At 38.6% G+C, this 57,671-nt stretch carries 58 protein-coding genes (1 of these 58 only partly in view); 7 read left to right on the top strand and 51 right to left on the bottom strand.

The window, feature by feature from the left end:
* Positions 1–170, top strand: the 3' portion of a protein-coding gene (locus SPK86_RS09400) for a hypothetical protein (protein ID WP_330949187.1). The gene continues 157 nt to the left of window position 1, outside the view; only the last 170 of its 327 coding nucleotides appear in the window; its start codon lies off the left edge, out of view; it ends in the stop codon at positions 168–170.
* Positions 171–967: 797 nt separating this feature from the next.
* Complete coding sequence (locus SPK86_RS09395; protein ID WP_284138987.1) at positions 968–1,372, top strand: hypothetical protein; 405 nt, start codon at positions 968–970, stop codon at positions 1,370–1,372.
* A gap of 132 nt (positions 1,373–1,504) precedes the next feature.
* Here SPK86_RS09395 and SPK86_RS09390 read toward each other — a convergent pair whose 3' ends face one another.
* Genes SPK86_RS09390 through SPK86_RS09375 form a run of 4 tightly spaced genes read right to left on the bottom strand, consistent with a single transcriptional unit; the run spans position 1,505 to position 4,794 of the window.
* Positions 1,505–1,807 (bottom strand): PTS sugar transporter subunit IIB, encoded by a 303-nt coding sequence (locus tag SPK86_RS09390; RefSeq protein ID WP_284138986.1) that lies wholly within the window; start codon positions 1,805–1,807, stop codon positions 1,505–1,507.
* The gene (locus SPK86_RS09385; protein WP_284138985.1) at positions 1,804–2,142 is read right to left on the bottom strand and encodes a PTS lactose/cellobiose transporter subunit IIA; all 339 of its coding nucleotides are present in this window, start codon (positions 2,140–2,142) and stop codon (positions 1,804–1,806) included. Before SPK86_RS09385 ends, SPK86_RS09390 begins: the two co-directional genes overlap by 4 nt.
* Positions 2,143–2,191: 49 nt before the next feature.
* Positions 2,192–3,475: a PTS sugar transporter subunit IIC gene (locus tag SPK86_RS09380; protein ID WP_284138984.1), complete on the bottom strand. Its 1,284-nt coding sequence runs from the start codon at positions 3,473–3,475 to the stop codon at positions 2,192–2,194.
* A gap of 2 nt (positions 3,476–3,477) precedes the next feature.
* Positions 3,478–4,794: a 6-phospho-beta-glucosidase gene (locus SPK86_RS09375; RefSeq protein ID WP_284138983.1), complete on the bottom strand. Its 1,317-nt coding sequence runs from the start codon at positions 4,792–4,794 to the stop codon at positions 3,478–3,480.
* Positions 4,795–5,089: 295 nt separating this feature from the next.
* Between SPK86_RS09375 and SPK86_RS09370 the strand changes: the two genes are divergently transcribed.
* Together SPK86_RS09370 and chbG are read left to right on the top strand one after the other, a co-directional pair.
* Positions 5,090–5,818 carry a GntR family transcriptional regulator gene (locus SPK86_RS09370; protein WP_284138982.1) on the top strand — a complete coding sequence of 243 codons (729 nt, stop codon included), beginning with the start codon at positions 5,090–5,092 and terminating at the stop codon, positions 5,816–5,818.
* A 40-nt stretch (positions 5,819–5,858) separates the two neighbouring features.
* Positions 5,859–6,560, top strand: coding sequence for a chitin disaccharide deacetylase (chbG, locus tag SPK86_RS09365; protein ID WP_284138981.1), 702 nt, complete (start codon positions 5,859–5,861; stop codon positions 6,558–6,560).
* Between the two features lie 16 nt (positions 6,561–6,576).
* Here the strand turns inward: chbG and SPK86_RS09360 are convergent, their stop codons facing one another.
* From SPK86_RS09360 to SPK86_RS09345, 4 genes are all read right to left on the bottom strand, one after another.
* Complete coding sequence (locus SPK86_RS09360; protein WP_330949186.1) at positions 6,577–7,239, bottom strand: TetR/AcrR family transcriptional regulator; 663 nt, start codon at positions 7,237–7,239, stop codon at positions 6,577–6,579.
* A gap of 115 nt (positions 7,240–7,354) precedes the next feature.
* Complete coding sequence (locus SPK86_RS09355) at positions 7,355–8,371, bottom strand: ABC transporter permease (RefSeq protein WP_330949185.1); 1,017 nt, start codon at positions 8,369–8,371, stop codon at positions 7,355–7,357.
* Positions 8,362–9,099: an ABC transporter ATP-binding protein gene (locus SPK86_RS09350; RefSeq protein ID WP_330949184.1), complete on the bottom strand. Its 738-nt coding sequence runs from the start codon at positions 9,097–9,099 to the stop codon at positions 8,362–8,364. Before SPK86_RS09350 ends, SPK86_RS09355 begins: the two co-directional genes overlap by 10 nt.
* 270 nt (positions 9,100–9,369) lie before the next feature.
* On the bottom strand, positions 9,370–10,692 hold the full coding sequence (locus tag SPK86_RS09345; RefSeq protein ID WP_284138977.1) for a hemolysin family protein: 1,323 nt from the start codon (positions 10,690–10,692) through the stop codon (positions 9,370–9,372).
* Between the two features lie 202 nt (positions 10,693–10,894).
* Between SPK86_RS09345 and SPK86_RS09340 the strand changes: the two genes are divergently transcribed.
* From SPK86_RS09340 to SPK86_RS09330, 3 genes are all read left to right on the top strand, one after another.
* Complete coding sequence (locus SPK86_RS09340; protein ID WP_330949183.1) at positions 10,895–11,338, top strand: universal stress protein; 444 nt, start codon at positions 10,895–10,897, stop codon at positions 11,336–11,338.
* 198 nt (positions 11,339–11,536) lie between these two features.
* On the top strand, positions 11,537–12,280 hold the full coding sequence (locus SPK86_RS09335) for a threonine/serine exporter family protein (protein ID WP_284138975.1): 744 nt from the start codon (positions 11,537–11,539) through the stop codon (positions 12,278–12,280).
* Positions 12,281–12,308: 28 nt separating this feature from the next.
* Positions 12,309–12,749, top strand: coding sequence for a threonine/serine exporter family protein (locus SPK86_RS09330; protein WP_284139276.1), 441 nt, complete (start codon positions 12,309–12,311; stop codon positions 12,747–12,749).
* Positions 12,750–12,845: 96 nt separating this feature from the next.
* On the opposite strand, the gene SPK86_RS09325 is transcribed toward SPK86_RS09330, so the two are convergent.
* The 43 genes from SPK86_RS09325 to SPK86_RS09115 form a co-directional block, all read right to left on the bottom strand.
* The gene (locus SPK86_RS09325; protein WP_330949182.1) at positions 12,846–15,914 is read right to left on the bottom strand and encodes an efflux RND transporter permease subunit; all 3,069 of its coding nucleotides are present in this window, start codon (positions 15,912–15,914) and stop codon (positions 12,846–12,848) included.
* 3 nt (positions 15,915–15,917) lie between these two features.
* Complete coding sequence (locus tag SPK86_RS09320) at positions 15,918–16,781, bottom strand: efflux RND transporter periplasmic adaptor subunit (RefSeq protein WP_330949181.1); 864 nt, start codon at positions 16,779–16,781, stop codon at positions 15,918–15,920.
* A gap of 17 nt (positions 16,782–16,798) precedes the next feature.
* Positions 16,799–17,647 (bottom strand): TetR/AcrR family transcriptional regulator, encoded by an 849-nt coding sequence (locus SPK86_RS09315; RefSeq protein ID WP_284138972.1) that lies wholly within the window; start codon positions 17,645–17,647, stop codon positions 16,799–16,801.
* Positions 17,648–17,823: 176 nt separating this feature from the next.
* On the bottom strand, positions 17,824–18,027 hold the full coding sequence (locus tag SPK86_RS09310) for a hypothetical protein (RefSeq protein WP_330949180.1): 204 nt from the start codon (positions 18,025–18,027) through the stop codon (positions 17,824–17,826).
* A gap of 137 nt (positions 18,028–18,164) precedes the next feature.
* Complete coding sequence (fabZ, locus tag SPK86_RS09305; RefSeq protein ID WP_284138970.1) at positions 18,165–18,587, bottom strand: 3-hydroxyacyl-ACP dehydratase FabZ; 423 nt, start codon at positions 18,585–18,587, stop codon at positions 18,165–18,167.
* Positions 18,588–18,712: 125 nt separating this feature from the next.
* Positions 18,713–19,054 carry a DNA-directed RNA polymerase subunit beta gene (locus SPK86_RS09300; protein ID WP_330949179.1) on the bottom strand — a complete coding sequence of 114 codons (342 nt, stop codon included), beginning with the start codon at positions 19,052–19,054 and terminating at the stop codon, positions 18,713–18,715.
* Between the two features lie 127 nt (positions 19,055–19,181).
* The gene (locus SPK86_RS09295; RefSeq protein ID WP_284138968.1) at positions 19,182–20,012 is read right to left on the bottom strand and encodes a flagellar hook-basal body protein; all 831 of its coding nucleotides are present in this window, start codon (positions 20,010–20,012) and stop codon (positions 19,182–19,184) included.
* Positions 20,013–20,075: 63 nt separating this feature from the next.
* A complete protein-coding gene (locus SPK86_RS09290; protein ID WP_284138967.1) occupies positions 20,076–20,879 on the bottom strand; it encodes a flagellar hook-basal body protein in 804 nt (267 codons plus the stop codon).
* Between the two features lie 39 nt (positions 20,880–20,918).
* Positions 20,919–21,920, bottom strand: a complete 1,002-nt coding sequence (locus SPK86_RS09285) for a rod shape-determining protein (protein WP_284138966.1) — start codon at positions 21,918–21,920, stop codon at positions 20,919–20,921.
* Positions 21,921–22,266: 346 nt separating this feature from the next.
* Positions 22,267–22,548, bottom strand: coding sequence for a sporulation transcriptional regulator SpoIIID (spoIIID, locus tag SPK86_RS09280; protein WP_284138965.1), 282 nt, complete (start codon positions 22,546–22,548; stop codon positions 22,267–22,269).
* An 831-nt stretch (positions 22,549–23,379) separates the two neighbouring features.
* Positions 23,380–24,417, bottom strand: a complete 1,038-nt coding sequence (locus SPK86_RS09275) for an AimR family lysis-lysogeny pheromone receptor (RefSeq protein WP_284138964.1) — start codon at positions 24,415–24,417, stop codon at positions 23,380–23,382.
* A gap of 380 nt (positions 24,418–24,797) precedes the next feature.
* Positions 24,798–25,667, bottom strand: a complete 870-nt coding sequence (locus SPK86_RS09270; RefSeq protein WP_330949177.1) for a M23 family metallopeptidase — start codon at positions 25,665–25,667, stop codon at positions 24,798–24,800.
* 235 nt (positions 25,668–25,902) lie between these two features.
* Positions 25,903–27,057, bottom strand: a complete 1,155-nt coding sequence (spoIID, locus tag SPK86_RS09265) for a stage II sporulation protein D (RefSeq protein ID WP_330949176.1) — start codon at positions 27,055–27,057, stop codon at positions 25,903–25,905.
* Between the two features lie 307 nt (positions 27,058–27,364).
* Complete coding sequence (locus tag SPK86_RS09260) at positions 27,365–28,369, bottom strand: ABC transporter ATP-binding protein (RefSeq protein ID WP_330949175.1); 1,005 nt, start codon at positions 28,367–28,369, stop codon at positions 27,365–27,367.
* On the bottom strand, positions 28,369–29,328 hold the full coding sequence (locus SPK86_RS09255; protein WP_330949174.1) for a C40 family peptidase: 960 nt from the start codon (positions 29,326–29,328) through the stop codon (positions 28,369–28,371). Before SPK86_RS09255 ends, SPK86_RS09260 begins: the two co-directional genes overlap by 1 nt.
* 217 nt (positions 29,329–29,545) lie before the next feature.
* Positions 29,546–30,463, bottom strand: a complete 918-nt coding sequence (locus SPK86_RS09250; protein ID WP_284139275.1) for a S66 peptidase family protein — start codon at positions 30,461–30,463, stop codon at positions 29,546–29,548.
* Positions 30,464–30,567: 104 nt separating this feature from the next.
* Positions 30,568–32,202, bottom strand: coding sequence for a peptide ABC transporter substrate-binding protein (locus SPK86_RS09245; RefSeq protein WP_284138959.1), 1,635 nt, complete (start codon positions 32,200–32,202; stop codon positions 30,568–30,570).
* Positions 32,203–32,273: 71 nt separating this feature from the next.
* On the bottom strand, positions 32,274–33,278 hold the full coding sequence (locus SPK86_RS09240) for an ABC transporter ATP-binding protein (RefSeq protein WP_284138958.1): 1,005 nt from the start codon (positions 33,276–33,278) through the stop codon (positions 32,274–32,276).
* 8 nt (positions 33,279–33,286) lie between these two features.
* Positions 33,287–34,243, bottom strand: coding sequence for an ABC transporter permease (locus SPK86_RS09235; RefSeq protein ID WP_330949173.1), 957 nt, complete (start codon positions 34,241–34,243; stop codon positions 33,287–33,289).
* 1 nt (position 34,244) lies between these two features.
* Positions 34,245–35,177 carry an ABC transporter permease gene (locus SPK86_RS09230; protein WP_284138956.1) on the bottom strand — a complete coding sequence of 311 codons (933 nt, stop codon included), beginning with the start codon at positions 35,175–35,177 and terminating at the stop codon, positions 34,245–34,247.
* A 50-nt stretch (positions 35,178–35,227) separates the two neighbouring features.
* Positions 35,228–36,061, bottom strand: a complete 834-nt coding sequence (locus tag SPK86_RS09225) for a serine hydrolase (RefSeq protein WP_330949172.1) — start codon at positions 36,059–36,061, stop codon at positions 35,228–35,230.
* A gap of 26 nt (positions 36,062–36,087) precedes the next feature.
* Positions 36,088–36,915 (bottom strand): M55 family metallopeptidase, encoded by an 828-nt coding sequence (locus tag SPK86_RS09220; RefSeq protein WP_284138954.1) that lies wholly within the window; start codon positions 36,913–36,915, stop codon positions 36,088–36,090.
* Positions 36,916–37,092: 177 nt separating this feature from the next.
* Positions 37,093–38,403 carry a UDP-N-acetylglucosamine 1-carboxyvinyltransferase gene (murA, locus tag SPK86_RS09215; RefSeq protein ID WP_284138953.1) on the bottom strand — a complete coding sequence of 437 codons (1,311 nt, stop codon included), beginning with the start codon at positions 38,401–38,403 and terminating at the stop codon, positions 37,093–37,095.
* A gap of 34 nt (positions 38,404–38,437) precedes the next feature.
* Positions 38,438–39,151, bottom strand: coding sequence for a YwmB family TATA-box binding protein (locus tag SPK86_RS09210; protein ID WP_284138952.1), 714 nt, complete (start codon positions 39,149–39,151; stop codon positions 38,438–38,440).
* Between the two features lie 97 nt (positions 39,152–39,248).
* Positions 39,249–39,479, bottom strand: coding sequence for a DUF1146 family protein (locus SPK86_RS09205; RefSeq protein ID WP_284138951.1), 231 nt, complete (start codon positions 39,477–39,479; stop codon positions 39,249–39,251).
* Between the two features lie 227 nt (positions 39,480–39,706).
* Positions 39,707–40,105: a F0F1 ATP synthase subunit epsilon gene (locus tag SPK86_RS09200; RefSeq protein WP_284140121.1), complete on the bottom strand. Its 399-nt coding sequence runs from the start codon at positions 40,103–40,105 to the stop codon at positions 39,707–39,709.
* A gap of 115 nt (positions 40,106–40,220) precedes the next feature.
* Positions 40,221–41,633, bottom strand: a complete 1,413-nt coding sequence (atpD, locus tag SPK86_RS09195) for a F0F1 ATP synthase subunit beta (protein WP_284140122.1) — start codon at positions 41,631–41,633, stop codon at positions 40,221–40,223.
* A 45-nt stretch (positions 41,634–41,678) separates the two neighbouring features.
* Positions 41,679–42,536 carry an ATP synthase F1 subunit gamma gene (gene atpG / locus SPK86_RS09190; RefSeq protein ID WP_284140123.1) on the bottom strand — a complete coding sequence of 286 codons (858 nt, stop codon included), beginning with the start codon at positions 42,534–42,536 and terminating at the stop codon, positions 41,679–41,681.
* 132 nt (positions 42,537–42,668) lie between these two features.
* Positions 42,669–44,180: a F0F1 ATP synthase subunit alpha gene (gene atpA / locus SPK86_RS09185; RefSeq protein ID WP_284140124.1), complete on the bottom strand. Its 1,512-nt coding sequence runs from the start codon at positions 44,178–44,180 to the stop codon at positions 42,669–42,671.
* Positions 44,181–44,198: 18 nt separating this feature from the next.
* Complete coding sequence (locus tag SPK86_RS09180) at positions 44,199–44,744, bottom strand: F0F1 ATP synthase subunit delta (protein WP_284140125.1); 546 nt, start codon at positions 44,742–44,744, stop codon at positions 44,199–44,201.
* Positions 44,741–45,268: a F0F1 ATP synthase subunit B gene (gene atpF / locus SPK86_RS09175; protein ID WP_284140126.1), complete on the bottom strand. Its 528-nt coding sequence runs from the start codon at positions 45,266–45,268 to the stop codon at positions 44,741–44,743. The genes SPK86_RS09180 and atpF overlap by 4 nt, the downstream gene beginning before the upstream one ends.
* A gap of 177 nt (positions 45,269–45,445) precedes the next feature.
* A complete protein-coding gene (atpE, locus tag SPK86_RS09170; protein WP_284140127.1) occupies positions 45,446–45,658 on the bottom strand; it encodes a F0F1 ATP synthase subunit C in 213 nt (70 codons plus the stop codon).
* A 132-nt stretch (positions 45,659–45,790) separates the two neighbouring features.
* Complete coding sequence (atpB, locus tag SPK86_RS09165; protein WP_284140298.1) at positions 45,791–46,513, bottom strand: F0F1 ATP synthase subunit A; 723 nt, start codon at positions 46,511–46,513, stop codon at positions 45,791–45,793.
* A gap of 2 nt (positions 46,514–46,515) precedes the next feature.
* Positions 46,516–46,938 carry an ATP synthase subunit I gene (locus SPK86_RS09160; protein WP_330949171.1) on the bottom strand — a complete coding sequence of 141 codons (423 nt, stop codon included), beginning with the start codon at positions 46,936–46,938 and terminating at the stop codon, positions 46,516–46,518.
* A 755-nt stretch (positions 46,939–47,693) separates the two neighbouring features.
* Positions 47,694–49,943, bottom strand: a complete 2,250-nt coding sequence (locus SPK86_RS09155) for a S8 family serine peptidase (protein ID WP_330949170.1) — start codon at positions 49,941–49,943, stop codon at positions 47,694–47,696.
* Between the two features lie 417 nt (positions 49,944–50,360).
* Positions 50,361–51,482: a non-hydrolyzing UDP-N-acetylglucosamine 2-epimerase gene (gene wecB / locus SPK86_RS09150; RefSeq protein WP_330949169.1), complete on the bottom strand. Its 1,122-nt coding sequence runs from the start codon at positions 51,480–51,482 to the stop codon at positions 50,361–50,363.
* 71 nt (positions 51,483–51,553) lie between these two features.
* The gene (gene upp, locus SPK86_RS09145) at positions 51,554–52,183 is read right to left on the bottom strand and encodes a uracil phosphoribosyltransferase (protein WP_284140130.1); all 630 of its coding nucleotides are present in this window, start codon (positions 52,181–52,183) and stop codon (positions 51,554–51,556) included.
* 166 nt (positions 52,184–52,349) lie between these two features.
* Positions 52,350–53,585 carry a serine hydroxymethyltransferase gene (gene glyA, locus SPK86_RS09140; protein ID WP_330949168.1) on the bottom strand — a complete coding sequence of 412 codons (1,236 nt, stop codon included), beginning with the start codon at positions 53,583–53,585 and terminating at the stop codon, positions 52,350–52,352.
* A 23-nt stretch (positions 53,586–53,608) separates the two neighbouring features.
* Entirely contained in the window at positions 53,609–54,184 is a 576-nt protein-coding gene (locus tag SPK86_RS09135; RefSeq protein WP_284140132.1) for a TIGR01440 family protein, read from the bottom strand.
* 111 nt (positions 54,185–54,295) lie between these two features.
* On the bottom strand, positions 54,296–54,742 hold the full coding sequence (rpiB, locus tag SPK86_RS09130; RefSeq protein WP_330949167.1) for a ribose 5-phosphate isomerase B: 447 nt from the start codon (positions 54,740–54,742) through the stop codon (positions 54,296–54,298).
* 159 nt (positions 54,743–54,901) lie between these two features.
* Complete coding sequence (locus SPK86_RS09125) at positions 54,902–56,200, bottom strand: methyl-accepting chemotaxis protein (protein ID WP_284140134.1); 1,299 nt, start codon at positions 56,198–56,200, stop codon at positions 54,902–54,904.
* A 26-nt stretch (positions 56,201–56,226) separates the two neighbouring features.
* Positions 56,227–56,829, bottom strand: a complete 603-nt coding sequence (locus tag SPK86_RS09120) for a low molecular weight protein arginine phosphatase (protein ID WP_284140135.1) — start codon at positions 56,827–56,829, stop codon at positions 56,227–56,229.
* A 197-nt stretch (positions 56,830–57,026) separates the two neighbouring features.
* On the bottom strand, positions 57,027–57,581 hold the full coding sequence (locus SPK86_RS09115) for a manganese efflux pump MntP (protein WP_284140136.1): 555 nt from the start codon (positions 57,579–57,581) through the stop codon (positions 57,027–57,029).
* Between the last annotated feature and the right edge of the window lie 90 nt (positions 57,582–57,671).

Genomic DNA, 57,671 nt, shown 5'->3' with positions numbered 1-57,671 from the left:
ATCGAGAATCGGGGCAAACGATCAGGAATCGGCCCAACTCGATCAAGAAAGTGCTCCAAACGATCAAGAATCAGGGCAAACGATCAAGAACCTCCCCAATTCGAGCGAGAGCAACCCCTATTCGATCGAGAAAGGCCCTATCTCGATCACGATTAAATAGGCTACAGTAAGCCAGATAGAATCATCAACCTTGAAATTGCGAATAGGTATACTAAACTAAGGGAAAGGTTATAGATTGCAGAGTATTTTAAACTTAAATTTTAAAATGGGGCGGTTATATGCAAACCATGCACAATAAAGTGATGGGTAAAGGTAAGATGCGGTTAATTTCATTCGTGTATCTTGGACTGATGTTGATATTTTATGTGGGGTATGTTTTATTGGATAATTATCGCTTAATTAAATCTCAATTCTGGGCAAATATGGATGGACTAACAGGGAGTGAACTTCAAAGTATTCAACAATTAAATTTTTGGATTAACTTTTTTGAAATATCCTTTTTAGGCTTATTTATCCTTGCCACGATTGTGTTATATCGTTTCAGAAAGAACAGAATAATTTTAAACTATTTTATAATCTCGCATCTTTGTATATTTTCTTTCCTATTTTTACTGGGATATGTTTTATCATTCTTTTTAATAGCACCTATTGGAAATTTAACTCAGCCTTTACTTTTGCCTTTTTATCTACTAATTGTAGTAGTGATATATGCTGTCATTATGACAATAAGTCATCGACTAATTAAATAGTTTCATTTATGTTTTTCATTTTAACTAAACTGTATCTTCGTGGAATTTTCAACAGCTACCTCACCTCTTAGACCGCTGAAGAGCTCCTCTGATTTTCACTCGATCAAGCCCACTCCTAAACCCTAATCTCAAATACTATTGAGTAGTTCTCGCCCCTATGATAGAATGACAGAGAAATTTGTGATAAGAAAACGAAATAGGGGGATTTGGAGGGAATTATGGGACCTTATCTTTTTGTAGTTGCTGCACTATTAGCTGTTTTACCAATTTTATTTGTGTTTAAAATTAGTGTTGAGCGGATCAAAGAAAATCCACAACAAAAGGAACGTACACAGTCTTTCTTTTTTATTGGCGTTGCCATATGTGAAATTATTCCTATCATATTAATTATCTTTGGTATGATTAATATGATGACTGTTTCAAGCATTGATGAACTATTTATTCCTGGGTTAATCCTATTGTTTTTAATGGGATTTGCATCCTTCTTTATCTTTCTTCAGCGTGTGTTTGATGTAGAGGAGGATGTAAAGGGGTTTATGAATACGTTTGCCATGGTTGGTATTGCAATGGTCAATGCGGTTCCGATTATAGCAATTGTTTCCTTACTTATGATGATGCCCTAAAAAGAAAAATATCTTTATACTATACAACTAACAAGGATAGCCGATTCATAAATTAAAAGCGACCTGCACCTTAGCACAAGTCGCTTTTCTATTTCATATAAATATAAGAGTACTTCCCCTAATCCCCTCTATTTATTGAGATAGCTCAATTGCTTGATCTAATACTTTATCACCTTGCATCAGGCCATAGGCTTTCGTATCAATAACATCGGCTTTAATCCCTTTTGGCTCTGCTAGCTCTCGAATCTTTTTCTCTAAATAACGCACCTGTGGTCCGATTAAAACAACATCCAATCCATCTAAATTATTTTTTAACTGTGATTCTGGAACTGCTTCAATGGTTGCTTCTAGATTTCTTTTTTCCGCTTCTGCTCGCATTTTATTGACGAGCAAGGATGTTGACATACCGGCAGAGCATACTAAGATGATCTTCATTGTTTTCCCTCCACTTGCTCTATTTTTTCATACATTGTAATCATCTCGTTTGCTAAATCTTTTACTGTCATTGCAGTCATCAAATGATCCTGTGCATGAACAAGGATTACGGTAACAACAGTAGGATTACCACTTGCTTCTTCTTGTAAAAGCTTTGTTTGCATATGATGTGCTTCATTAAAAGCTTCATCTGCATCCGCAATTTTCTCCCGCGCTTCTCTAAAACGATAATCTTTTGCAAGAGCAATCGCCTCCATCGCATAAGAGCGTGCATTCCCCGCATGCAAAATGATTTGGAATGAAATCATTTGAATTTCTTCTGTTGCTTCAGACATTGCTGTTCCCCCATTCTAGATGAATATTAATTGTTTAAGCCTTCCATATTTAGCTTGCTTTGTCTCTAATTTGTTGACTTAATGCACGTACCCCTGCCATGACAAATGGAATGTACATGAGCACCGCGAGCGAAAGGTTGAATAATTGAAGTGCTATTCCTCGCCAGCTTCCTCCAGTTACGAGATATCCACTTAGAATAGGTGGTGTTGTCCATGGTAATATTGCCACTGTTTTTGGAACAATACCTGTGGATAAGGCGACATAAGAAATAACCGTTAATACTACTGGCACAAGGATAAATGGTACAAGGAATACAGGATTTAAAACAATTGGCAGTCCAAATATTACTGGTTCATTAATATTAAAGAGTCCTGCAGGTGAAGATAGCTTTGCTACCTCACGATATGGATGGTTTCTTTCCATTCGAACAACGATAAATACTGCGATTAATAATGCAATAGTCGTTCCTGACCCACCCATGTAAACAAACACATCAAAAAACGGTTTTGTTACTACATATGGTACCTCAAATGCGGATAATCCACCAGCCCATAAATCGGCATTCTTCTCGATTAAAGGTAAATAAATCGGTTCGATAACCCCACCAAGAATGTTCGTTCCATGGAGACCAAAGAACCATAATAGATGATTTAAAAAGGCGATGATGATTGCTGCTGGTAATGTGTTTCCTAAGCCTTGTAATGGCTTTTGTATGGCATTAAAGATAAGTTCAAATACACTCATTTCGACAAAAACAGTCATTAACGCTTGGAATAATCCAACAATCATAAGAATAATTACAGCTGGGAAAAGTGCTGCAAATGATTTTGCAACTCCTTCTGGTACTCCTTCTGGCATTCTAATCGTTAAACGCTTCGTATTAACCAATACTCGGAACAACTCTGTTAAAACAATCGCAACAAAGATTCCGACAAATAGCCCTTGTGAACCAAGCCAAGCAAAATTCAAGCCCCAATCCGCTGTTACAGGAACAAGCATAATATAGCCTGCAACCGAGATTAAGCCGGCAGATAATCCGTCAATTTCATAGGATTTCGCTAAATTATACGCTATCGAAAAAGCAATAAGTAATCCTAAAACAGCAAAGGTTCCGTTCCAAATGGAGCCACCGACCTGCTGCCAATTTCCATCCCCAAATAAATTATTCATTATGTCAACAAAATTAAAGCTTCCGAGTGGCGGGAAGTTATTAAAGAGAACAGCTAATGAACCGACAATAATTAATGGCATTATTGCCACAAATCCATCACGAATGGCTACTAAATGACGTTGTGAACCAATACGACCAGCAATTTCAATAAATTTTTGCATTTTTATGCCCCCCTAAAAAATTGTGGTAAAAACGTTTTATTAGCTTCAAGCATTTCGTCTAATAACACTTTACTTCTCTTTTCATCTGCAATTAATGGATTCATCACAAACGCAAGATATGCATCATGATAATTTCCTGTAACCGCCGCTTGAATGACGAGTTCCTCAAACGCTTTCATTTGTAAAATTAAGCCTTTTACACTAAGTGGTAATGGGCCTATTCCAATTGGCTTCGGTCCACTCTTAGTGATTACCGCATTCACTTCAATGATCGCATCATGTGGTAGCTCAGGAATCGCACCATTGTTTCTTGTATTGACGGTTTGAATGTCTTCCCTATTATTATATATCGAATCTATTAAACTACAGGCTACATCACTATAAAATGCTCCCCCTCTCTTTTCTAGCTCTTTTGGTTTCTCCTTTAATTCAGGATTTTTATATATTTGAAATAAGGATTCCTCTAGTTGTTGCACAACTTCAGCTCGTGTTCCATGCTCTTCAAATGCCTTTACATCTTTTTCAAGTACATCCTTCGTCTGAAAATAATATTGATGATACGGATTTGGTAACAGTCGAGTGGATTCGATAAAATCCTTTGACCATCCTAAGCTAACAATATTCGCTGGTGAGTAATCGAGATCCGCACTTGCCAATGTTTCTAGCACTTCTTTTGTGCGTTCTTCTCCATTTACGGTTACACTTTTACCAAAAACAAAGTGATTAAGCCCAACAAAATCAATCGTTACCTCATGTGGTTTTGCTTGCAATATTTCTGCAGCTGAATGTCGCATATTATATGGTATGTTACAAACTCCGATAACTTTTTGATGCTTTGAATGCTTCATAATTGCTTCCGTTACCATCCCAGCTGGATTCGTGAAATTAATCATCCACGCATTTGGACAGATTTCATGAATGTCTGCGGCAATCTCTAACAGGACTGGTATAGTACGGAAAGCTTTCAAAATACCACCGGCTCCATTCGTCTCCTGACCAATAAAGCCATGACTTAGTGGAATACGTTCATCCTTTGCACGGGCTTCTAACCCACCTACACGAATTTGAGTCGTAACAAAGTCAGCTTGCTGTAATGCTTTTCTGCGATCAAGTGTCCATGATAATTGAATTGGCTTATTTGCTTTTTCAATCATTCGCAACGCAAGATTTCCGATAATGTCTAATTTTTCTTCGCCAGCCTCAATGTCTACTAGGACAATTTCAGTAACTGGGAAACGGTCATGTCGTTTAATTAATCCTTCAATAATTTCTGGTGTGTAGCTTGACCCGCCACCAATGACAACTACTTTTAATGACATAACAGTTCTCTCCTTAGGTGTGAATTAATAATCAAATCGTTTTCTAAACAAATGAAAGCGCTTTTCAAAAAAACCATACGATTACAAGGGATACATTACGTAACCCACATTCATTAAATTTCTTCTGCGCATGAAAGAAGATTAATCTTTTTTCACCTTAAATGTATCATACAATATTTATATTGTCCATACAATTACAAAAAATATTTTTTAATTGTTACTACAAATGTTTTATATTGTCTTAATTTGTTATATCCTGTACACTCTAAGTAGCATATGTATAAAGGAGTAACCAATGGATAAACATCAATCTCTACATGCTTATATTAAAGAGGAACTACTTAATAGAATTAAATCAAACACGTATAAAAAAGGGGAGCAAATACCGACTGAACTTGAATTATGTAAGGATTTTGATGTCAGTAGAACAACTGTAAGACAAGCTTTAAATCAGCTAACGATGGAGGGGTATTTAGTTCGAAAGCAAGGCAAGGGGACATACGTGGCTGAGCAAAAGGTGAAGCAAACACTTTCCCATACAATGAATCGTTATAGTGATCAAGTTGCAAATCAAGGAAAGAAAGCAGAGGTTTCCCTTATCCAGATATCTGTTGTACCTGCAAATGAGCTAATAGAAAAGCACTTAGACGTTTCAACAAATGATCCAATTCAACGGATTGAACGCATTCGAAAAGCAAATGGCGAGCCGACACAATATGAAATCGCTTATATTCCTTGGTCAGTTGCACCAGGAATTACAAAGAAGCAAGCAGAAACTTCCTTATACGCCGCACTGAAAGATCCATTTGGTGTGCCAATTGCAAAAACTACGGAAAATATTGAAATTACTCTTGCCGACGAACAAATTAGCACCCACTTAGAGTGTGAGGAAGGCCTTCCATGCTTCTATATTGAAACTATCGCTGAAAATGAAGCGGGTAAACGGATTGAGTTTTCCAAATCGTATTTTAGAGGGGATAAAACAAACTTTACCATTGAACGGAATTATCCCATCGAGTCTTAAAAAAACAACAATCATACCATCAAATTTGGAGGTAATTCATATGAAAGTAATCTTTAATGCAGATGATTATGGATTAACAAGAGGAGTTACAGATGGAATTATTAAAGCCCATGTAGATGGAGTTGTTACAGCAACAACCATGATGATGAATGGAAGAGCCGTTGACTATGCAGTAGAACAAGCAAAGCAAAATCCAGCGCTTCAGGTTGGCATTCATCTCGTGCTGTCGTCTGGACGCCCACTTTCTGACAATGTCCCTGATCTGGTGGATACGGATGGTTTTTTTCGATTTAAAAATACGTTCTCTTCGATGGAACCACCGAATATTCAGCAGGTAGAAATCGAATGGCGTACGCAAATAGAGGCATTTATAAAAACTGGCTTACCACTACATCATATCGATAGCCATCACCACATACATGGCTGGGAGCCTTTAAAAGAAGTGGTTATTCGATTAGCAGAAGACTATAACGTCCCCGTAAGGTATGTAGATTCGTTAAAAGAGCGCCCTGATCTATTATTAACAGAAGCACTCTTTCTAGAATTTTATGGTGAAAGTATCTCCACAGATATATTTACTGAATTAAAGAAGCTTCCGGTAAATACGGTAGAAGTGATGACACATCCTGCATATGTCGATACCGATTTAGAACAGCTTAGCTCGTATCGCAAATTGCGAGAAAAGGAATTAGAAATTCTCTGTTCTATTGAGTATCCTGATTGGGTTGAAAATCCCGCCTAAAACGTGGCGGGATTGTTTATTGACATTCATTTTTTCTGATTCCTTGCAAAATATATTCTACTGTGCGGCGCAATTCCAACTCATCGTCCCAATCCTTTTGTGGATTTAACATAAAACGATCAATCATAAACCCAATAATGGTGGGAACGATCATCCGTATAAGCACATCTGTTGGTAAATCACCTATTTCTCCTTTTTCCTTATAATACGTAAATGCATGATCCATTGCAGGATATACAGTTGTTCCAAAAACTTGCTTATATGTTGTCTGAATTTCCGGATGAAAAGCAAGCTCCTGTAATAATATTTTCAGGATTGGAACATTGGATTGGGCAAATTCAAAACGATTTCGAATAAACGCATACAACATATCTTCAAAGCTTTGATAAGATTCATCAAAAACTTCTTTAACAAATTTCTCTGCGAAGAAAGGTGCAGAAAAATTTGCAATTGCTGGTGTAACTATTGCAACCAGCAAATCCTTCTTCGTCTCATAATGACGAAATATCGTTCCTTCTGCTACTCCCGCACGCCTCGCAATCTCACTAGTTGACGTATTGTAATATCCTTTTTCAGCAATTAATTCAATTGCCGCTTCTACGATTTGTGATTGTTTCTTTGTCATATGATTCCCTTCTTGCTGACTTGCTTTTAGCTTATCATTTAATGTTTCATCCACTCGAATTTCTCCTTTCTTCCTTCATCGACTGCTTTAAAAGAGCTTGGTGTAAAAAAGAAGTTACCTCATCTCTCCCATCATTTTACAACTACTAAACTATTTACAAGCCCGGGCTTTATAAACTACGATACCGCTTGAGTGCAACAATATTTAAACTAATGCAAAGGAGCGAGAAACCGATTAGGACTGTAATATCTAGCACAACATTTGTTAAATGCTCCCCACGAATCATAATGGCAGTGAGAGCATCTGCCCCATAATAAAGCGGCATCAACTTTCCTATTACCTCTAGCCATGGAATGCCACTGATTGGAAATACGCCAGCAAAAAATACTTGTGGAACAATAACTATAGGAATAAATTGGATCATTTGAAACTCATTTTTCGCATAGGCTGAAAGAAGTGTACCCATACTTAAAGCAGCAATCGCAAGTAAAATGGTTATAAAAAGCACTTCTAAAAAAGAGCCAACCATATAAATATCCAGCACATAAATTGCATACGCAGCGACAATGACAGATTGTATTAATATAAATATACCAAATCCTATTAAATAGCCTGCTACAATTTCCCAACGTTTCAGCGGCGTTGCCAGCAGTCTTTCCAGCGTTCCCTGTGTACGTTCTCTTAAAAATGAAACACCACCTATAATAAAGGTAAAGAAGAACACAAAGAAGCCGATCAACACTGCACCAACATGATCAAACAAATTTAAATTTTTTGATCCATACAGAAATTCCACCTCCATTTGTGCTTGTGATGGATTATGCTCCTTCATCGCTTGATTAAATACATGCTGAACAGCACCATTTGCTGTTGGATCACTTCCCTCCATTTTTAAATAGAGTGTGCCACCTTGGACAGTCGCAAATGCATCTACTGCTTGCTCTTCTAATGCATCCAACGCTTCTTTTTCAGACATTGTAATGATTGTTGCAGTTTGATGGTTTAATGCTGTATCCAGCTGATTTGGAATATCATATATCGCAATTGTTGGTTCATAATCCTCTAAATCAAGTACAAGCCAAAGAAGGGTAATAACGAAAACAGGTGCGATAAACATAAGGGCGATACTCCGTTTATCACGAATAATCTGGCGCACAATCCGTTTAATTAATGCACTCAATCGCATATTGCCGCCTCCTTCACGCTTCCGTAGTAAAGAAAGGCCGCTTCTAAAGAAGTTGTATTGCTCGCTGCTTTCAACGTTGCTGCACTGCCATTCGCTATTATTTTTCCTCCGCGGAGTAATGCAAGCTGATCACATTTTTCCGCTTCATCCATCACATGGGTCGTGATGATGATTGTAGTACCTTGTGCTTGTAGCTTCTTTAAATCCTTCCAAATCGAAGCACGCAAAACCGGATCAATCCCTACGGTTGGTTCATCTAAAATTAATAGCTCCGGTCTATGCAACAATGCAATTGCTAATGACATCCTTCTCCGCATTCCTCCTGAATAATTTTCCAACACTTTATCTAAATGAGGGGATAAATTAACAATTGCTGCTGTTTCTTCTATCCGCTGGCCTCTGTCTTTCTTTCCTATTCCGTATAGTGCTGCAAAAAAATCCATATTTTCTCTTCCTGTTAATTCATTATAAAGTGCGTCACTTTGCGCCATGTACCCAATACTATTCATCGACTTTAAGGAAGGAATTTTCTCATTCCCAATTTTTACTGTTCCAGATGTTGGCAGCAATAAACCGAGCATAATTTTCACTAAGGTCGTTTTTCCAGATCCCGATGGTCCCAGCAAGCCAAATAGCTGTCCTTTCGATACCTTCAAGGTGACATCATTTAAGGTTTTCTCCTTGTGAAACGCCTGCTGAATGTTTTTCATTTCAATAAATGCTGACATCCTTATCCTCCTTTTATGATAACGAGTGAGTGATTACTCACTTTTATCATAAGTATACTCCACAAAAAAGTAAAGAAGAATAAATAAAAGGATCACTTTATCACTCTGTAGAAAGTGTTCTTTTTCAACATGAAAAGCAGGAGTTTGCAACCAATGGCATAGCGAAAGCATGTTGAAGAGGTCATGCATGTGCCTTCTATGGTAAAAATGACCCGATTTGCAAACTCCGGTAATATTGTGCTGTTTTCCATGTCAAAGCTGTATTTTTTCTTATGATGTTTTATCCGTTTCTTTTGGTTGCTTCGTAATCATTACTTTATCCACGCGCACATGATCCATATCAATAATCTCAAGCTTTAGATTCTCTACGATAATTGTATCCCCTACTTTTGGAATATTTCCTAAGTACATCGTGAAAAAGCCTCCAAGTGTATGATAATCATTACTATCTTCAATTGCCGGAAAGTCCTCTAATTCAAAGAAGCGAACAAACGTGTCAACAGATACTAGTCCATCTGCTAACCAGGTCGTCTCATCTCGCTCGGTTATTTGTACTTCCGTTAGCTCATCCCGTAATGGCATATCACCAACAATCGTCTCAATAAAATCATGTAATGTAACAAACCCTTCAATTCCCCCATACTCATCAATGACTACCGCCTCATGATGACCCGTTTCCTTTAACGTTTCTAAGGCTTGTAGCACCTTCATATGCTCTGGCAGTACAAGAGTCTCATCAATACAATCCTCAATAGAAAATGTTTCTTCAGAAAGTAAACGCGAAAAAACCTTCTTTGTATAAATCACCCCTAAAAAATGATCCAAACTTCCCTTTCCAACTGGAAAAATGGAATGATAGCTCGTACTGATTAATTCCATATTTTCTTCATAGGAGCTCTCCACATCAATCCATATAAGCTGTGTTCGTGGTGTTAATATATCACCTAGTCGTTGATCACCCATATAAAAAATTTGATCAACCATTTCATGTTCCATCTTATCTACTACACCACTATATACACCTTGCTCAATCAATAATTGAATTTCTTCTTCGGTTACATCAGGCTCGTCTGATTTTTTGATACCTAATATTTTCAATACAAGTGACGTGGATCGACTTAATATCCAGATTAATGGTCTTCCAAGCTTTGCAAAGTAAAACATTGGTTTTGCGACAAGTAATGCTACTTTTTCTGGATTACTTAGACCGATTTGCTTTGGTGCGAGCTCCCCAATTACTAAGGATAAATACGTTGTGATTGCCACTACTCCAAATAAGCTTAGCTCGGAACTAATTGGAGCTAAGAAGTCTATTTTAGCTACATATACAGAAATTTGGTTGGCAATCGCAGCGCCCCCAAAAGCCCCCGTAATAATACCGATTAAGGTAATCCCAATTTGAATCGTTGATAGTAAATCAGTCGGATTTTCTGCCAGCGTAAGCGCAAAGCTCGCTCGCTTATCGCCTTCTTTTTTTCGTTGCTCCAATCGTGCCTTTCTTGATGTAACGATGGCTATTTCTGTCATCGCAAAAAGGCCATTGGCAACAATTAAAATGAGTATGATTATAGTGGAAACGAGTAAACTGTTCAATGTTATTTCTCCATTTCTTTATAAGATACTTGTGTAATTTTAGTTTATCATTTTCATTTCTCTTCTCCAAAAGCTAGAACACTTTTCTATTCCTAACATTTCCGTGAACTTCTTAAAAATAAGCAGGAGTTTGATTGCCTGTTACCGAATTGTTTTATAAAGAACTTAAATATGAAAGGAGAGAAAGGTGTGCCAGTCTTGAATGGCACAGCCGCATAAAATGAATTTGCCTATTATTGTTCCAATAGATGACTCAGAGTATTCTTACCATGCACTTAAATACGCGATCGAGTTTGCAGAAAAAATGGATGCAAAAGTGATCGTATTAAACGTACAGCCTAATATTCAAACCGTTAACGTGCAGCGCTTTTTTAGTAAGGAAGAAATAAAAGAGTATTCACTAGGCATCGGTAAGGAAATTTTAGATAAAACTGATGTACTTACAACGGATCGTAATGTCTCGATAGAAAAAGTAATTCGTATTGGTATCCCGAAAGTAGAAATATGTTCGGTGGCTAAAGAGTTTAAAGCGCATTCAATCGTAATGGGCTCACGGGGATTAGGTCCGATTCGTGGAACGGTTCTTGGTAGTGTAAGCTATGGTGTGCTTCATGAAGCACCATGTCCTGTCACGATTGTTCCATAATGTATATAGCCAATGAGGGGCAAACGGGAAAATCCGTTTGCTTTTTTATACGAAAACTGTATTGAAGGTTCGAACAATCACAAGCTAGATACAGTGCTTTGAAACTGAATAAACTGAAAACAAATCCTTTCTTTTCTAAATGCGTGTGAGCGTCTATAATGTGTATAGGAATTGGGTAAATGAAAGTAAGGTGACCATATGACAACAACAGATTCCATTACAAAAGTATGTATGCTTGCAGGTAAAATAATGCTCGCTTCTGGCGCTGAAACGTATCGAGTAGAAGATACAATGAATCGTATCGCTGCCGCATATGGATTAGATGACGCTCAGAGCTATGCAACCCCCACTGGGATAAACTTTTCAAAGGAACAAGCTGATCCAGCTAATTTCATGCGGATTTCTAAACGTACAACAGATTTGCATAAAATAGCTGAAGTAAATAAAATTTCAAGAAGTATTGCTGCAGGCAATTTAGAAATAAAAGAAGCGTATCTAGCTTTAAAGGAGTTAGAAACGAGGCCTTTTCAGTTTTCTAACTGGCTGCAAATCATCGCGGCGGCTATTTCAAGTGGCTGCTTTACCATTATGTTCGGAGGGTCATGGACAGACTTTCTTCCAGCAATGATTGCTGGTGGATTAGGATTCACGGCGATGCTCTTTGTGGATGGATTCTTAGAAATTCGTTTTATTGCTGAGTTTACCGCCTCACTATTCATTGCAATGCTTGCAGTTCTTTTTATCAGTCTGGGGATTGGCGTTGATTTAGACAAGATTATCATTGGAGCAGTAATGCCGCTTGTTCCGGGTCTACACATTACGAACGCGATTCGAGATCTCATGGCTGGTCATCTCGTGGCTGGTGTTTCCAAAGGGGTCGAAGCAACGCTAACAGCATTTGCTATTGGGGCTGGTGTTGCAGCAGTTGTAATGTTTATATAGCAGATAGATCGGAGGAATTGTTTTGACCATTTTTGCACAGCTAGTTACTAGCTTTATTGCCTCAGCGGGCTTCGGGATAATATTTAATGCCCCCAAAAAATCTTTAATTCAATGTGGATTGATTGGTATGGTCGGCTGGGTATTATACTTTATCCTTGTATCCAAGACCATGGATGCAGTTCCAGCTACTATATTAGCTGCAATGCTCGTAGCTGTATTAAGTCAAATTAGTGCGAAGGTATTTAAAACCCCGATAATCATTTTTAATGTATCTGGTATTATTCCACTTGTTCCAGGGGGAATGGCTTATAATGCGATGCGTTATTTTGTAGAAAATGATTATTACATGGCCGTTCAATATTCAACAAAGGTAATGCTTCTTTCAGGTGGAATTGCTTTCGGGCTTATGTTTTCTGAGGTTGCCAATCAAATCATTCGTAAGACCTGGAAACCTACTAGAAACAGCTAGCATTTAGTTCATCGATTAAGCTAGGTGACTAACCTTTTTCAATCGAATAGATTATGAATAAAGCTCTTCGCAATATTCGCGAAGAGCTTTTCTCCATTATGCTTCCTTTTTCTTTCTACGTTTCGTAATCTTTGCAGTTAAATCATCAAAATAAGTGTATACAACCGGAATTAACAGTAATGTAAAGATACTTGAAACACCAAGCCCAAAAATAATAGTTACTGCCATCGGCTGCTGTGTTTCTGCGCCTTCACCTAAAGCAAGTGCTAACGGAACCATTGCTAAAATCGTCGTTAAGGTTGTCATTAAAATTGGTCGTAATCTTGATCGTCCCGCTTCCATAATTGCTTCGTAGCGATCAATCCCTCTGCGACGCAAAATATTAATATAATCAACTAGCACAATAGAGTTATTAACAACAATTCCCGCAAGCATGATGATACCAATAAAGGCCGGTATGCTTAGAGGTAGATCTGTAATAAATAATCCTACCATTACACCAACCACTGTTGCCGGCATCGAGAACATGATGATAAACGGAAATAGGAAATTCTCAAATTGAATGGCCATTACCGCATACACGAGAAAGATTGAAAAGATGAGCGCCAACGCTAAATCAGTAAAGGCTTCTGCCATGTCTTCGGCTTGCCCACCAATCGAATAACTATATCCTTCTAGAAAATTCATCTCATCTAGCGTCTTTTTTACATCCTTTACAATACTATTTAAATCGCGATTTACAATTTCCGATGTAACATTCATTTGTGGTTGTTGATTTTGACGTAGTAGGGTTGCTGGTCCTTGAACTTGCTGAAAGGTTACTACCTCTTCTAATGGAATAACAGCACCTGTTGGTGATGAAAGCTTCAGATCCTGTAAATCGCTTAATTCATCTCGCTCCGCTTCCGGATAAAATAGTGTTACATCCATTTCATGACCCGCTTCACGATATTGCGTAGCGACTTGACCAGAGAATTGGAACTGAACTTGACCTAAAATTTGTTCTTGTGTCAATCCAAACATCGCCGCTTTTTCTTTATCAATCGTAATATCAAGCTGTGGTACTCCTTCAGATGCTGCTGACTCTGGATTATATACCCCAGGCACATTAGAAATTTCTTGTACAACCTCCGTAGCAAGCTCCTGAAGCACCTGATGCTCTGGTCCATTCAATTGCACTTGAATAGGATCCCCCATGCCCATGCCACCTTCTAAGGCACTTACCGTAATTTCAGCACCGGGAATTCCTTGTAGTGTGTTATCTATTTCCTGCGCTAATTCGGATGTTGTCTTACTTCGTTCACTTGCAGAAACTAGCTGCATAGTATAGGTTGCTTGATTACTGCTTGAACCGGACATCCCAAATCCGCCGCCCCCGACGCTCACATAATTTGTTTCAATGATATCTTCATAGGTTTGCAGTTTTTCATTGATTTCATCAACTACTTCTTGTGTATGCTTTAACGAACTGCCTGAAGCAGTTTCCACACGAATTTCCATTTGGCCTTGATCAGCGGATGGAATAAATTCTGCCCCGATCCAAGGAATTAAAGCTAAACTGGCTACAATCGCAAGAAGCGTGCTAAAAATCGTTGTTTTACGATATTTCAATACTCGCTTTAGCACCTTTGCATAGCCATTCTTTACACGCTCCAACAGACGATTAAACCAATATCTCCGTCCATGATTCTCCATTGCCTTTGAAAGTAACTTGGAAGATAGCATTGGTACTAATGTTACTGCAACAACTAAAGAAGCAATAAGTGAAAATGATACTGCAAGCGCAAGCGGTGTAAATAAATCGGATGCGATCCCTTCCACATATACAATTGGTAAAAATACGACTAACGTTGTTGTAGTAGACGCAATAACTGCTGGTGCTAGTTCAGAAGCTCCCTTTAGAGCACTTTCAAACAAGCTGTATCCACGTTGACGGTAGGAATAAATATTTTCCAAAATAACAATAGAGCTATCTACCATCATACCAAGCCCTAATGCGAGCCCTCCTAATGTGAGTGCATTTAATGTTTGACCTGTGAAATACATCAGCGCAAAGGTCGAAATAATCGCAATTGGAATGGATAATCCAATAACAATCGTCGCTCGAATGCTTTTTAAAAAGAGTAAAAGAATAAAAATGGATATTGCTCCACCAATTAAAATATTTTGTACAACAGAATCTATTGATAGCTTAATAAATTCAGACGTATCAATTACTACATCCAGCTTTGCTCCCTTAGGAAGTTCTTGCTGAATTTCATCCATACTTTCTTGAATATTAGAAGCTACATTTACAGTATTCGCATCTGTTTTTTTCATGATGGATAATACAATAGACGGCTCTCCATTTACCAATGTTTCGGCGTTCGACTTTTTAAACGTATCTTTTACTTCTGCCACATCGGTAAGATGAATGGTAGCACCAGATTCTGTTTGCAGTAGCGTGTTTTCAATTTGCTCGATTGATTCGTATTCTCCTGTGAGACGAATCTGAAGGTCCTGTGCTCCTTTTTCAACTGTTCCAATTGAAGCTGACTGATTTTGGGTGCGTAGTGCCTGTGTAATTGATTGCCCATTTATTCCGTATTGCTGAAGCTTTCGCTGATCGAGAATAACTTGGATTTCTCTTTCTTTTGCTCCTTCAACCGTTACAGATGCTACACCTTCTTGTCGTTCAAAAAAGGGAACAATTTGATCCTCTGCAATTTCCGTTAATGCTTCTGCTTCCTTTCCGGTCACACTAACCCAAATTACCGGCAATTGATCTGGACTAAACCGCATGATTCGTGGTTCGCCTGCTTGTTCTGGTAAAAATCCTTTTGCTTGATCCACTTTTTCTCTTACATCAAGCAGTGCCTGATCTAAATCTACGCCATTATTAAACATCATCACGACTAAAGAAGATCCTGATTGTGATTGAGACTGGACGGTATTTATTCCTTCTACGGAGCTTATCGATGATTCAATCGGTCGGCTAATCAGATTCTCTACTTCCTGTGGTGCTGCATCTGCATAAGAAGTAGCGATAACAGCAACTGGAAGGTCTATCTTCGGGAATAAATCAATAACAAGATTTCTAACCGAAACAATACCGAGCGCAATGATCGCTAACACGATCATAATGACGCCAACGGGCCGTTTTATAGATGTATGAACTAACTTCACGATTTATTCCCCACTTTCTTTTACTACGTCTACCTTGCTATTGTCGGAAAGGGTAAGCTGACCATTTACAACAATATCCTCTCCTGCCTTTACTTCTCCCTTAATAGCTGTTTGATAAGATTGTACGTCTTCTATTTCAATTGTTACTTTTTTTGCTTTCCCGTTAACAATTTTAAATATGAAAGAAGATCCGCTTTCTTCCATTACAGCTCTAGTAGGAACGATTAGTGTATCTTGCACGCGTTTTATAGGAACACGCATTTCCACTACTGTCCCTGGTAATATCGTCTCTTTTTTATTGTCTACTGTTGCTTCAACTGTAAATAAACCTGCATCATTAGGGATTGTTCCTATACTAGTAACTTTTGTATCATATGTATCCTTCCCTAATTTAATCGGATACTGTTCTTCTTGCTGCAACGTTTTTTGCATTGATTCGGTCACTGAAAAAGAAACCTTTAACGGATTTAAATCTACAATCATCGCAATCGGTTCTTCTCCAGAAACTTGCATGCCTTCATCGGCTGCAAAATTAACAATCGTTCCATCGGTAGGTGCATAAATTGTTTGATTTCCTCTAGGTGTTTGAATAACTGCTAATTTATCATCTTCAGTAACCTTTTCTCCCTCCTTTACTTTCCACTCATCTACTTCTCCTGGGCTAGAAAGAATAATTGGGGTAGAACGAGAAGGGGCTGTTCTTCCATAGATAGACTTCTCAATTACAAAGTCTCCTTCGGTCACCTTCATTGTTTCTACTGGAACAATTCGATCTTCTTTTTTCTCGTTTGTAGCGTCTTCTTCTGTACAAGCCGACAGTAATCCTATTAAAAGGATAGCTACTAAACCAACATATATTTTTTTCATCTCGTTTACTCCTTTTTCTATAGTAATTCCACGTGACAACAAGATGCTAGCTGTTTACTTTCCATTTCAAGCTCGGGATAATTCCGAAAATGAACGAGCAGCCCTTGGAGCATTATTTTTTGTGGTTTTGTTTTAGATAGTTCCGCCTGTAATGCTTGCACAACCGCGTGTAGTTCTTCCTTTTTTTCGTTTGAAATGGATAGCTTCTGAATTTTATCTGTTAATTGGCGCATTTGCTTTCCTAAATCTTGTTGTGACTTCTGTTCCCTAATCGTTACAAGTGGCTGTTCTTCTGTTGTTAGCATGCCATAGACTAAGTCATTTAATCTTGAAACGATAAAATGCCCCAAACGTTCTCGATTAATTTGCACCCCTTCAAACACAATCCATTTTAAATACCCGTTCATTATTCCTTCTAACTGAATAACACAATCATTTAAAAATGGCATCACCTTATCCCCATAAATCGCATGAATATTCGTACACAACCACTCATAGTTCTGCTTTTTGATCGATTCAATTAACGTATCCATTTTTGTACCAATCGATATGTTTTCCCGGAGATACATCTGAATAAAGCTTTTATAGGAATAAATATAATTGATTAGAACTGTAATTTGCTCTGCCAAGCATTGACTTGGTGTTAAATTCTTTTGTTGCACAGCTTGTAACCTTTGGGTAATCTGTTCATTAAAGTAGGTGAAAATTATTGTGACAAAGTCTTCTTTTGAATCAAAATATACATAGAAGGATCCTTTTGAAACTCCTGCCATGTCCGCAATTTCTTGAATGGATGTAGCATGATATCCTTTCGCGGCAAAGAGGGAAAGTCCAGATTCAATCAGTTTCATTTTCTTATCGTTCAAGCGATCACCTTCTTTCACAATTCGAATTATTCTTTCACGACTGACCGGTCAGTCATTTCTATTTTAATAGTAACTATTATAAACGGGATTGCTCCTATACCACAAGAATTTAGCATATATTTTCAAACAAAAAAGCAGAATGAAGGATATAATCTCTTTCATCCTGCCTTACGTAATTATTTGTTATTTTGGTCTGTTCCTTTCATATCGTTGTTATTGTCGTTCATATCATTGTTGTTATCATTCACATCGTTGTTGTCGTTTTGATCAACAGGCCCATTGTCATCTACTGGATTATTGTCATTGTTCGTGTTACATGCTGTCAGTAATGACATTGCCAACAACGTCGCCCCAAATCTCATTACCCATTTCTTCTTCATGGATTACCCTCCTTCATGTATTGGTTTCAAGGTTATCTTGCCCCTTTTTTTTGAGACCATACAATAATTCTTACCATATGAAGGATTTTTCGGGATACCAGTAAATATGAAAGTATGATGCACTTATACATCTTACGTTATTTTATCGCAAATATGATTTCTGCCTCACAAGCAAGCTCTCCATCTACGGTAGCAACGCCCTTGCCTTTCCCTATCGGACCTTTTATACGAACAATCTCAACCTCTAATTTTAATTGATCGCCTGGTTTCACTTGCTTTTTAAAGCGACATTTATCAACACCTGCTAAAAAACCGAGCTTCCCCTTATTCTCTTCTTTTCCAAGAACGGCAATTGCTCCCACCTGTGCAAGTGCTTCTACAATTAACACACCTGGCATGACCGGATATTCTGGAAAATGCCCTTGAAAAAATGGCTCATTAATTGATACGTTTTTAATACCAACAACCCGCTTACCTTCTTCCATCTCTACTACTTTGTCAACTAACAAAAACGGGTAACGATGCGGAATCGTTTCTTTAATTTGTTCTATATCCATCATATGTATTTGCTCCTTTTCAAATAATTTATGTATGAAAATCTAACCGTATTTCCAATAGAAACAAAAGACTGTCCAGTAAAAAGCATTTCACAGCTGAAAGGGCTTTTCTGAGCAGTCTTTCTTTATTATTTTTCTTTCTTAACGATGTCAATGATATGCTGCCATGTTTCCTTTTCTAAAACATCTTGCGGGACACCTTCACCGATAACACCGTAACCAATCATTAAACCTGCAACAAGCGCTCCTACAGCAAGGAGAAGAACAACGATTATACGTAGCCATATTGGAAAAATTCGTCTTCTTAGCTTTTCAGTTTTTTGTTTTTCCTGTTTCTGCAGCTTTTTTTGCTGCTTACACGTTTTGACATCTTCTTTTTCCTTGTTGGCAGTTTGAACCGCTTCCGTCTCTTTCGTCTGCTTCAGCGATTGTTCAGCAGTGCCTGTTTTCTCCAATTGCTTTGTTCCCATGGATTGTTTCTCCTTATTCTCTGCTTCATTCACAAGTTCATCACTTTATGGTATTAAAAACAATATAAAGCAACAACTTGCAATTCGTCAATAGGACGCTTGTCACGTCTATTCAATGAAAGCATCGTTAACGAAGCTGGTTAATTAGACCAAGCATCTGATCAGACATGGAAATGGTTCTTGCATTAAACTGATAGGAGCGTTGAGTTGAAATCAGGTCTGTCATCTGTTCAGCCATATTAACATTTGAACTCTCTAATACACCACTTTTAACAGAAGCAGTATTAGGACCGACTTCTTGTAGGATCTCTCCTAATGTATAATTTAATGCGTCCAAGTCAGGGAGTCTAAAGTTGTTATCACCAGTAGCTTCAAGCACCCGTGGGCGAATTGCTTGTACCATAGAAAGATTTCCTACCGCTTCCATTTGATTGCCTCTTCTAACCAATACTGCTCCATTTGATTCAATTGAAATTTCATCAAATCCAGTAGGAATTACGATGGGACCATTCTGCCCTAACACAGGGTTTCCATCCTTCGTAACAAGCATTACGGTTTGATTCGTCGCATCTGGACTAAGATAAAACGAACCATCGCGAGTATACCGCGTTTCCTGAACCCCATTCTCCGTTACTTGTATTTGAAACAAGTGGTTTTTCTCTAATAAAGCTACATCTAGTTCTCGACCAGTCTCTTGAATTGCTCCAGGCGATAAATCAATATTGATTGAACCTAGCCTTGCACCAGCACCGACACGAACACCATCAGGAGTAAGTCTTCCAGCCTCAAATGGTGGATTTTTAAGGTTATCAATTTGCTGAAACAATAAGGAAGAAAAATCTGCTTGCCGATTTTTATAGCCAGTCGTTTGACTATTTGCCATGTTATTTCCGATTAAATCTAATTTGCTTTGTAGCTGATTCATCGTTACAGCTGCTTGAATCATCGCACGTGACATGCTGTATCCTCCCGTCGTTTCTGTTCTTTTTAAAAGCCTAGATGGTTTGAATTAGCAGCTAGCTTAACCGATTCGACCAATCTCATTTACTGCCTTCCCCATACTCTCATCATATGCTTTTAACACCCGTTGATTCGTTTCAAACAAACGATACGATTCCATCATCTGTGTCATCATTTGTAATGAATCAACATTGGAACGTTCTAAGGCGCCTTGACGAATTTGGTATGTAACATTCGCAGGTATTGGTACAGCTTCCCCCTGGAATAAATCATTTCCTTCTTTCACGAGCTCATTTGTATCCGCAACATAGTTTAAGCCAAGTGGAATATTTTGCCCATTCACGTCTATTACGCCATCTGGGAGAACTGTGATTTCCATTCCATCCGTTTGAATGGGATTGCCATTTTGATCAAGCACATAATAACCATGGTTGGTTACTAAATACCCTTGACCATCTACTGTGAAATTACCATTTCTCGTTAAGCGTGTATCACCTGCTTCATTTTGAACCGTAAAAAAGACGCTTCCCGTTTCATCTGGCAGCTGGCCATTCATAATTGCTAGATCTGTCGTGACTCCTGTATCGCGGATATCTCCCTGACCATGATTCGGAACCATTTCCTGAAGGTAAACACCCGTATTAAGTGGTCCGAGTGGTTGCTGTGTGGATATATTCATTCCATACTTTACTGGAAGCTCTTTTGTTCCCATTTTTTGCATAAGCAGCTCAGGAAAAGCTCTTAATGTCGTTTGATCTGCTTTATAGCCAGGTGTATTCACGTTGGATATGTTATTCGATAATGCCTCTTGCTGTCTTTGTTGGGCGATCATTCCACTTGCAGCAGTATAAAATCCTCTTAACAATCCAAGCCCTCCTCATTAAACGTAAAGACGTTTTGTTTATTATACGATACTTCTCCGCTCAATTTTGTCAATGTTTTCGAGCATCATACCTGTTCCTTTTGCAACACAATTCATTGGTTCTTCTGCAATAAATACAGGTACCTTTAGCTCTTCTGCTAATAATTGGTCAATTCCATGAATTAGTGCACCACCACCGGTTAAGATAACTCCACGGTCAATAATATCTGCAGACAACTCTGGTGGTGTTCTTTCTAATACTAACTTAGCAGCTTGTACAATTAAATATACAGATTCACGAAGTGCTTCTTCAATTTCATCCGAATGAATCGTAATGGTACGTGGTAAGCCTGTCACCATGTCTCTTCCCCGAATATCCATTGACTCATGACGTGAGCCTTGAAAAACAGTTGCTACATTTATTTTAATATCCTCAGCTGTTCTTTCCCCAATTAACAATTTATATTGCTTCTTTATGTAGCTAAGAATTTCGATGTCGAACTTATCACCAGCCATTTTAATGGACTCTGATGTTACGATGTCACCCATTGAAAGAACAGCAACATCTGTTGTTCCACCACCGATATCAACAACCATATTTCCGCTTGGTTGGAAGATTTCCATCCCTGCTCCAATAGCAGCTACCTTTGGTTCTTCTTCCAAATATACTTTTTTACCACCGGATTTTTCGGCTGCTTCCTTAATTGCTTTCTGCTCTACCTTTGTAATGTTAGTCGGGCAGCAAATGAGCATTCTAGGCTTTGATAAAAAGCCACGTACATTGATTTTATTTATAAAATGCTTTAGCATTGCTTCTGTCACATCAAAATCCGCAATAACCCCATCTTTTAACGGGCGAATTGCTTCAATGTTTCCTGGTGTACGCCCCACCATGCGGCGTGCGGCTTCTCCTACCTCAAGCACCCGGCCAGTTGTGCGATCCATTGCAACCACTGCTGGTTCATTTAAAACGATGCCTTTTCCTTTCACATGAATTAAAACGTTGGCAGTTCCAAGGTCAATTCCAATATCCCGAGAAAACATGAACAAGATCCTCCTAGCATGATTATCTATCTTGCATCTGTCCGAAAACACAATGCTACTATTATAATATTTTACCACAAACTTCTCCATATAACTGCAAAAATAGGAAAATAGATGCATTATTTTTAAATTAATTCAATCTATATTCTAAATTTGCATCATTTCAGCTTATATTTTAGAACAATTCGTCGATTAACTTTTTTTACCTGTCACATCTATCATAAAGAAAAACACAGCCTGGAACACGATTGGCTGTGTTTTGCATTGTCTACGGAAAACAAATGATGGATGTCACTCCCTACTTAAAGTCGTTATTATTCAGAAACAAAATATTAATTCCTAGAGATTACCCAATCGGTTCAACATCCTTCCTTTTTCCGGTATCAATTTTATATTTTTTTCTGGTGGCTTCTCCGCCTCTTAAATGCCGTATAGACTTGTGGTATTCCAAAATATCCTTCACTTTTAGGGCAAGCTCTGGATTTATTTCTGGTAGCCGCTCCGTTAAATCTTTATGGACGGTACTCTTGGAAACACCAAATTCCTTTGCGATCATACGGACGGTTTTCCTCGTCTCCACGACATGTTCTCCAATCCTGATCGTCCTTTCCTTGATGTAATCGTGCACACCGTTCGCCTCCCTATGTTGATATATCCGAGGTGTGGGTCGAGACAAGGTGATCCAAAAACATAAAACTCGCTTACGTTTTTGATTTATCACTTGCTTGCTTCTAGAACAAATGATGGTGGCTGTCAAAGAGCGTATCAAATATACGAGATTATAATCGAGATATGTAAGGAAGGAGCTTTTTATACGTACGACAGATAGCAATGATTTCAACCGAAATTTAGCGTTTTACAGCTGCTCCATACCGCATTCCTACAAGCTGCTTCTATTCGTTAACTAGTTAAGTTTACTTATAGAGCCACACAAGCGCTCACCCCAGATGTTTCTGAATGCTTGGTTTGTAACATTTTATTACATGACGACAGCGTTTATGATTAAATTTACTGCTTTGCTTATGTGGACAAGAACTTTATTTCGTAAAACCATTCCGAAAACAAAATTAAAAACCATGCTTGCTAAACTACAAGCATGGTCCTTAATTTTTTTATGGAAAGGGTTCAACCTACAAAATAGCACGATACCAATTTTTAACTTGTAAATACTTTGCTAACTACAATGATTCAATCAATCAAATGTACCCATATCTGGGTCGCGGTTGATTACATCACCGGTTGGGACACTTGTCAAAATTAATACAAACGATAACATAGAAGCCAAAATCAACTTGTTAACATTTTTCATTTTATCCCTCCTAAGCATTTTTTTTACAATTAAGATTATAAAAGGTTGAACCCTTGAACCTAATTTCAATGGAGTTATTCTGGATGGTGATTCTTTTGTATGTGGATGGGGGCTATACTTGTATGGATAGTCCCCCGATGCTGAAATGGATTAATCATTAATTCGTTTGAGTGCATTAAGTGGAAGTCTGCTGAAGAAATAATCACTACGTTTCACAATAAAGAAATCATAGGATTGAAGTAGTATATTTTTATCCTGTTTTGCTACACCTAGGTAGTACATTTGAAAAGGACTTTTAATCGGTAATTTTTCCAGTATTGCGATAGCTTGATTATAGTTTCCTTTTGCAATTTCGATATGCGCTTGTTCACTCTTATCCTCTGTCGTAACTCCTTCAACTCGTTTAAATTGCGCTGAGATAAATGGAATATTTCGTTGAATGATTCGATGTTGAAGCTTTTTATTGTTCGTCCTTTTCGATAGCTTTAGCGCTTCATTAAGATGGTACATCCCTTGATGGTACGTATCAAACGTATAGGTAAGGCCAAGACTAAGATGTAAATTTGCTATGGTGTCTTCATTTTTAGTTTGATTAATTGCTCGAAACGCATACTTTCTTGCCATGATTAGTTCATTGCGAACCCAGTAGTAAACAAATAGATATTGATACAGTCGTAAATTTATGCAGTTAAGAAAAAAGGTATCCTTAATTCGTTCAAACAAGCCATGCTGCATGTCTAAAAAATTACCAATCTTACCAAATTGCTTCATATCATGATATAGTGCTACCTTCGTCAACTCAATAATACAAACTAGCTCCGGATCATTCGTTTTGATAGCATTCAATTGCTCAATCATCTTAATGGGAGATTGTTTTTTCTTACGCCTATTAATTGTAAGCTGATATACGTGTGCCCACTGACGATTTTGTATATCTTCTGAAGCTAGATTCTTAATGATTAGAATTTCTAATTCCTCATAAAAACCATTGATGTATAAAAATTCTAATCCTTTTCGCTGAATCTCTTTTGAATCGGACTCCAAACAAATCTTTTTTGTTAAATCAATGGCAACTTGTTCATTATGCTCCTGTGCTAAAATCGTCATAATTTGTCCCAAAGATAATTCTATTGAATTGACCAATGACGTGATGAACGTTGGTTTTACTTTTTCATTTACACGTTTCACTGCAAAATTCCTTTCTTATATGGCTAGTTTATAGAAAAGTTATCCTGTCAATGCGATTTCTTTACAATGAACCGCTTTTCTGCAGCTAATCATTTGAAGCAAAGTTCTGAAGAGAATCTTGCATGTTCATTTATACAAGTATTTTGTAGAAATATTGCATTTCCTATCAATTTATGTCCCTACTTCATTGGTTATAAATATATTAACACGAATATTCGCAAAAACAAGGATTATCGTTCGACATATTTTGCAATATTATGGAAATTAATTTTGTGTTTCGCATCATATCAAGGCTTTTGATGTTCCTTGTTTTTGTATAAATTGTAAAAAATACCATGAAAAACAGCTTAAATCTCTATGATTTAAGCTGTTCTTCTATCTTATGATGCATCATTTGATGTATCTTCTTCTGGTTGGTTTGTTGGATCAGAAGTATTTTCCTTTTGCTTCCCGTTTGGGGTCGTTTCACCATTTTCTTCTGTATTCGTTTCTTGTTGCTCATTCGCCTGATCGTTTTTTTCGCTTTCTTCAGTCGCTTCATCCGTTACATTTTCGGCTTCTGCACTATCAAGCTTGCTAACTGGTTGATTAAAATACGTTTCTGGATTTACTACTTTACCAGCTTTTCTTAATTCGAAATGAACATGGTTGCCATTATCCTTACCAAAAATATTCTTTCCTGCAACGCCAAGTAAATCGCCTTGCTTTACCTTTTGACCTGCTTTTACTTTCACATCGTCTAAGCTAGCATAATACGTCATTACTTCACTTCCGTGCTCTAAAACGACGACATTTCCAAGAAGTGGATCCTCTTTTACTTCCATTACGGTTCCACTTAGTGATGCAGTAACATCGAATGGATCTCCATTTGCTGCCGCAAGATCCACTCCAGTGCTTTGATAATAGCGACTGTTATGGAGGATTAAAGCATTGACTTGATCCTCTTGATCCGCACTGTAGTCAAAAAATTTAGTTACAATTTCTGCTTCAGTTTCCTTCGTTACAGGCATCTTGATGACTTCCTGCTGGTCAAGCACAGCTTCTGCATCCTCATCATAAGGACTTGGTGTGTAATTGTCACTAATATCCTTGTCGTCTCCTGCCTCTGGGATTTGATTATCTAAGTTTTGATACCAGATAACGACAGACAGAAGTAGTGCAGCTATAACCAAATACACAGCGGGAAAAAACCATTTTTTGCGAAAAAGTTGTCTCCATTTACTTTTTGGAGTGTTGTTTTCCTCTTTCATAAGATCATCACCTCAACAACCATTCTGATCAGAAAAAGGAAAAACTATACATTTTTATACAACTTTTTTCACTATTTACGAATTTTTTTATAGAAATGAAGCATATTAACAGGATATTCTTCACAATCAAATGAAACGAATAGGTTAATAGATCGTACAAAAAATGTCACTTGGTGAGATGAAATTCCTAATTAGTGATAAACATGAATACTGAAGTGTACCCGCAGACTAAATACTACTTGACTACTAATGCAGGAGCTGTTTCATTCACTGTGCTAATTTCTACACCTTGAAAATAGTATGACAATATTTCTTTGTATGTTTTTCCTTCTTTAGCCATCCCATTTGCTCCATATTGACTCATTCCAATACCATGACCATAACCTTTTGTCGTAAAAACGAGATGGTTACTTTTTTGTTCAATGGAAAAGTCACTTGATTGAAGCTTTAATTTTTCTCGAATATCCCTTCCAGTAAAGCTTTTGTCTCCTAACGTAACTTCTTTTACTCGCTTTCCTTCCGTCCTCGAAATTTGAATAGATTTATTATTTAATTGTGATAAATTTGTTTGCAGCACCCCTTCTACTTCATCAATCGTAAAGGTTTTTTGATCTAAATATTTTGGTGATTTTTTATCCCACGGACTTTTCACACTTCGCAAATATGGTAGTTTATTTTGCCAATAATCCTCCGAGTTTTCTGTATAACCATTGCTAGTTGAGAAAAACGCTGGAAATATTGGTGCATTTTCATAAGTTAAAATCTCTCCCTCAGTATCTACAACCGCTTGATTAATTTTACTCATTTTCTCGTTATATTCATTTTTCCACTTTTTTCTTAAATCCATTTCACTGCTATATACTTGATCGCTCACTGTATCCGTAACAAACGCATCCGGATTATCATTCTGGTGTATCATGCGATAGACAATAAACGTTCTTGCAGCTAGCACTTGCGCTTTTAATGCTTCCATTTCAAAATCGGCTGGCATTTCTGAGGCTACCACTCGTGCCACATAGGTTTCTAGTGGGACTTTTTCAATTTCCTCTGATTCTGATCGCATAACAGTAACAGAAACTGCAGAATTATTGGGCAATGTCACAATACCTTCCTTCTCACTCTGATCATTAACAGTGGTTACTTTATTGTTCTCTGATACAAATGGGGTAACAATTAGTGTGGGAATAACTAGAATGACAGAAAATAAAAAAGCGACTCCTAGTATACCGGGAAGCTTCCAAGATGTACCTTCATTTCCTGAAACAAATTTGCTTTTCAATTTTGAACTGGTTATTTTTCTTTTTTGGGTGGTGTACGGTTTCTTTTTATTCCCTTTTGATGCTGTTCGTTGTTTCCATTTCTTTGCTGTTACATTGTTGCGTATTTTCACAGATTGGGTACCCTCCTATCTTTGGACATGTCTAGTAAAGCTAGCAAATGTTGTACTTCTAGTATTCCTACTATTAAACGTATACAAAATACGAATACAATAGAACCTCATTTTTTTTAAAAAATAATGTAAAGGGAATCTTTTAAGTGAGGGGCATACTTCCTGTTGCATAAGAAATAAAATGAGGCACGAGAAATGAAGTATGAAAGATATCGGTCTCCAAAATAAAAAAAGACAGATCTACGTATGGTCCTTTGATCTGTCTTCGTTCATCCCTCCTATTATAATTTAAAGGGAAACTACTACATTATTGGCTTGCAATCGTAATTTTAGGAGATGTCTTTGTTGTGTTATTCCCCTCGTATAAATGACAGGCGACAAAGTGGTCTTGTTCAACCTCTTTCCACGACGGCTTTGTTAAACTACATACCTCCATTGCCATCGGACAGCGCGTTCGGAACACACATCCGCTTGGCGGGTCTATCGGACTTGGCAACTCCCCATTTAAAATAATCCGCTCTCTTCTTTCTTCCACATCTGGATCTGGGATTGGAATTGCGGATAAAAGTGCCCTTGTATATGGGTGTAATGGATTATCATAGAGCTTACTGCTTTCGGTCAGCTCTACCATATTCCCTAAATACATAACACCGATGCGATCGGAAATTTGCTTTACCATCGATAAATCATGGGCAATAAATAGAAATGTAAGGCCTTTTTCTTCTTGTAGCTCCTTCAGAAGATTCACTACCTGTGCTTGAACAGAGACATCTAATGCGGATATCGGCTCATCAGCAATTATAAATTCTGGATTCAAGGCAAGTGCGCGTGCAATCCCAATTCGTTGTCGTTGGCCTCCGCTAAATTCATGTGGATAGCGATTGGCATGATCTCGATTCAGACCAACCTCTTCCAGTAGTTCATAAACACGTTCAAGCTGCTCCTTTTTACTTTGGAACAATTGATGAACCTCCATCGGCTCAGAAATAATCTCTCGAACGGTCGAGCGGGGATTTAAAGAGGCATATGGATCTTGAAATATCATTTGCATGCTGCGATAAAATCGAAAACGTTCTTTTTCATTTAGCCCGTGCACATCTTCTCCTTTAAAAAAGACTTCGCCATCCGTGCTTTCGTACAATCCTAGAATGGTTCTGCCAATCGTTGATTTTCCACAGCCAGATTCACCAACAAGTCCAAACGTTTCTCCTTTTTTTACATAGAAGGAAACACCATTTACAGCCTTTAGAATACGTCCCTTCCCTATTTCAAAATGTTTCTTTAAATCATTCACCTGTAATATTTTTTCCATTACGCTCTACGCTCCTCTATTGTCGACCAATAACGCCTTGCAACACAAAGCTCTTGTTCATATAGTGTTCCAGCTAAAGGAGTAATTTCTATGCCCTTCCCTGTTTGTGGAGAATGTACCATTTCCCCGTTTCCGAGATAAATCCCTACGTGATGTACATTGCCTTTTCCTTCGTTATGAGCAAAAAACAAAAGATCTCCACTTTGCAATTGGTCTAATGGCACCGCTTCTCCGTGAATTGCCTGATCTGAAGCATCTCGACTGATTTGGTAGCCATTTGCTTTATAAGCTGCATACGCTAAACCGGAACAATCATAGCCAAATGAGCTCATCCCACCCCAAAAATATTCAAGGCCGATAAACATCGTTGCAGCTAGAGCAATTGCTTGTCCAGATCTTTGCTTCATTCCATCTCTTGTATTTACGATATAGACATCACTCTTTAATAAAAATGCACTTCCTTCAGGTGTTTTAACTTTTATCCTCGCTTCTTCATCAAAAATAACCGGCAAGGCTGTTAAAAAACTGAGCGAAAAAATGCGATTGCCGGAGTGTTCCTCTAACCAAGCCGTTTTCGTTTTCACTACTGCGGTTTGTTCTCGTTGCCAATCTGCTTTCATTACTTTTTTTAATTGTACGATTGGGACCCAGCCAGGATAGCCGTAATCATCCTTGCTTGATGGCTGGGATGGAATAACGATACGTGCCCAACCCGCTTTTATTTCTCGAACCAGCACATATTCGCCGAATAGCAATTGGGTTTGAACGCGGTTTTCATCACATAAGGCTAGCTTGTCATGATAAGATAATGTCTTTACCCATTGCACAATATTCGTTGGATTCTCTAACCCTAGCTTATCCATATCTCTTGCCGACTGTGGAGATGTCCAAACTGTAGCTACTTGAACCGAGGTTACCCACAGCTCTTCTTGTAGCGAATCAAACGTTTGTTTATACACGCTAGCACTCCTCGTATAGTATGGTTAGGCGTTTTTATCCGCCTATTGTTTCAAATGTTCTCTAAGCTATTACTTCTGACTACAGGCGGATGCTTTCCACGGGCATGGCTTGCGTCTCCTCGGAAGAAACCCGCTTCCCTAGTGTCTCAAATCTCATGCTTTTCCGATTGGAGTCACCACCTTGATGCAAGTAAACCTCTAAGCGTCCATGCTCCTTTCATTGCACTCCTGGTGTAATCAATAACGTTTTTGAGGTGCTATCAAGTGTTGCTTCAACACCTAAAGGAATAGCTATATTTGGTGTGCAATGACCTATTTTAAAGCCTGTTACTACCGGACACGCTATTTTTTGAAAGTAGTGGTCAAATACCTCTTCTAATGTGAGGGATGGAGAAGCTTTTGGAGATGAATCGGCAAAATCGGCCACAGCTACCCCTGCTAGCTTGGAGAGTTTTCCAGCTAAGCGCAGCTGGTTGAGCATGGAATCGATCCGATATGGCGCCTCGCCAATATCCTCTATTAAAAGGATTTTATCCTTTGTATCGATCTCAAAAGACGTTCCAAGTGTGCTCGTCAAAAGGGAAAGGTTGCCACCAACAAGCTGTCCTCGCGCTGTTCCAGGAACAAGCACGTGAAGTGGAGAAATCTCCTCTGTATAACGTATTTCCATCGGTGCAAATAATTGATCCAACATAGCGAATGATTTCGAGTCAAAATCAGGTTTTGCGATATCTGACTCGATCATCGGACCATGAAATGTAACTAATTCTGCTTGCTTATGAATAGCAGTGTGTAAGTATGTAATATCACTATAGCCCCATATAATTTTTGGGTTGTCACGTAGTAATGCATAGTCAATACGATCAGCGATTCTTCCTGTTCCATAGCCTCCTCTTGCAAAAAAAATTGCTTTTATCGTTTTATCTGCAATCATCGTATTCAGATCATCTAAACGTTCTTCATCTGTTCCCGCTAAATAGCCATATACGGTAGAAACATAATTTCCTAGCTTGACCTTTAGTCCCTTTTTTTCTAGCAATGGAATTGCCTGATACAGCTTTTCCATGTTTGGTGGACTTGCAGGAGCAAGTACGCCAATCGTATCTCCAACTTGTAAACGATCTGGATAAATCATATCAAGCAAGCTCATCCCTTCCGTACGGATAAAAGTGATGCTGGGACAAAAGATTTTTTATGATTGACTCAGTTACCCTATTCGCCCCAGCATTTGTATCCTAATTAATTTTGTTTATCGGCATACTTTAAATCAAAATAGCCAACTGGATGACGTAAAATGCCCGAAACGCCTTCTGCTTCTAAAACAACTGTATTGTAATAACGAATTGGCATAATAATCATTTCTTCGGCTAGCATTTTTTCTGCCTCATACATATATTCCCAACGTTTTTCTTCATCCGACTCTGTTTTTCCTTTTGCAATTAGCTCATCGTATGCTTTACTAGAGAATCCCGTACGATTCATATAAGAGTCTGTTATAAAGCTTTCTAAAAAGTTAATTGGATCACTATAGTCATTAATGAAAGAGCTCCGCGAAAACTGCAGTTCCAATGCTTTTTGTGCTTCAGAGAACACATTCCATTCCTGATTTTCTAAAGATACCTCGACCCCAAGTGTTTCCTTATACATATTTTGTAGCTCTTCTGCTACTGCTTTATTCGTATCACTTGTATTATAGGAAAGCGTTATTGGTGGAAGCTTCTCATAGCCTTCCTCCTTCATTCCTTCCTCCAGTAATTGCTTTGCCTTCTCGGCATCAAATGTAACTAAATCCCCGTTTTTTTCACGGAAATCCTTTCCATCTGGCCCTTTAAACCCTGGAGAAACAAAGCCAAATGCAGGCTCCACACCATTTTTTACGACATACTCCGCAATATTCTCTCGATTGACAGCATATGCAAACGCCTTTCGGATCTTTTTATTTTGAAATGGTTCTTCTTTTACATTAAATCGATAAAATTCCAGTCCACCATAATCTCCAATAAATACATTCTCACCGTCAATCAGTTGGTCAGAAAGCTCTGCTGGAATACTTGCGGTATCAAGATCTCCACTTTCAAACATTTGATACTGCGTATTCGAATCATTTACCATCGCAAAATGAACTTTATCAAGCTTTACTGCACCTTTATCCCAATATTGATCGTTCTTAGCAAAAACCATTTCCACATCATGGTCCCACGATTCTAACTTAAATGGTCCATTTGATACAAAGGTATCTGCCTCCGCATGCCAATCTGGCGTTTCTGCAGCAACCTTATGGTTAATAGGAAAGAACGCTGGATTTGTTAGCAAATCCGGGAAAAATCCTGTTGGGGCTGTTAAAACAACCTCTAATGTCTTGTCGTCCTTTGCCGTTACTTTCACATCATCAGCTTTGCCTTCTCCATTGTTAAATGCTTCTGCTCCTTCAATAAAGTATCCGAGAAAAGCTGCTTCAGAAGCATTAGCTGGATCAAGCATATATTTCCAAGCAAACTCAAAATCCTTTGCCACGACAGGATCGCCATTCGACCATTTAGCATCCTCTCTAATCGTGAAGGTATATGTTTTTCCATCTTCTGAAACATCAATTTTTTCCGCTGTGGCGGGTTCTGCAACATGGTCCTTATTCAGCCGAGTTAAACCTTCCATTAAATTATTCAACGGATCCCAAGATACTGCATCAAATCCAATCGAAGGGTCTAATGATTTCGGTTCTGTTCCATTATTTAGCTTTAAAATCTTTTCTGTACTTTCCTTTGCATCTTTACCTTCTTCATCATTTGGCTCTTTACCTGCATCCTTTGTTGCGGTACAACCGACTAGTACAAAAACTGCGAACACGGTCATTAAAAAAACCAGAAACTTCTTCACTGTATTTCCCCCTTTGTTCATTTTATTTCCTCCATATTCTTAAAACTTTATTGCTACTTGCGAGCTACTCACTATTTTATCGGCAGAGTAGCTTGCAATTGCTTTGCCCGTTCATCCTGCAACCAGCACGCTACATGGTGAGAATCAGTTATGTTGGTTTGAACAGGATAAACTTTATTACACACCTTCATTGCAAAAGGACAACGCGCATAAAATGAGCAGCCCTTTGGAGGTGAGAATAAATCAGGTGGTGTACCATCAATCGGTGTTAGTTTTTCGCCATCTAGATCCAGGCGAGGAACAGATTTTAAGAGTCCTTTTGTATAGGGATGCTGTGGACGATAAAAAATATCTCTTTTCTCTCCCATTTCAATGATCTTCCCTGCATACATGACTGCAATTCGATCAGCTATATTCGCAACAACCCCAAGATCATGCGTAATTAAAATAATGGAAACACCTGTCACCTTTTGGATTTTCTCGAAAAGCTCTAAAATCTGTGCTTGAATGGTTACGTCAAGTGCGGTTGTTGGTTCATCCGCAATGAGTAGCTCTGGTTCACAGATAAGTGCCATTGCAATCACAATTCGTTGACGCATTCCACCACTAAATTGGTGAGGATATTGCTTTAATCTCTCTGCCGGATTAGAAATTCCAACTAATTCCATCATTTCAATCGCTTTTCTTTTTGCTTTGTCAGGAGACACCTTATGATGCTCTCTGAGCCCTTCCATTAGCTGTGAGCCAATGGTTAAGGTCGGATTTAACGCAGTCATCGGATCCTGAAAAATCATTGATATATCAACACCGCGAATCGAACGCATTTTCTTCTCTGTCTCATGCATTAAATCCTTGCCTTTAAAGCGAATCGAACCTTTATCAATTTTCCCTGGTGGATTTGGAATAAGTCGCATAATCGCATTGGATGTGACACTTTTTCCGCAGCCTGACTCTCCTACAATTGCTAGCGTTTCTCCTTGTTTTAATGAAAATGTGACTCCACGCACTGCTTTGACTGTTCCACCATATGTAGAAAATGTGACGTGTAGATCTTCAACTTCAAGAATATTTGTCATCTATACACCTACTTCCTCAGCTTCGGATCGAGTGCATCCTGTAGTCCATCACCTAGTACGTTAAAGGCAAACATCGTAAAGGAGATAAAAAAGGCAGGAAAAAATAACGTCCACCAATTTCCTGATAATATGGCCCCTAGTGAATCATTTGCCATCGTTCCCCAGCTTGCATATGGGGATTGAATTCCAAGTCCTAAAAAGCTTAAAAATGCTTCTGCAAATATTGCCGATGGTACGGTCAACGTCATTTGTACAATTATCGGCCCCATCGAATTTGGAAGTAAATTACGCCGAATAATACGTGATGTCTTCGTACCAAATGACCTAGAGGCAAGCACAAACTCATAGTTTTTTATTTGTAGTACTTGCCCGCGAACAATTCGCGCCATTCCAACCCATCCGGTTACGGTCAGCGCAACAATAATCGTCGTTAAGCTCGGTCCTAATACTACTAAAAGCAAAATAACGACTAACAAGTACGGAAGTCCATATAATATTTCAATAATGCGCATCATCACATTATCTGTACGTCCACCCTTATAGCCCGCAATTCCTCCATAAATAATACCAATCGATACATCAATTAATGCTGCCATTAATCCAACAAACAATGATATCCGTGCACCAAACCACGTACGTGTAAATACATCACGTCCATGGGAATCTGTGCCAAACCAATGGGATGCAGATGGTTCCTGATATTGATTGGGCAAATCTGATTTATTCACTTCATAAGGAGATAAAATCGGTCCAAAGATAGCTAAAAAGATTAAGATGATTAAAAAAACGAGACCTGTCATTGCTAGTTTATTTTTACGTAGTCGTTTCCATGCATCATTCCAATAGGATAAAGAAGGACGAGCAACCTTCTCTGCTTGCGTTTTATCTGACTGTTCCCATTCAAACCAATCATCGGGAATGTTCGTAGAGGAGGGCATGATGGAATCCTTTGAGGTATATTTCATACTATTCACCCTCCTTTTGATGTACCTTTATACGCGGGTCCAATATGCCATAAGCAATATCAACTAGAAATAACATCATAATTAAGAAGACGCTATAAAACACCGTTGTTCCCATGATTACTGGATAATCTCGATGATTAATGCTTTCTACAAAATACTTTCCCATCCCTGGGATCGCAAATATTTGCTCAATAACAAATGTACCTGTCAATATACCTGCTAATAAAGTTCCCATAATGGTTACTACTGGCATGAGCGCATTACGTAAGGCATGCTTGAAAATTATTTTCCATGGTGATAATCCTTTTGCACGCGCCATCTTGATGTAATCCTGGGTGAGCACTTCTAGCATCGTGGACCTCGTTAGTCTGGCGATAATCGCCATCGGACCTGTTGCCAATGCTAGTACAGGAAGAACCATATGCTTTGGACTAGACCATGTGGCTACTGGGAACCATTCCGCATTTACGGCTAGCTGTTGAATTAATAGCGTAGCTAAAATAAAGTTCGGAATTGATATTCCAAATACAGCAACTCCCATTGCTAGATAATCAACGAAGCCATTATGTCGGAGAGCTGCAATAACACCTAGAATAATCCCTGATATAACAGCAACGATGATCGTTATAAGTCCTAATTCAAATGAAATGGGAAAGCCCCTCCCTAATAAATCATTTACCGTTTGATTCGGTTGTTTAATAGAAGGACCAAAATCAAATAGAATAACCGATTTTATATATTGGAAGTATTGAATATAGTAAGGTTCGTCCAGATTATAAAATTTTTCCAGATTTGCTTGTACTGTTTCGTTCGATGACTGGTCACTATTAAAAGGTGAGCCGGGAATAGAAATCATTAAAACAAACGTAAGTGTCACGATAATCCATAGTGTAATACACATAATCAATAATCTTTTTAATATATAGCGCAGCACATAACCCTCTCCTGTATCATTATCTTTCTAACATTCCAAAATCTATTTAGTTAGCAAACGCTTTCATTTTTGGTTATATGTAAATAATCATAGATTTCTCTGCCAATCAATTGGATTGTATTCCGCGCAACGAGATCATCCATATCCTTTGATAGTACAGAGGCAATTAATTGACGTTTCCCTACATAAAAAATACCTATATCATGGTTAATTCCTTGAACATTTCCTGTTTTATGAGCAATTTCCCAATCTTTTTGTCCTCCAAAGTAAGAAGGCTCTGGAGAAGCTAGGCGGCCTGGAAGTCCATCTTGAATTTGCTGCTTTTTTAATATCGCAATCATTTGCTCACATGCATGCGCAGAAATCACTTTGCCTAAGGCTAGTTTTTTTAACATGGCATTCATTTCTGCTGCTGTAATCGTATTATTTCCTTTCCTAACTGCAGGTACAATCATTAGCTTGTTGTAAAACTTACTTTGAATAAACTCATATTCGACCATTCGTTGTTGAATATGAGGCTCTCCTAGAAGATCAATAAGCATGTTGGTAGCAGTATTATCACTCTGAATAATCATTAACATCATGACATCGTATATCGGTAGCTTGATACCTGGCGTCATATACTGGAGTACACCAGCACCACCTACTTGATCTGCCTGTTTCAGCTGTAGTTCATCATCTAATGAAAGATCACCATTATGAGCCGCATGAAAAACAGCCATCATAATCGGAACTTTAATCACACTTGCTGCATAAAATGGTTCGTTCGCATTCCAATACCAACGTTCGTTTCGGTCAAGGTCTTCTAGGACTATCCCCCACTTGCCATTCGTATTCTCAATAATATGTTGGATACGGGCGGTTAGCTTCTTCATTCGATACATATCAACTCCTTATAAATATGTACTTCTCACGATGAAAATGTAGCGTTTAAAGCTAGTTCTACCATTACAAGCATGGCCTGATACGCTTCCAATATATCCTTTGCCTCAAAGCGAACGATTGTTGTTCCAGCTTCTAAGATTGTACCTGGCATGAGACTGGCCCATTCTGCCTGTCCATAATTGTTAAATTCAATTTTTATGACCGGTTTTTCCGGTGGAGCAAGTGGATCGACTTTGTTCCGTCTATCTAAAGCATGCTGTACACGTTTTGATAATAATTCACCAGCTTTTTGGGGCGTTAAGCTTTTAACCGCAGACCTCGATATCGTTTCCTTTACCGTTGCAGTCGTTACATTAGGGATCAATTCCTCTGCCTCTTTAACTGCTTGATCATCTCCTGCTACCATTAATATTGGAACTTCAAAATACCCAGCTACATAGGCATTTAATCCCAACTCACCAACTGGTTGGTCGTTTATGTAAAAATTCCGTACAGCATGGATCATTGAATGCGACATAACACCAAACTGTCCAGCGCGAGCATGGTAACCAATAAATAGTGCTCCATCATAGGAAGCATCTAAGCCTTGCATCATGGATAAAGGCTTCCCCTCACCAGTAATTAACAATGCCTCAGGATGTAACGCATCAATTAACAAGTTGTTCATTTTAGAATGGCTATCATTCACAACAATTTCACTACAACCACTTTGCATTGCTGCCTCGATAACATAATTCGTTTCATCTGTCATAATCTTTCGAGCGCGGTTGTAATTATGCTTTTCAGCGAGTACAAATGTATGGTCGGGCAATCCAGTAATTCCTTCCATATCAACAGAAAGATATAATTTCAAGATGATTCACCCTTTATAAATTATTTATAATTTTCATTTAATTTTAGCATAACCTTAAATAAAATAAAAGATGCATTTTTACATATTAAATCCTCTTCACATACAAAAAAGCCCCAATGAATAGATATTCACTATTCATTGGGGCTCACTTCATGAGAATAATAGAAAGATAGCCGGTTATTTTGCAGTTTCTAAATCTGCCTCAGTTGTAGGAGTTACGACATCTCCACTTTCATCAACACGTTCAATATCTGCTCCGAGCGCAGCTAGCTTGCCAGCAAGATCAACATATCCTCGATCTAGATGCTTCAATTCTGTTACTCTTGTAAAGTTCTCAGCAGCTAGACCAGCTAAAATCAACGCAGCGGCAGCACGCAAATCGGTTGCTGCAACCTCAGCACCTTGTAGATTTGAAGGACCTTCAATAATGACACTTCGCCCCTCAATTTTCATCTTCGCATTCATCCGGCGAAACTCTTCAACATGCATAAAGCGATTTTCAAACACGGTTTCTGTTATGACACTCGTTCCTTCCGCACATAACATTAATGCCATCATTTGCGATTGCATGTCAGTAGGAAACCCTGGATGTGGTAATGTTTTGATATCCGTAGCTTGGAGCTTTTCTGGTCCGATCACGCGAATACCATTTTTTTCTTCCACTATCGTTACATTCATTTCTTGAAGCTTTGAAATAACAGGACGCAAATGCTCACTCACCGCATTTTCAATTAAAATATCTCCTTGAGAAATAGCTGCAGCCACCATAAAGGTACCTGCCTCTACTCGATCAGGTATGATATTGTGTTCCACGCCCTGAAGTTTTTCTACACCTTCGATGCGAATAGTTTCTGTTCCTGCACCGACAACCTTTGCCCCCATCTTATTTAAGTAGTTGGCAAGGTCAACTATTTCAGGTTCTTTTGCACAGTTTTCAATGATGGTTTTGCCCTTTGCTAATGCTGCCGCCATCATAATGTTTTCCGTTGCGCCAACACTAGGCATATCAAGGTAAATTTTTGCACCCTTTAAGCGACCATTAACATGCGCTTCTACAAAGCCATTCCCTACATGGACCTCTGCTCCCATTGCTTCAAAACCTTTTAAATGAAGATCAATTGGGCGAGAACCAATTGCACAGCCTCCAGGCATAGCAACCTTTGCGTGTCCATAACGGGCTAATAGTGGTCCCATCACAAGCACGGAAGCACGCATTTTTCGTACATATTCAAAAGGAGCTTCTGTCTTCAATTCAGTTGAAGCATCAACCGTTACCGTATTATTACTAAAATGTACATTTGCATTCATATTTCGTAGTACTTCATTGATTGTATATACATCTGCCAAGACAGGAACATCATAAATAACGCTTTTTCCTTCACTTGCAATAAGACTGGCTGCAATAACAGGTAATACTGCATTTTTTGCACCTTCAACCTTTACAGTGCCCCTTAATTGCTGTCCGCCTCTTACGATGATTTTTTCCATATTTCAAATCTCCTTCAGATCCATTTTCATAATATTAATATTCATTTATTAAGATAGGTGTTCCAATGGTGAATGTGACGTCACCTTGCTTATCTATTTCAGTAACGATTTGTACATTCATTGGCTTATTATGTATGATAAGCCGCTCTTCCCATAATGGTGTATACCCGTAAATAATTTTTTTATGCATCGTTTTTACTAGATTATCAGTCTGTGTAGAAACATGTCGTAATTTAAGTTTTTTTGCTAGATTATCTGATAAATAACCAATATCCATTATAGCATTAGGTTTAGTTGTCAGACAAGTAAATATTTCCCGTTTCTCTGTGAAATATTGTTCGGTAACTTGTTGTTTAATTTTTTGATATTCAGACTGTGTAGGTGGATCCCAACCGGAACCCTTTATTACGATTGAAAAAGATGCACGATACTGTTTGTTTTTAGGTAAAACAGCATTATAGGATACGATAATTCCAGACGTTTTATGGATGTCTCTTGAAGCATATTTTATACTGTTTTCATCTTCTTCTCGTAAAACGGAGTCTTTATGCTTCCAATCTTCCAGCAGCTGTTCAATTCTTGAACGTTCCGCGTTTTCCTTTATCGTGATCTCCCATGTTTCTATCAAATCTCCTTCACTCGTAATAATCGATGCTAATTGGACGAGTTCATCCTTTTTGATACTAGATGCGAACACGTTATTGGATAATAAATAGATTAGTACAGAGATAATAATAACCTTTCTCATAAAAAAACCCCCTTCACCATACGCTTTTATAAGTATGATCAAAGGGGAATTCATATATACATAGTTTAAGAGAATACTAGATATTTAGAATGATGTATTAGAATAGATACATCAAATCTCTGGACCACTGCATAAATTCTAAGAAAAACCGACTAACACCAGCACCAATTATTATCGCGAGGAACAATAAAAAGATTTTCGCCTCAGCTGCATGGCCTTTACGAATAATAGGCTCAAAATTAATGCTTTGCATTATTCTCCACGTAATAAAAATAAATATAAGGTGTGAAATCATACTAATAATAGCTAACTGTCCAATTGAAAACATATAATCCTCCTATTTGCTAATACTAATGTTACTCTGCCATGCTTTGCAATGGTTGTCAACGGAAAGTTCACCTCTTCTTTCTCCTTTGGTTATTCCGAACGACAATTCCAGTCAATACATCCTAGTTTTCTTATTTCCCGGGAAATATCGACATATATTGCTTTTTTGTCTTCTCAAAAATAGAAAACTCCCATAACAAGTTGTTATGAGAGTTCTTTAATATTATGTTAGCGTTGAACAACATTCAATCTGTTCATAGCCCGTTTGAGTGCTAATTCTGCCCTATGGAAGTCGACATGGTCTTGTCTTGACTGTAAGCGACTTTCAGCTCGTTGTTTTGCTTCACGTGCTCTGCTTACATCAATATCTGAAGGCTTTTCAGCGGACTGCGCAAGAATCGTTACTTTATCGGGGCGAACTTCTAAAAATCCACCACTTACAGCGAGACGATCAACATCATTTCCACGCTTTAGTCGGACTGCACTTATTGTTAGTGGAGCAACTAAAGGGATATGACCAGGTAAAATACCAAGCTCACCGTTTTCCGCTTTACAGCTAACCATTTCATAACTATCTTCCAATACTGGACCATCAGGAGTAACAACACTCACAGTTAGTGTTTTCAATGTAACCCCTCCTTGGACATGCAGGATGTATTTTCCGTTATTTGGAAAACCTGTTAAGGTAGTAGTTGAATTTACATTTATTCGCTACTTTCCTAACCTACATCTCTCATCCATATTATTCCATGCTTTTTGCTTTTTCTACAACTTCTTCGATGCGACCAACTAAACGGAATGCATCTTCTGGTAGATCATCATACTTTCCAGCAAGGATTTCCTTAAAGCCTTGTACTGTTTCTTTAACAGGTACATAAGAACCTGGCTGTCCAGTAAACTGTTCAGCAACGTGGAAGTTTTGTGATAGGAAGAACTGAATACGACGTGCACGAGCAACTGTTAGCTTATCTTCATCGGATAGCTCATCCATACCAAGAATGGCAATGATGTCCTGAAGCTCTTTATAGCGTTGTAACGTACGTTGTACCTCACGTGCGATTTCGTAATGTTCATTTCCCACTACTTCTGGATCTAGTGCACGAGAAGTCGATGCTAATGGATCCACAGCAGGATAGATACCTTGCTCAGATAGCTTACGATCTAAGTTAGTTGTTGCATCCAAGTGCGCGAAAGTTGTTGCTGGCGCTGGATCTGTATAGTCATCCGCTGGTACATAAATCGCTTGAATGGAAGTAACAGAACCTTTATTCGTTGAAGTAATACGTTCTTGTAATTGTCCCATTTCTGTTGCAAGGGTTGGCTGATAACCTACCGCTGATGGCATACGTCCCAATAACGCTGATACTTCAGATCCCGCTTGTGTGAAACGGAAAATGTTATCGATAAACAGAAGTACGTCTTGCCCTTGTTCATCACGGAAGTATTCAGCCATGGTTAAACCAGTTAATGCAACACGCATACGTGCTCCTGGTGGCTCGTTCATTTGTCCAAATACCATCGCTGTTTTAGCGATAACACCTGAATCTTTCATTTCATAGTAAAGGTCATTTCCTTCACGAGTACGTTCTCCAACTCCGGCAAATACAGAAATACCACCATGCTCTTGGGCAATGTTGTTTATTAATTCCTGAATTAATACCGTTTTACCAACTCCGGCACCACCAAATAGACCGATTTTACCACCTTTAATATATGGTGCTAAAAGGTCAACAACCTTAATTCCTGTTTCTAGAATTTCGGTTTCAGTTGATAAGTCTTCGAATTTTGGCGCTTCACGGTGGATTGGATCCTTTCTCGTATCTGCAGCCAATGGTTCGTCAAGATCAATTTTTTCTCCAAGTACGTTAAATACACGACCTAGGGTAACTTCACCTACTGGTACAGAAATCGGTCTTCCTAAGTCCGTAACCTCCATGCCACGTTGCACACCATCTGTTGATGACATAGCAATTGTTCTTACTGTGTTATCACCTAGATGAAGTGCAACCTCTAATGTAAGCTCTGTTTTTTCTGAAGAGCCTGCATCAGCATTCATTTGGACAGTTAGTGCATTGTATATTTCAGGGAGCTTATCATCATCGAACTTAACGTCAACGACTGGTCCCATAACCTGTGTAACATGTCCTTTGCTCATCGATTTCCCTCCTAACTTACTGCTTATAAACATAGACAAGCTTGCTTATTCTAGGGCAGCTACCCCACCAATAATTTCAGTAATTTCTTGTGTGATTCCTGCTTGGCGCGCGCGGTTATAAGATAATGTAAGCCCATCAATAAGGTCTTCCGCATTGTCTGTAGCACTACGCATAGCAGTCATTCGCGCTGCGTGCTCACTTGCTTTTCCATCAAGTAATGCACCATATATTAAGCTTTCCGCATACTGTGGTAACAGCACTTCTAAAATCTGCTCTTCATTCGGCTCATACTCGTACTGACTGCTTGATGCTGCAGTCGAGTCAATGTTCGTAATTGGTAATACCTTTCTTTCCGTTACTACTTGTGAAATGGCACTTACATAGTGATTATAGAAAATGATAAGCTCATCAATTTCTCCATCACTGAACATTTGAACCGTTTCAGAGGCAAGCTTTTTAATATCTGCAAAGCTTGGTTGATCTGAAAGTCCTAATATACTTTGTGCGATTGGCATATCTCGTTTTTTACAAAATTCATAGCCCATACGACCAATCGCTATTACTGTATAGTCTTCAGCAGATTGATGTCGCTCTTGAACTGTTTGATATAGCTTTCTAAGCACACTACTGTTATATGCACCAGCTAAGCCACGATCAGAAGTAATTACTAAATAGCCTGTTTTCTTTACAGCACGCTTTTGCAGCATTGGATGACTTGCATCCGAGTTTACCGCTAGATGTGCTACAACTTCTTGAATCTTATCGCTATATGGAACAAAAGCTGTTGCATTTTGTTCTGCTCGTGCCATTTTGGACGCAGAAACCATTTCCATCGCTTTTGTAATATGCTTTGTTTTCTCTGTAGAGTCAATTCGATTTTTAATGTCTCTAAGTGATGCCAAGCTTTTTCACCACCCTTCCTAATATAAGGTCGGAGGTTGAAAACGAGAGATTGAGTTGAAATAGCAGAATAATTCTATTCCTCTCACACTCTCCATCTCCAAACTCTTTTATATAGAAGAAAATGTTATTTCTTATTTTTCAGTAGGCAAGAACGTTTTCTTAAATGATTCAATTGCATCATTCATATCTGCTGCTTCTGGAAGGTTACCAGTTTCACGAATAGAAGCGAGTAATTCAGCACGGTTGTTATCAAGCCATACATGGAATTCTTCTTCAAAACGTGTAATATCCATAGTTGGAATATCATCTAGGAATCCTTTTGTTAGTGCATAGAGAATCATTACTTGCTTTTCTACTACTAACGGCTTATGCAGCCCTTGCTTAAGTACTTCTACAGTGCGTTCCCCACGGTTAAGCTTTGCTTGGGTTGCTTTGTCTAAATCAGAGCCAAACTGAGCAAAAGCTTCTAGCTCACGGAATGATGCAAGATCAAGACGTAGTGTTCCTGCAACCTTCTTCATCGCTTTAATTTGTGCGGATCCACCTACACGGGAAACAGAAAGTCCGGCATTAATTGCTGGACGTACCCCAGAGAAGAACAAATCCGATTGTAGGAATATCTGTCCATCTGTAATTGAAATAACGTTTGTTGGAATATATGCTGAAATATCGCCAGCTTGTGTTTCAACAAAAGGAAGTGCTGTTAATGAACCTCCACCTAGTGCATCACTAAGCTTTGCAGCACGCTCTAATAAACGTGAATGCAGATAGAATACATCCCCTGGGAATGCTTCACGACCTGGAGGACGACGAAGCAACAAGGAAAGCTCTCTATATGCTGCCGCTTGCTTGGATAAGTCATCATATACAACGAGAACATGCTTTCCGTTATACATGAACTCTTCACCCATTGTAACGCCTGTATAAGGTGCTAAATAAAGCAATGGAGCAGGATCAGATGCTCCAGCAGAAACGACGATCGTATAATCAAGTGCACCATAGCGACGGAAGGTTTCAACAGTTCCTCTAACAGTAGATTCCTTTTGTCCAATCGCAACATAAATACAGATCATATCTTGATCTTTTTGGTTAAGGATTGTATCTACTGCGACTGTCGTTTTTCCTGTTTGACGGTCACCGATAATTAATTCACGCTGCCCACGTCCGATTGGAACGAGTGCGTCGATCGCTTTAATACCTGTTTGTAATGGCTCATGAACAGATTTACGTGCCATAACGCCCGGTGCTGGAGATTCGATTGGTCTTGTTTTTGATGTTTCGATAGGACCTCTACCATCAATAGGCTGTCCTAACGGATTCACCACGCGTCCTAATAATTCCTCTCCAACTGGTACTTGCATAATACGACCTGTACGACGAACTTCATCGCCTTCTTTTATTTCAGTGTAAGGACCAAGGATTACGATACCTACGTTCGATTCCTCGAGGTTTTGCGCCATTCCCATTACACCATTTGAAAATTCTACTAGCTCTCCAGCCATGACATTATCAAGACCGTGAGCACGAGCGATACCGTCTCCAATTTCAATAACTGTTCCGACATCACTTACTTCTATATCAGAATCAAATGATTCGATTTGCTGTTTAATCAGTAGACTGATTTCCTCAGCTTTAATGCTCATACCATTTCACCCCTATCATCAATTGTTCGAAGTTATAATATTTCGTTCGATACGTTTTAATTTCCCGCTAATCGTACCATCAATAATCGTATTTCCAATGCGGATTTTAATCCCACCAAGTAAGGAAGGATCAACCTTGTTTTCAAGATGAACAACACTTTTATTGAAGCGTTTGGCAACAGTTGTCTCCAAATCCTTCAGTTCTGCATCGGATAACTTTCGAACAGAATGTACTGTTGCTTCTGCAACGCCTCTTGCACTATTGACCAGATTAATAAAATTTTCGATAATCGAGGGTACTAGTGCTACGCGATGACGCTCTGCAAGAAGTTTAAGTGTATTAAGGACGTCCTTCGAGCAATCCTTAAACACTTCATCAATAAATGTCGTTTTTTGTGAAAGCGTTATACGAGGATGTGCGAGAAATCCACGAAGCTGCTTATCTTCTTGAAACACTTGTTTGACTACACGGAATTCTTCCATTAACTGGTCTAGTGCAGCCTTATCATTCCCAAGCTGGAAAAGAGCATCTGCATATCGTTTGGCAACTATTGCTTCACTCATCGCTCTTCTCCTACCTCTTTAATATATTCATTGATCAATTTTTCTTGATCTTGTGCACTAATTTCTTTTTCAATTACTTTACTTGCAATAAGAACGGATAAGGATGCAACCTTATCTTGAAGTGCTTGCAATGCCTTTTCTTTTTCGTTTTGTATATCAGCTTGTGCAGCTTGCTTAATGCGTTCTGCTTCTTGACGAGCAGATTCAATAATATTTTGCTCTTGCTTTGTCCCAGCAAGTTTCGCATCTTCAATAATCTTTTGTGCTTCTTGTTTCGTCTGCAATAATTGCTCTGCGGCTTTTTTAGAGGATTCCTCTGCTTCCGCACGGCTCTTTTCAGCTGCTTCGATTTCACTTGCTACATATTCTTCACGTTTTTGCATCATGGAAACAACAGGTCCCCAAGCAAATTTTTTCACTAGCAATAGCAATACAACGAAGAAGAATAGCTGAATGAACATTTCTAACGGACGAAAGCCACCAAGCGCAGCATAAACATGTGTAAGTCCAGTAAATGCTTGCACAATATTCACTCCTTTCACCTTGATTGGTAAACCTTTTTGTATCGTTCATGATTGTTTCGGCTAATTCATTAAAAACAACGGCGAAGTTTTCTTCAAAAGATATCCTTCGCCATGAATAGGTTGCCTGCTCAAGGAAATTTCCTTTCAAGCATCAGTAAACCGGAGTAAAATTGCCGCTTACTGGAACATTACGATCAAAGCAATAACGGTTGCGATAATAGGCATTGCCTCAACCAAACCAACACCAATAAACATGGTTGTTTGCAATTGACCTTTTAATTCTGGTTGACGTGCGATTCCTTCCACTGTACGACTCACGATCAAACCGTTACCAATACCTGCACCTAATGCACCTAATCCTACTGCGATTGCAGCTGCTAAAGCTCCCATAATATAAATCCTCCTCAATGATTTTTATCATTTTAATATTATTTCCGGTTTTAATAGTTTCCTACTAAAACTGGTTTTTTAATGTTTTCATGTACTGCTTGCTTATAAGCAATGGGATAATTCCACAATCGATTAGTGATCTTCACTGACTTTATGTGAAATGTAAACCATTGAAAGCATGGTGAATATAAACGCTTGGATCCCTCCAATAAACACACTAAATCCTTGCCATGCAAGAAACGGGACAGATCCAAAGACGAAGCCTAACACGCCAGAGGTTGTTAGCCCTACAAGTAAGCTTAATAATACCTCACCAGCGTAAAGGTTACCAAACAAACGAAGACCTAATGTCAATGTATTGGCAAACTCTTCAATAATTTTAATTGGAAACAAAAATGGCACTGGTCGAAAATAGTCTTTAACATACTCTTTTCCACCTTTCATCTTAACACCATAATAATGGGATAAAATAACTACCATCGCCGAAAGAGTCAACGTAATCCCCGGATCAGCAGTTGGTGATTTCCACCATACATCTCCACCAACGACTACATTCGTCATTACCCCTAGCATGTTTCCAACAAGAATGTACGTGAAAAGCGTTATTGCTAGTGGTAAGAAAAGCTTCCCTGTTTTCCAATCCATGGTGTCATTAATGATTCCTTTAATAAATTCAAGAATCCATTCCATGACATTTTGCGCACCTGTTGGCTTCATTTGTAATTTTCTTGCGCCCCAGACGCTTAGTAAGAATACAATCAACGATGTGATAAACATCATTAAAATATTAGATAGGTTTACATCCATCCAAGGAATGCCAAAAATGTCTTCCACTATCGGTGCACCATGATTCATCATTATTCACCCCTCTTTCCAGCTTTATCCTTATTTTGAAACATCATAAAATCTATCATAATGACTATATAGGAAGTCATTAATCCTATTATGACAGCAATAATATGGAATTGTTCTTCATATCGAAGTGCAATCAGAACGACTAGCGCTGCAGCTGCGAACCTTGAAAGCATCCCTATACCTCGAGAAGATTGTTTTCTTGCAATAGCTTCTGTAAATTCAAGCGTCTTTTTTTGCAACAGGTATAGATTATAAAAGCTTGCAATCGTTCCCAACAACAGACCTAGAAAGACCTCCATAAATGGAGTGATTCCAGCTCCAAGCAAAAACATCGCGAGAAGGTAAAGCATCCATTTCCGTTGTCTAACTATCATTTGTTCATAATCTGACATCTTCCATTCTTCTCCCGCTTGGATTTCACCCATTTATTGTTATTCTCTTTGAATTAAGATTAATTATGTACTGGAAACGTGAAATGAAGACCTTCCGAGGAAGATTGCTCATTTTTCACAAAAAACATACGCAGAAATTCAACACTCCTCATAATGAAGAATGTAATTGCTTCTTTTAAGTTTGAAAGAAAAATTCCTATCAATGTTTCTATCCAGGTGCGTTTTCTAAGAGAATTTGCACGCTTCGACAAAAATGCGCAAATATTGCAGTTTACAATGAAAACCATACCATTCCACACTAAGCAAGTTTACAATAGCAATAACCTGTTGTCAATTGGTTTATGCGTTTATTTGTAAATCTATTCCCGCTTATTTTTTGGGTGTTTGACGAGAAATTTTTGTTCTTTTACGTGTCCTGTTTATTCGCTTCTAATCATTAATGAAAAAATGAAAACACCTGCTTCTCATTTTCAGAGGAGCTTGGTGTTTAGCGCTTGAAAATTCACCCTATAAATAAAAGTATTTGCAAGAGAACCTTATCCTCTATTATATCGGATTATGATAGGTGATTATTTGACATTTATGTGAAGAAATTAATGAAACGAAAAGTAGTTCCTATTTTCTTTGTGGTTATATACTTATTCGAATCTATTTCTCGGAAGCAAAAAGTGGCTTCCTCCAATATTTTTAGATACAAGTCGAACTACCATAAGTTTCAGGAAGTGCTTCCTTCTTGTACTTTGAAACACTTCCCGTTTAAGGGCGAGGGTTTATGACAAGCACTCATGCTAGGGTAAAATTTGAAAATCTAGCTCATGATTTTCAAATGTGCCATTCTCCAAATGAACAGTAAGCATTACTTTATATAGGCCTGGTTTCCCAAGATCCGCTTTATCCATTTTCCCATCATTTAAACCTGCTGATGCATCTTTTAGCTGAAGTAATGTTCTTTCATAGATTAATGTATCTGGATCATACAGTTCAATGCGTACCTCTTTTGCAGCCTCTGCTAAATACAGCTGGTACGTAAATTCATCTTCTGAAAATGGTTCTAATTCAAAGCTAAAGCCCATTGCTCTCGGATAATCCGCTGTCTTATTAAGAAAAACATACGGTAAATGATAGGTTTGATCTTGTTGATTTAAGGTAAGCCAGCCTTGATGTAGTCCTTCCTTTAACAAATTAGAAGTAACTGAAAGCTCAATTGGAACTTTTTTCTTTGCATGCTTTGGAATCGTAAATCTTTGTGGTAAATGCCAGCTTATTCCTTTCTTTTTAATTGGAATATGAAACGTAAACGTTTGAGGTGTATTACTTGTATTTTCGATTGTTATATTAGTTACGTTCGTTTTACGAAATGCATCAATTTTGCCAAAGCTTATGGATTGATTATAAATGATCGTCTTTGCATTTATTGCCTTCATAGGATTTACTAATCCTGTTCCTTGGGCAATTGGCTCAATTGATTGGCCAGACTCCTTTACGAGTTGATTTGCCGTCGTTTTCAGTGCGGCGGTTATTTTTTCATTAGACCAAGATGGACGAGCTTCCTTTAGTAAAGCGATAACACCTGCTATATGCGGAGCTGCCATACTTGTTCCTTGCAGACTTTGATAGCCTCCGGGAACCGTGCTAACAATATTTGTACCTGGAGCAATAAGATCTGGTTTTACCTTCCAATTCATTGTTACCGGTCCACGTGAGCTAAACGGGGCTACCGTTGCATTTTCTATTTCATAACGTGTTGCAACAAACGGATACAATTGCTCACTATAGTTTTTTAACCAAAATCCCGATTGCTTGGAAATAGAAGCTACTGGAATGGATAATGTGTCCGCGCTATCTGCTACTGTACCTTGAAAGCTTCCTTCTTCATTGTTATAGATGAGTGCCGCCACTGCTCCTTGTTCTTCCGCTTGTTTTGCTAGTTGAGAAAAAGGAATTTTACCACGTGAAAATAAAGCAATCTTTCCTGCTAAATCTTCCGCTTTCGTTGCTTGGACAATTTCATAATCCTTCATCAAATTCCAAGGGATTGCTCCGTGCATTGATTGTATCGCAATGGTTTTATCTTCTTTTTCAATCGATAGCATTGGTTTTTCGATTGGACTAGCATATGCGCCAACTGAGATAGCTTTAGTCGCTGTTGCGGGCGCGCCAACTGTCCAGCGACTTGGACCATTATTGCCATTTGCAATGACAACAGAAGCCCCAAGCTCTGTTGCCCGGTTAACTGCCTGACTCGTTGGATAATCAGGGCCATTTATCGTATTTCCTAAAGATAAATTAATCACATCCATCTTATCCTTTACCGCCTGCTCCAATGCCGCAATCACTTGTACAGAAGTTCCAACTCCGCCTGGGCCAAGCGCTCGATATGCATAGATCCTTGCATTTGGGGCAACGCCTTGCATAGTACCGTTTGCAGCAATAATACCTGCTACATGTGTACCGTGGAGAGTCGCTATACCTTCTGCTGGTTTTGTTTCCATAGGATCCTTATCTAAATCCACTAAATCATAGCCACCAGCATAATTCGTTTTTAAATCTGGATGGGTATAATCGATTCCTGTATCAATGACGCCAACTTTCACTCCATTTCCCGTATATGGAGTTTGATTCATTTCGTGTGGTAAGTAATTATTTTCTCCCAATGCCGATTGCAGCATTCGTTTTGCTTGAAACGAACTGCGCAATTGATCAGCTTCCGATTTTCCTATCTCTATTTTATCCACTTCGTACGTTCTAACCGCATGCATCGTTTTTACAAACTCTAATGTAGCAAGCTTCTCCAGTTTTCTAACATCTCCTTTTAACGCAAGGCCTTGAAACAATTTTTCGTACGTAGCAATGACATCTATTGAAGGGTAGTATGTCTCAATATATTCCTTTCGTTCCTGTGGTTTCCCATCTACTTCAATAATAATAGATTGTTGTTTTTGACTAGTGGAGGAATCTGAAAAAGCAAATGTAACAGTGGGAGCTGCAAGCATTAACATGAATAAAAAAATGTAAAATATTTGCTTAATTTGGTGCATGCCATTTCTCCTCGCATTGTATATTTAGGCATTGTTTTCTACCTATCTCTACAGGCCGACGCTTTCCACGGGCTTGAGCCTCCTCGCTCACAATGAACGCTCGCTGTGGGGACTCAAGAATCATGCTATTGCCGCAGGAGTCTCCGCCTTACATTCCAGATAACAAATTTTAAACAGATTGTACTATGATAACTACGTAACATATCGCAGCAGGTCTTTTTATCTATAGCTTTTGTTAATAAATGAAAATAATACATCTGCGAATCGTTTTCATTTTATGAAAAACTAGCACTTGGGTAGCTTCCCTATCGCTGTAATCCTTTAACTGCCGATCGTTGATTTCCTTCCACTCTCCCACAACAAAAAGGTTTCGTTCATATGAACGAAACCTTTTTATACCTTGTACTGTAAGAGCGATTATTTTTCCGTCTTAAAGTAATCTATAATCGCATCTGCTATCCGTCGTGATGCTTTACCATCTCCATATGGATTAGATGCTTGCGCCATTTCTGCATGTTTTACATCATTTGTTAAAAGTTCATTAGCAAGTGAAAAGATTGTGTTCTCATCCGTACCTGCTAGCTTTAATGTTCCAGCCTCGATTCCTTCTGGACGTTCTGTCGTATCCCTTAGAACAAGGACTGGCACTCCTAAAGATGGGGCTTCCTCTTGGACACCACCAGAATCTGTTAAGATGAGATGGGCACGAGCAGCAACGTTATGAAAATCGATCACCGAAAGCGGCTCAATTAAATCAATTCGATCGGTTTCTCCTAAAATAGCAGCTGCTGTTTGGCGAACTACTGGATTTAAATGAACTGGATATATAACATGGATATCCTTATGTTCATCCACTAGTCGTTTAATTGCTCGAAACATTTGCTCCATGTTATTGCCTAGATTTTCACGTCGATGTGCAGTCATTAAAACAAGACGCTTGTCCGCGATTTCATCTAAGATAGCATGTTTATAGGAATCATTTACCGTCGTTTTTAATGCGTCGATGGCTGTATTACCAGTAACAACAATATGATCTGCACGTTTATCTTCCTGTAATAGGTTTTGCTTTGATTTTTCTGTTGGAGCAAAATGCAGATCCGCGATTACTCCGGTTAGTAGACGATTCATTTCTTCAGGATACGGAGAAAACTTATCCCAGGTACGTAAACCAGCTTCAACATGGCCGACTGCAATTTTATTGTAAAATGCTGCAAGTGAAGCAGCAAACGTCGTACTCGTATCACCGTGCACTAAAACCATGTCTGGTTTAGTTTCTTTCATCAATTCATCTAATCCTTCTAAAATACGTGTGGTAATTTGTGCAAGTGATTGCTGTTGCTTCATTACATTTAAATCGTAGTCAGGCGTAATATCAAAAATCTCTAGCACTTGATCGAGCATTTCACGATGCTGCGCAGTTACCGTAACAATCGGTTCAAATACGTCCACTCGTTTCTTTAACTCTAATACTAATGGTGCCATTTTGATCGCTTCTGGTCGTGTACCAAAAATCGTCATAACCTTTATACGCTTCCCCAATATATTCCCTCCACTTTTTTCTGAAAGTGCATTCACTTTCTCTTGTTTCGGAATGCAACGCTTCAGCCTAGTTATCTTGTTCCATATAAACGATCGCCTGCATCTCCAAGCCCTGGAATAATATACGCTTTTTCATCTAATTTTTCATCGAGAGCTGCTAAATAAATATCAACATCTGGATGTGCTTCACGAATTCGCTCGACACCTTCAGGCGCACCAATCAAGCACATTAAGCGGATATGTTTCGCACCACGTTTCTTTAAAGAATGGATGGCATCATTTGCTGATCCGCCTGTCGCTAACATTGGATCAATCACAATTAATTCACGTTCAGATATATCAGAAGGAAGCTTTATATAATATTCTACAGGTTCAAGTGTCTCTGGGTCACGGTACAAGCCAACATGGCCAACTCGTGCAGCTGGAATTAATTTAAGCATGCCATCCACCATACCTAAGCCTGCACGCAAGATTGGAATTAGTCCAATCTTTTTTCCTGCCAATACTTTTGCATTCATTTCCATTACAGGCGTTTCAATTTTTTCTTCACGTAATGGTAAATTTCTTGTGATTTCAAATGCCATTAACATAGCAACTTCATCTACAAGCTCGCGAAATTCCTTTGTCCCCGTATTCTTATCTCTTATGTACGTTAATTTATGTTGAATTAACGGATGATCTAAAACATGTACATTACCCATAATGTGTCCACTCCTTCTTATTAATTACATCTTTAAAATTGTACTGAAAAATTGATTAGGATTCAAGCATCGTTTTAATTTCCACTCTTATCCTTTCAATTATAGCGCAGATTCATGCATGCACTGAAAAAAGGATACTCCCTAAAAAGGAGCATCCTTGACCAAGTTATGCATATAACGGAAACGTGGCTGTAAGTGCAGAAACACGAGCTGCCGCTTCCTTTAGCACCGCTTCATCTTCATGATTTTTAAGGGTTAATGAAATAATCGCAGCAATCTCCTTCATTTCCTTCTCTTTGAATCCACGTGTTGTTACTGCTGCTGTTCCAATACGAACCCCACTCGTTACAAATGGACTCTCTGTATCAAACGGGATTGTATTTTTATTGGTCGTTATGCCAATTTCATCCAATACATGCTCCGCCACTTTTCCAGTTAAATGTAATGGTGTTACATCTAATAGAAGCAAGTGGTTATCGGTCCCACCAGATACAATACGAATTCCTTCTTCAACGAGCGCTTCACCTAAAACCTTTGCATTTAAAATAATTTGTTGACAATACACTTTAAAATCATCGGATAGTGCTTCTTTAAAAGATGTTGCTTTCGCTGCTATCACATGCATCAATGGACCACCCTGCATTCCTGGGAATACCGACTTATCAATTTTTTTCGCATATTCCTCCTTACACAGAATCATACCACCACGTGGGCCACGAAGGGTTTTATGTGTTGTTGTCGTCACGAAATCCGCATATGGAACAGGATTTGGATGCAAGCCTGCGGCAACAAGTCCTGCAATGTGCGCCATGTCGACCATTAAATACGCGCCAACTGCATCGGCAATTTCTCGGAACTTTGCAAAGTCAATTGTACGAGAATAGGCACTTGCACCAGCAACAATTAGCTTTGGCTTTACTTCCTTTGCTTTATGGAGCACATCATCATAGTTAAGCTGTTCGGTTTCTTCGCTTACACCGTAATCGACAAAATTATATAATGTCCCACTAAAATTCACAGGACTTCCGTGCGTTAGGTGACCTCCATGATTTAAATTCATGCCAAGCACCGTGTCACCTGGTTGCAAAATCGTAAAGTAAACAGCCATATTCGCCTGTGCGCCTGAATGCGGCTGAACATTCGCATGCTCTGCCCCAAAAAGCTGTTTTGCACGATCTCGTGCTAAGTCTTCTACAACATCAACGTATTCACAGCCACCGTAATAACGTCTTCCCGGATACCCCTCTGCATATTTATTCGTTAAAACAGAGCCCATTGCTTCCATGACTGCTTCAGAAACAAAGTTTTCTGAGGCAATTAACTCAATCTTATCTTGTTGACGTTTTTTTTCCGCCTGTATTGCTTCATAAAGTGCTTGATCTGCTTGTTTTACATGCTTCATGAAAAATCCCCCTGTTTTTTAAATTAATTGCAGCTTTGATTTAGAGACGAATCTTGATAAACTGCGCGTTCGCCACCAATTAGCTTTGGTCTTGTCTTTGCACCATTCAGCCGTGCGTTACCAATTGTTTTTGTTTGAAAGCGGAGCGGAACTGCTACATGTTTAAGCTGCATGCCAATCATCGTTTCACCGATATCAATTCCCGCATCCGCTTTTATGCTCTCCACCACGACCGGGTGCTTTAAATGCTTGTAAGCATAGGTGGCCATCGCGCCCCCTGCTTTTCGATGCGGAATTACGGAAACGGCTTCAAGCTGGGAACGTTTCATCGTTTCCTGCTCCACAACCAATGCCCGATTTAAATGTTCACAGCATTGGAAAACAAGCTCAATACCTGTTTGTTTTTGCAACTGCTGCAATTGCTTAAAAATAGCGGCTGCGATTTCTTCGCTTCCGGCTGTACCAATCCGCTTACCTGCTATTTCACTTGTCGAACACCCGACAACGAATAGATCGCCTCCATTTAGATAGTCGTTATCTACCCATTCAGTAATAAGCGTTTTCATATCTGTTTCTATTTGCTGCAATAGCTCTTTCATTTAAATCACCTCGATCGTTCCATTGAATGAAGCTCACCTTAACGAAAGAAAAATTTCTGAAGAAAGCAGGAAAAGATATAGTCCTTCCCTGCCATTGTTCAAAAATCCTATTTATTCGTGTTTATTTTCATACAAAGTGATTTTTTCAATTCTTCGTTCATGACGTCCACCTTCAAATTCTGTTTCCAGCCATGTCTTCGCAATCTCTCTAGCAAGACCTGGGCCAATAACTCGTTCACCCATTGCTATCATATTCGAGTTATTATGCATTCGCGTTAGCTTTGCGCTATAAACATCATGCACTAACGCACAGCGAATTCCTTTTACTTTGTTAGCTGAAATAGACATGCCAATACCGGTTCCACAAATTAAAATGCCTCGATCAAATTCACCGTTCGCTACACGCTCTGCAGCTGGTAAAGCATAGTCTGGATAATCAACCGAGGTTTCACAGCTACAGCCTGTATCCTCATATTCGATTCCCATCTCATCTAGCAAGCTTTTTACTTCATTACGAATTGTCATTCCTGCATGATCGGCTGATAATATTACTTTCATTTTTTGTCCGCTCCTTTATTTCTTGATGTCATCCATAATAGCTTCATTTTACACTATTTCAAAAAGTAAAGACAACCAGACTGTCACTTGTAACATTTCACTCTAACAGCTTTATTCTAACAGAATATGACGTATATTGTTAACAATTGGACTATACGTTTATGTGAGCTTAAACTGTTGAATTTGTTTATTTAACGTACTCGCTTGTATCTCCAATTCATGTGCCAGCTTGTCTACCGTATCAATCGTAACAGCTTGTTCTTGAATCGATGCATTTACTTCCTCAGCTCCAGCAGATGTTTCCTCGGCAATTGCTGCCACTTCTTGAGATTGTGATGCCGTATTTTGAATGGACTCAAGCTGTTTATCGACTAGCGAAGAAATAGATTCAATTTCCATTGCTACTTCTTCGACTGAAGTTGACATTTTTCCAATCGATGCATTTGTATGAGCCCCATTTTCCGCTTCTTTTTTTGCATCATTTACATTTTCGTTAATTTGAATAACAACCTGTGAAACATCTTCTTGAATGGCTGTAATCAATGCTGAAATACGTTGTACAGCATCTCCGCTTTGATCAGCAAGCTTCCGTATTTCCTCGGCAACGACCGCAAAGCCTCTACCATGCTCACCCGCTCTAGCAGCTTCAATCGAAGCATTTAATGCTAACAGATTGGTCTGTTCAGCAATTTCACCAACCATTGTAATAATGGATTCTACCTGCTCCGCGTTTTGCTTTAGATTATCGACATCCTTGAGGGAAGCTTCCTGCTCTTCCACCATTTTTTGGATTCCTGCTACAAGCTCGTTCACAACTAACGTGCTTTCCTTCAGCGTTTCCAGCATCGTAGTCGATTTCTTACTAGATTGTACAGCTTTCCCTTGCACTTCTTCTGCAAGTGTTGTTGCAAGCTCTACCGCTTCTACAGTTTGTTGTATCGCCTCTGAAGAGGTTTCTGCACCTTTTGAAATGTCGCTAATTGATGCACTAATTTGTCCGGAGTACTGTGCAACTTGGTGAGATGCCTGTTTCATTTGCACAACGGTGTCATTTGTCTGCTCAAAGTGCATATCAATATTTTGCACCATATTCCGAAGATTTGTCAGCATCGTATCTAATGCAAGGCTAAGCGCACGAATTTCATCATCCGAATTGGAAATAGAAACAACCTGGTGTAAGTTTCCATTTGCAGCTTCTGTTGCAACATGCTCTAACTTTTCAAGTGGTTTCGTAATAAAACGAGCAGCTACATAAGCAAGGACACCAGACCAAATAATTCCCAACAATAAAGTGATAATCGTAAATGCTTCCATTGATAATGACCATGAAAAATAGGACGTAACGGCATCATGTACATAATACAAAAAGAAGGCACTTGTTGAATATGTAATCAATGCTAAAATTGTCGTGAAAAGCATTAATTTCACCCGTAAGCTAAACCGATATTTTTTCTTCATTTTCTTCCTCCTGATAATGAGCTTGATTATTTCATTTTTTTTATTAATAGCTCAATGTATGTATCAAGTTCTTTCATTGTTTCATAATAAATTTCAAAATCTCCACCAAAGGGATCGGATATATCATAATTAATAAGGCTTTTCTCTAACTGTCTGATGACTTCAACATCTTCTTTCACATGCTCCCGAAGTCTTTCGTTAAGCGTCGCGTTATCTAGCTTATGCTGATTTTCATGAATAAAAGCTGAGCGCTTTTCTGCATAATCCGCATACCTTTTCTTTAACTCTTCCCATACATTTTTATCGGCTTCTGAAACAAATTCCTTAAGCGTAAAATACTTTTCTTGAAAATCTGGGAATTGCATAATTAGCGATTTTTTATGATCTGTTGTCATCGTTAGTACAACATCTGCCCAGTTTAATATTTCGGTGGTAACTGGAGAGGATTGATGGTCTAGCATTATATCTTCTTGTGCTAAAACATCGATTGCTTGTTGGCTCGCTCGTTGGTTTTTTGCAGCAAACACCCCAGCTGATTTAACGTTAGCATTTGGTAGTTTATGCTTTAACAAGGCCTCTGCCATTGGACTTCGGCATGTATTTCCCGTACAAACAAATAATATTTTCATTCATAGCTCCTCCCACAGCTCCTATTTTATAGGACCATTGTCTCATTTTATCCCGCTTACATCCAATAATATACCATAAATGGATGTACTTGTAGAGAAACAAAAAAGTAGGATATTAATGCTAATCCTACTAATTAATAACTATACTATTGGATTTATAAAGTACTAGAATAATGGCCATTATCGTCATTCAAAAGTTAGCCAAAAAGAATTAATAATCCAAACGCACATAGAATACTTCCTCCTAATATTTCACTATATGCGCCGATCCATCGATTCATTTTTCGACCGAGTAACATTCCTAACCACGTCAATACCATACTTGCGGTACCAAATAAGCCAAGCGCTAATACAGTTTGCACACCAGAAATGCCCAAGCTTAAGCCAACAGAAAAACTATCCATACTAACACTAAGCGCAAATAAAAATAATCCAATACCGGCAATATTCCATAGGCTTCTTACTTCATGATTAAATGCTGAAAATAACATATGAGAACCAATAGCGACTAACAGTAATCCACTTGTCAATGTTGCTAAATTTCCTATCTTATCGGATATCGCTTGTCCAGCCAATATTCCTAAAAGGGGCATAAGCACGTGAAAAATACCAATTACGAATCCTATTATCGCTATCTGTTTTAATCGGATTCGTTGCATTCCAATTCCAAGACTAACTGAAAATGCATCCATCCCTAATGCAATAGACATAAAGAACAATGAAACAATTTCACCAAGTGTTTGCTCTGACATATAAATCCCCCTTGGACATGCTTGTTAACTATATGCATGTCTAAGCGGGATTATGTCTCAGCAATTTGCCTCCAGAACATGATAAAATTT

The sequence above is a fragment of the Virgibacillus sp. MG-45 genome, assembly GCF_036409425.1.
Taxonomy (GTDB): domain Bacteria; phylum Bacillota; class Bacilli; order Bacillales; family Amphibacillaceae; genus LDC-1.
The sequence above is the reverse complement of the archived record's forward strand: the minus strand, read 5'-3'. Positions and strand labels throughout refer to the sequence as shown.

Coding starts and splice junctions, on each gene's coding strand:
- SPK86_RS09385 (WP_284138985.1), bottom strand. CDS start 2,142: ATGTCTGAAGCAACAGAAGAAATTCAAATGATTTCATTCCAAATCATT.
- SPK86_RS09395 (WP_284138987.1), top strand. CDS start 968: ATGGGACCTTATCTTTTTGTAGTTGCTGCACTATTAGCTGTTTTACCA.
- SPK86_RS09125 (WP_284140134.1), bottom strand. CDS start 56,200: ATGAAGAAAAAATATCGGTTTAGCTTACGGGTGAAATTAATGCTTTTC.
- atpD (WP_284140122.1), bottom strand. CDS start 41,633: ATGAGCAAAGGACATGTTACACAGGTTATGGGACCAGTCGTTGACGTT.
- SPK86_RS09300 (WP_330949179.1), bottom strand. CDS start 19,054: ATGGGAACAAAGCAATTGGAGAAAACAGGCACTGCTGAACAATCGCTG.
- glyA (WP_330949168.1), bottom strand. CDS start 53,585: ATGAAGCATGTAAAACAAGCAGATCAAGCACTTTATGAAGCAATACAG.
- SPK86_RS09380 (WP_284138984.1), bottom strand. CDS start 3,475: ATGCAAAAATTTATTGAAATTGCTGGTCGTATTGGTTCACAACGTCAT.
- SPK86_RS09180 (WP_284140125.1), bottom strand. CDS start 44,744: ATGAGTGAAGCAATAGTTGCCAAACGATATGCAGATGCTCTTTTCCAG.
- SPK86_RS09205 (WP_284138951.1), bottom strand. CDS start 39,479: ATGTTTTCAATTGGACAGTTAGCTATTATTAGTATGATTTCACACCTT.
- SPK86_RS09270 (WP_330949177.1), bottom strand. CDS start 25,667: ATGAAAGAGGAAAACAACACTCCAAAAAGTAAATGGAGACAACTTTTT.
- murA (WP_284138953.1), bottom strand. CDS start 38,403: ATGGAAAAAATCATCGTAAGAGGCGGACAGCAATTAAGGGGCACTGTA.
- upp (WP_284140130.1), bottom strand. CDS start 52,183: ATGGGTAATGTACATGTTTTAGATCATCCGTTAATTCAACATAAATTA.
- SPK86_RS09135 (WP_284140132.1), bottom strand. CDS start 54,184: ATGAAAGAGCTATTGCAGCAAATAGAAACAGATATGAAAACGCTTATT.
- SPK86_RS09350 (WP_330949184.1), bottom strand. CDS start 9,099: ATGTCAGCATTTATTGAAATGAAAAACATTCAGCAGGCGTTTCACAAG.
- SPK86_RS09210 (WP_284138952.1), bottom strand. CDS start 39,151: ATGAGAAAGGTTATTATTATCTCTGTACTAATCTATTTATTATCCAAT.
- SPK86_RS09115 (WP_284140136.1), bottom strand. CDS start 57,581: ATGTCAGAGCAAACACTTGGTGAAATTGTTTCATTGTTCTTTATGTCT.
- chbG (WP_284138981.1), top strand. CDS start 5,859: ATGAAAGTAATCTTTAATGCAGATGATTATGGATTAACAAGAGGAGTT.
- SPK86_RS09375 (WP_284138983.1), bottom strand. CDS start 4,794: ATGTCATTAAAAGTAGTTGTCATTGGTGGCGGGTCAAGCTACACACCA.
- SPK86_RS09335 (WP_284138975.1), top strand. CDS start 11,537: ATGACAACAACAGATTCCATTACAAAAGTATGTATGCTTGCAGGTAAA.
- SPK86_RS09390 (WP_284138986.1), bottom strand. CDS start 1,807: ATGAAGATCATCTTAGTATGCTCTGCCGGTATGTCAACATCCTTGCTC.
- atpA (WP_284140124.1), bottom strand. CDS start 44,180: ATGAGCATTAAAGCTGAGGAAATCAGTCTACTGATTAAACAGCAAATC.
- SPK86_RS09285 (WP_284138966.1), bottom strand. CDS start 21,920: ATGTTTTCTCGGGATATTGGAATTGACCTTGGAACTGCCAACGTTTTA.
- SPK86_RS09250 (WP_284139275.1), bottom strand. CDS start 30,463: ATGATTTATCCAGATCGTTTACAAGTTGGAGATACGATTGGCGTACTT.
- SPK86_RS09240 (WP_284138958.1), bottom strand. CDS start 33,278: ATGACAAATATTCTTGAAGTTGAAGATCTACACGTCACATTTTCTACA.
- SPK86_RS09160 (WP_330949171.1), bottom strand. CDS start 46,938: ATGGGTGAAATCCAAGCGGGAGAAGAATGGAAGATGTCAGATTATGAA.
- SPK86_RS09295 (WP_284138968.1), bottom strand. CDS start 20,012: ATGTCACGTGCGATGATTCAAGCAGCTGTAACGATGAATCAGCTACAA.
- rpiB (WP_330949167.1), bottom strand. CDS start 54,742: ATGAAAGTAATATTATCAGCCGATCATGCAGGAATGACAATTCGTAAT.
- SPK86_RS09370 (WP_284138982.1), top strand. CDS start 5,090: ATGGATAAACATCAATCTCTACATGCTTATATTAAAGAGGAACTACTT.
- atpB (WP_284140298.1), bottom strand. CDS start 46,513: ATGAATCATGGTGCACCGATAGTGGAAGACATTTTTGGCATTCCTTGG.
- SPK86_RS09310 (WP_330949180.1), bottom strand. CDS start 18,027: ATGAAGAAGAAATGGGTAATGAGATTTGGGGCGACGTTGTTGGCAATG.
- SPK86_RS09225 (WP_330949172.1), bottom strand. CDS start 36,061: ATGTATCGAATGAAGAAGCTAACCGCCCGTATCCAACATATTATTGAG.
- SPK86_RS09260 (WP_330949175.1), bottom strand. CDS start 28,369: ATGGAAAAAATATTACAGGTGAATGATTTAAAGAAACATTTTGAAATA.
- atpE (WP_284140127.1), bottom strand. CDS start 45,658: ATGGGAGCTTTAGCAGCTGCAATCGCAGTAGGATTAGGTGCATTAGGT.
- SPK86_RS09320 (WP_330949181.1), bottom strand. CDS start 16,781: ATGAAAAAAATATATGTTGGTTTAGTAGCTATCCTTTTAATAGGATTA.
- SPK86_RS09340 (WP_330949183.1), top strand. CDS start 10,895: ATGGCACAGCCGCATAAAATGAATTTGCCTATTATTGTTCCAATAGAT.
- fabZ (WP_284138970.1), bottom strand. CDS start 18,587: ATGATGGATATAGAACAAATTAAAGAAACGATTCCGCATCGTTACCCG.
- SPK86_RS09355 (WP_330949185.1), bottom strand. CDS start 8,371: ATGCGATTGAGTGCATTAATTAAACGGATTGTGCGCCAGATTATTCGT.
- SPK86_RS09235 (WP_330949173.1), bottom strand. CDS start 34,243: ATGAAATATACCTCAAAGGATTCCATCATGCCCTCCTCTACGAACATT.
- SPK86_RS09155 (WP_330949170.1), bottom strand. CDS start 49,943: ATGCACCAAATTAAGCAAATATTTTACATTTTTTTATTCATGTTAATG.
- SPK86_RS09120 (WP_284140135.1), bottom strand. CDS start 56,829: ATGAAAATATTATTTGTTTGTACGGGAAATACATGCCGAAGTCCAATG.